Origin of the sequence: Campylobacter concisus, from assembly GCF_002913545.1 — a bacterium.
In the GTDB taxonomy this organism is placed as follows: Bacteria; Campylobacterota; Campylobacteria; order Campylobacterales; family Campylobacteraceae; genus Campylobacter_A; species Campylobacter_A concisus_AV.
The window spans coordinates 1-48327 of the sequence record NZ_PPBR01000104.1 but is presented as its reverse complement, the minus strand read 5'-3'; the positions used below and the strand labels follow the sequence as shown (position 1 = coordinate 48327).

General features: G+C 40.3%; 47 protein-coding genes. 27 read left to right on the top strand and 20 right to left on the bottom strand.

The features are described 5' to 3' along the window. A partial coding sequence (locus tag CYP05_RS06980; RefSeq protein ID WP_181001189.1) for an SU10 major capsid protein occupies positions 1-437 on the top strand: 437 nt, incomplete at its 5' end. Positions 438-531: 94 nt separating this feature from the next. Here the strand turns inward: CYP05_RS06980 and CYP05_RS06975 are convergent. Continuing rightward, positions 532-1074, bottom strand: coding sequence for a YcxB family protein (locus CYP05_RS06975; RefSeq protein ID WP_181001188.1), 543 nt, complete (start codon positions 1072-1074; stop codon positions 532-534). A gap of 20 nt (positions 1075-1094) precedes the next feature. Continuing rightward, a complete protein-coding gene (locus CYP05_RS06970; protein WP_103642426.1) occupies positions 1095-1937 on the bottom strand; it encodes a DUF3737 family protein in 843 nt (280 codons plus the stop codon). Positions 1938-2060: 123 nt separating this feature from the next. On the opposite strand from CYP05_RS06970, the gene dcd reads away from it, so the two are divergent. The 8 genes from dcd to CYP05_RS06930 all read left to right on the top strand — a co-directional run bounded on the left by dcd (position 2061) and on the right by CYP05_RS06930 (position 10036). Next, positions 2061-2621 (top strand): dCTP deaminase, encoded by a 561-nt coding sequence (gene dcd, locus CYP05_RS06965; protein WP_002939953.1) that lies wholly within the window; start codon positions 2061-2063, stop codon positions 2619-2621. A 215-nt stretch (positions 2622-2836) separates the two neighbouring features. Beyond that, complete coding sequence (gene pseB / locus CYP05_RS06960) at positions 2837-3832, top strand: UDP-N-acetylglucosamine 4,6-dehydratase (inverting) (protein WP_103642425.1); 996 nt, start codon at positions 2837-2839, stop codon at positions 3830-3832. Continuing rightward, a complete protein-coding gene (gene pseC / locus CYP05_RS06955; RefSeq protein ID WP_103642424.1) occupies positions 3829-4941 on the top strand; it encodes a UDP-4-amino-4,6-dideoxy-N-acetyl-beta-L-altrosamine transaminase in 1113 nt (370 codons plus the stop codon). Before pseB ends, pseC begins: the two co-directional genes overlap by 4 nt. A 3-nt stretch (positions 4942-4944) precedes the next feature. After that, entirely contained in the window at positions 4945-5622 is a 678-nt protein-coding gene (gene pseF, locus CYP05_RS06950; RefSeq protein ID WP_103642423.1) for a pseudaminic acid cytidylyltransferase, read from the top strand. After that, on the top strand, positions 5623-6495 hold the full coding sequence (gene pseG, locus CYP05_RS06945) for a UDP-2,4-diacetamido-2,4,6-trideoxy-beta-L-altropyranose hydrolase (protein ID WP_103642422.1): 873 nt from the start codon (positions 5623-5625) through the stop codon (positions 6493-6495). Further along, the gene (gene pseH, locus CYP05_RS06940) at positions 6480-6938 is read left to right on the top strand and encodes a UDP-4-amino-4,6-dideoxy-N-acetyl-beta-L-altrosamine N-acetyltransferase (RefSeq protein WP_103642421.1); all 459 of its coding nucleotides are present in this window, start codon (positions 6480-6482) and stop codon (positions 6936-6938) included. The genes pseG and pseH overlap by 16 nt, the downstream gene beginning before the upstream one ends. A gap of 3 nt (positions 6939-6941) precedes the next feature. Next, entirely contained in the window at positions 6942-7973 is a 1032-nt protein-coding gene (pseI, locus tag CYP05_RS06935) for a pseudaminic acid synthase (protein WP_103642420.1), read from the top strand. After that, positions 7970-10036: a motility associated factor glycosyltransferase family protein gene (locus CYP05_RS06930; RefSeq protein ID WP_103642419.1), complete on the top strand. Its 2067-nt coding sequence runs from the start codon at positions 7970-7972 to the stop codon at positions 10034-10036. The genes pseI and CYP05_RS06930 overlap by 4 nt, the downstream gene beginning before the upstream one ends. A gap of 281 nt (positions 10037-10317) precedes the next feature. Here the strand turns inward: CYP05_RS06930 and CYP05_RS06925 are convergent, their stop codons facing one another. The 5 genes from CYP05_RS06925 to mobA all read right to left on the bottom strand — a co-directional run bounded on the left by CYP05_RS06925 (position 10318) and on the right by mobA (position 16228). After that, a complete protein-coding gene (locus tag CYP05_RS06925) occupies positions 10318-11817 on the bottom strand; it encodes a flagellin B (RefSeq protein WP_021084121.1) in 1500 nt (499 codons plus the stop codon). Positions 11818-12022: 205 nt separating this feature from the next. Beyond that, positions 12023-13153, bottom strand: a complete 1131-nt coding sequence (locus CYP05_RS06920) for a glycerate kinase family protein (RefSeq protein WP_103642418.1) — start codon at positions 13151-13153, stop codon at positions 12023-12025. Beyond that, the gene (locus tag CYP05_RS06915; protein ID WP_103642417.1) at positions 13150-14544 is read right to left on the bottom strand and encodes a GntP family permease; all 1395 of its coding nucleotides are present in this window, start codon (positions 14542-14544) and stop codon (positions 13150-13152) included. Before CYP05_RS06915 ends, CYP05_RS06920 begins: the two co-directional genes overlap by 4 nt. Before the next feature lie 165 nt (positions 14545-14709). Beyond that, entirely contained in the window at positions 14710-15672 is a 963-nt protein-coding gene (locus CYP05_RS06910) for a phospholipase A (protein ID WP_103642416.1), read from the bottom strand. Then, on the bottom strand, positions 15665-16228 hold the full coding sequence (mobA, locus tag CYP05_RS06905; RefSeq protein WP_103642415.1) for a molybdenum cofactor guanylyltransferase: 564 nt from the start codon (positions 16226-16228) through the stop codon (positions 15665-15667). The genes CYP05_RS06910 and mobA overlap by 8 nt, the downstream gene beginning before the upstream one ends. 199 nt (positions 16229-16427) lie before the next feature. On the opposite strand from mobA, the gene CYP05_RS06900 reads away from it, so the two are divergent. After that, a complete protein-coding gene (locus CYP05_RS06900) occupies positions 16428-16685 on the top strand; it encodes a SemiSWEET family transporter (RefSeq protein WP_103642414.1) in 258 nt (85 codons plus the stop codon). Between the two features lie 313 nt (positions 16686-16998). Here the strand turns inward: CYP05_RS06900 and leuC are convergent, their stop codons facing one another. From leuC to CYP05_RS06890, 3 genes are all read right to left on the bottom strand, one after another. Next, positions 16999-18264, bottom strand: a complete 1266-nt coding sequence (gene leuC / locus CYP05_RS06895) for a 3-isopropylmalate dehydratase large subunit (RefSeq protein WP_103642413.1) — start codon at positions 18262-18264, stop codon at positions 16999-17001. 83 nt (positions 18265-18347) lie between these two features. Then, a complete protein-coding gene (locus CYP05_RS10190) occupies positions 18348-18911 on the bottom strand; it encodes a TonB-dependent receptor domain-containing protein (RefSeq protein WP_258031537.1) in 564 nt (187 codons plus the stop codon). A 43-nt stretch (positions 18912-18954) separates the two neighbouring features. Further along, positions 18955-20481 (bottom strand): TonB-dependent siderophore receptor, encoded by a 1527-nt coding sequence (locus CYP05_RS06890; protein ID WP_258031536.1) that lies wholly within the window; start codon positions 20479-20481, stop codon positions 18955-18957. A gap of 198 nt (positions 20482-20679) precedes the next feature. Between CYP05_RS06890 and CYP05_RS06885 the strand changes: the two genes are divergently transcribed. Then, the gene (locus tag CYP05_RS06885; protein WP_103642412.1) at positions 20680-22002 is read left to right on the top strand and encodes an NFACT RNA binding domain-containing protein; all 1323 of its coding nucleotides are present in this window, start codon (positions 20680-20682) and stop codon (positions 22000-22002) included. Between the two features lie 2 nt (positions 22003-22004). Further along, the gene (locus CYP05_RS06880) at positions 22005-22346 is read left to right on the top strand and encodes a hypothetical protein (RefSeq protein WP_103642411.1); all 342 of its coding nucleotides are present in this window, start codon (positions 22005-22007) and stop codon (positions 22344-22346) included. Between the two features lie 430 nt (positions 22347-22776). Here CYP05_RS06880 and CYP05_RS10370 read toward each other — a convergent pair whose 3' ends face one another. Next, positions 22777-23202, bottom strand: coding sequence for a ComEA family DNA-binding protein (locus CYP05_RS10370; RefSeq protein WP_009295396.1), 426 nt, complete (start codon positions 23200-23202; stop codon positions 22777-22779). A gap of 276 nt (positions 23203-23478) precedes the next feature. On the opposite strand from CYP05_RS10370, the gene accB reads away from it, so the two are divergent. Continuing rightward, on the top strand, positions 23479-23931 hold the full coding sequence (gene accB, locus CYP05_RS06870; protein ID WP_002940019.1) for an acetyl-CoA carboxylase biotin carboxyl carrier protein: 453 nt from the start codon (positions 23479-23481) through the stop codon (positions 23929-23931). Further along, entirely contained in the window at positions 23931-25262 is a 1332-nt protein-coding gene (locus CYP05_RS06865) for an acetyl-CoA carboxylase biotin carboxylase subunit (protein ID WP_004317853.1), read from the top strand. The genes accB and CYP05_RS06865 overlap by 1 nt, the downstream gene beginning before the upstream one ends. Positions 25263-25423: 161 nt before the next feature. Here CYP05_RS06865 and CYP05_RS06860 read toward each other — a convergent pair whose 3' ends face one another. From CYP05_RS06860 to CYP05_RS06825, 8 genes are all read right to left on the bottom strand, one after another. Further along, complete coding sequence (locus CYP05_RS06860) at positions 25424-25975, bottom strand: DUF2393 family protein (RefSeq protein ID WP_103642410.1); 552 nt, start codon at positions 25973-25975, stop codon at positions 25424-25426. Further along, complete coding sequence (locus CYP05_RS06855) at positions 25975-26505, bottom strand: DUF2393 family protein (protein ID WP_009295394.1); 531 nt, start codon at positions 26503-26505, stop codon at positions 25975-25977. Before CYP05_RS06855 ends, CYP05_RS06860 begins: the two co-directional genes overlap by 1 nt. After that, positions 26495-27229, bottom strand: coding sequence for a bifunctional phosphoribosyl-AMP cyclohydrolase/phosphoribosyl-ATP diphosphatase HisIE (gene hisIE / locus CYP05_RS06850; RefSeq protein WP_103581105.1), 735 nt, complete (start codon positions 27227-27229; stop codon positions 26495-26497). Before hisIE ends, CYP05_RS06855 begins: the two co-directional genes overlap by 11 nt. Positions 27230-27231: 2 nt before the next feature. Next, positions 27232-28344 (bottom strand): prohibitin family protein, encoded by a 1113-nt coding sequence (locus tag CYP05_RS06845; protein WP_103642409.1) that lies wholly within the window; start codon positions 28342-28344, stop codon positions 27232-27234. Between the two features lie 16 nt (positions 28345-28360). After that, the gene (locus CYP05_RS06840; RefSeq protein WP_103642408.1) at positions 28361-29275 is read right to left on the bottom strand and encodes a branched-chain amino acid transaminase; all 915 of its coding nucleotides are present in this window, start codon (positions 29273-29275) and stop codon (positions 28361-28363) included. A 105-nt stretch (positions 29276-29380) separates the two neighbouring features. Beyond that, on the bottom strand, positions 29381-30022 hold the full coding sequence (locus CYP05_RS06835) for a thiol:disulfide interchange protein DsbA/DsbL (RefSeq protein ID WP_103642407.1): 642 nt from the start codon (positions 30020-30022) through the stop codon (positions 29381-29383). 9 nt (positions 30023-30031) lie between these two features. Next, entirely contained in the window at positions 30032-30529 is a 498-nt protein-coding gene (bcp, locus tag CYP05_RS06830) for a thioredoxin-dependent thiol peroxidase (protein ID WP_103642406.1), read from the bottom strand. After that, the gene (locus tag CYP05_RS06825) at positions 30526-30729 is read right to left on the bottom strand and encodes a tautomerase family protein (RefSeq protein ID WP_009295389.1); all 204 of its coding nucleotides are present in this window, start codon (positions 30727-30729) and stop codon (positions 30526-30528) included. Before CYP05_RS06825 ends, bcp begins: the two co-directional genes overlap by 4 nt. Positions 30730-30842: 113 nt before the next feature. Here CYP05_RS06825 and CYP05_RS06820 point away from each other — a divergent pair, with 113 nt between their 5' ends. After that, positions 30843-31247 (top strand): hypothetical protein, encoded by a 405-nt coding sequence (locus tag CYP05_RS06820; RefSeq protein WP_103642405.1) that lies wholly within the window; start codon positions 30843-30845, stop codon positions 31245-31247. Here the strand turns inward: CYP05_RS06820 and CYP05_RS06815 are convergent. Further along, on the bottom strand, positions 31244-34564 hold the full coding sequence (locus CYP05_RS06815; RefSeq protein ID WP_103642427.1) for a DUF748 domain-containing protein: 3321 nt from the start codon (positions 34562-34564) through the stop codon (positions 31244-31246). The genes CYP05_RS06820 and CYP05_RS06815 overlap by 4 nt on opposite strands. Positions 34565-34739: 175 nt before the next feature. On the opposite strand from CYP05_RS06815, the gene CYP05_RS06810 reads away from it, so the two are divergent. The 12 genes from CYP05_RS06810 to carB all read left to right on the top strand — a co-directional run bounded on the left by CYP05_RS06810 (position 34740) and on the right by carB (position 48200). Beyond that, positions 34740-36272 carry an ABC transporter substrate-binding protein gene (locus CYP05_RS06810; RefSeq protein WP_103642404.1) on the top strand — a complete coding sequence of 511 codons (1533 nt, stop codon included), beginning with the start codon at positions 34740-34742 and terminating at the stop codon, positions 36270-36272. 12 nt (positions 36273-36284) lie between these two features. Next, a complete protein-coding gene (locus CYP05_RS06805) occupies positions 36285-37223 on the top strand; it encodes an ABC transporter permease (protein ID WP_103642403.1) in 939 nt (312 codons plus the stop codon). Beyond that, a complete protein-coding gene (locus CYP05_RS06800) occupies positions 37220-38020 on the top strand; it encodes an ABC transporter permease (RefSeq protein ID WP_103642402.1) in 801 nt (266 codons plus the stop codon). The genes CYP05_RS06805 and CYP05_RS06800 overlap by 4 nt, the downstream gene beginning before the upstream one ends. Beyond that, positions 38017-38697: an ATP-binding cassette domain-containing protein gene (locus tag CYP05_RS06795; RefSeq protein WP_103642401.1), complete on the top strand. Its 681-nt coding sequence runs from the start codon at positions 38017-38019 to the stop codon at positions 38695-38697. The genes CYP05_RS06800 and CYP05_RS06795 overlap by 4 nt, the downstream gene beginning before the upstream one ends. Then, on the top strand, positions 38694-39443 hold the full coding sequence (locus CYP05_RS06790) for an ATP-binding cassette domain-containing protein (RefSeq protein WP_103642400.1): 750 nt from the start codon (positions 38694-38696) through the stop codon (positions 39441-39443). The genes CYP05_RS06795 and CYP05_RS06790 overlap by 4 nt, the downstream gene beginning before the upstream one ends. Positions 39444-39469: 26 nt before the next feature. Continuing rightward, positions 39470-40546 carry an epoxyqueuosine reductase QueH gene (locus tag CYP05_RS06785; RefSeq protein WP_103642399.1) on the top strand — a complete coding sequence of 359 codons (1077 nt, stop codon included), beginning with the start codon at positions 39470-39472 and terminating at the stop codon, positions 40544-40546. 110 nt (positions 40547-40656) lie between these two features. Next, a complete protein-coding gene (fabZ, locus tag CYP05_RS06780; protein WP_004317884.1) occupies positions 40657-41103 on the top strand; it encodes a 3-hydroxyacyl-ACP dehydratase FabZ in 447 nt (148 codons plus the stop codon). 24 nt (positions 41104-41127) lie between these two features. Further along, a complete protein-coding gene (lpxA, locus tag CYP05_RS06775) occupies positions 41128-41916 on the top strand; it encodes an acyl-ACP--UDP-N-acetylglucosamine O-acyltransferase (RefSeq protein ID WP_009295380.1) in 789 nt (262 codons plus the stop codon). Then, positions 41916-43148 carry an ATP-dependent Clp protease ATP-binding subunit ClpX gene (gene clpX, locus CYP05_RS06770; RefSeq protein WP_103642398.1) on the top strand — a complete coding sequence of 411 codons (1233 nt, stop codon included), beginning with the start codon at positions 41916-41918 and terminating at the stop codon, positions 43146-43148. Before lpxA ends, clpX begins: the two co-directional genes overlap by 1 nt. 9 nt (positions 43149-43157) lie before the next feature. Then, on the top strand, positions 43158-44195 hold the full coding sequence (locus CYP05_RS06765) for a rod shape-determining protein (protein ID WP_002939972.1): 1038 nt from the start codon (positions 43158-43160) through the stop codon (positions 44193-44195). Next, positions 44185-44940, top strand: coding sequence for a rod shape-determining protein MreC (mreC, locus tag CYP05_RS06760; protein ID WP_004317872.1), 756 nt, complete (start codon positions 44185-44187; stop codon positions 44938-44940). Before CYP05_RS06765 ends, mreC begins: the two co-directional genes overlap by 11 nt. Next, positions 44940-48200, top strand: coding sequence for a carbamoyl-phosphate synthase large subunit (carB, locus tag CYP05_RS06755; protein WP_103642397.1), 3261 nt, complete (start codon positions 44940-44942; stop codon positions 48198-48200). Before mreC ends, carB begins: the two co-directional genes overlap by 1 nt. Positions 48201-48327 lie beyond the last annotated feature (127 nt).

Sequence of the window (48327 nt, the reverse complement as noted above, 5' to 3'; positions counted from 1 at the left end):
TGGAGTATGCTATTTTTGGTCTTGGACGTGATGCTGACGTTAAAAAGAGTGTGTTTAAAGCACCGAGCGTTAGAACTGACGCAGCAGCTGGCGAAATGGCAGGGCTATTTTATTTATTGGCTAAAGGCTCAGCAGCATTTGCAGGTGGCAAGCGTGGTAACGTTGTAGCATTTGATAGCTCAGGCGATTGGAAAGGTACTCTAGCAGCACTAACTGAAACTATCTTGTCTCAACTACTTCAAAATATTTGGGATGCAGGCACAACTCCAAAAGATGTATTCATCGGTGCGGAGTTAAAACCAGCCATTAATAAAATAGTGCTTAGATATCATTCTCGACGTCAAATAATTATTTTGATATTAAAATTTATCGCTGAAAGATTGATATTTGGTATCACTAAAGCAATAATATCTATTCTTTTAGAGAATTTGGTCTGAATACAGCCAACAAATTTGCTGGCATGGCAAATTTGTATGGTTTTTAATTCAAAACATCCAAAAATATTTCACTAAATTCAGCCTATCTTTTCTTCTAGAAATTCCAAATTTCTTGCGCTTTTTCATTTAGTGGCTCTTTTGGTATCTGCAAGAAGGTGCCTTCTTTTAAGATCAAAGCTATAAAATCATCAGTTTCGCAAGTGCTAAAAAACGCACCATATGAAAAATGAACCGTGCTTGTTGCTGTGACAAACAAGATCTCATCATCATATATAACGATCTCTTGTTTGCGCTCAACATCGATGTTTGAGTAAATGGCTCTAGTGAATAAAATCGGTTTAATTATAGCCGCATAAATATAGAGCAAGACTATGCCGACACAAAGAACGATGGCTAAATTTCTTGCCAAAGTAGAGACATCGTCCATATCAGAATATACTATTAACTCGTGCCCAGTAACGTCAAAAAGCGCGACCATAGCTACTCCGCATAGCACAGCAAATGGCAGCTCGATCACTCTCATTAAAAACACAAGTTTATTCTTTTTATAGACGACGCTCGAGACCTTGCGTAGTAGCTTTTTAAATTTAGCATCGTTTTTTATACTAAATTTCGCTCTAAATCTTTCATTTTGCATGTTATTTCTTTAAATTTTGCCTAAATTTCATCCGTGACTATCTCTATTTTGCTTGCATCAACCAAGCTGCCGTCTATGATGATCTCATCTATCTTGCCAGCTCTTATGACGCCACTTTTTGGATTTTTCACGCTTTTTATGCTGCTTTTTGTGCTCACATCGACGCTTGAATACTCAAAAGCAAGGCTTGTATCCATAAAAATGCAATCTTTCACGACCAAATTTTCCACATAGCAAAGCGCTTGCAAGCTCTTTATCGTGCAGTTTATGAGTGTCACATTTTTAGCGTTCCATGCTAGGTACTCGCCTGAGATTAGGCAGTTTTGCGCGACCACGTTTTCGCAGTTCCAAAAGGCGTCTTTTGAGATAAGTTTTGAGTTTGTGATGCGAAGATTTTTGCAGCTATCAAAGCAGTAGTTGCCGTCCAAGCTTAGCCCATCAACTTCTAAATTTTCGCTATTTGCCCCAAAGTAGTCCCCTTTTGCAAAGACGTTTTTTATCTTCACGTCTGCGCACCCCCAAAGTGTCTCGGCAGCGTCTGAGAAATTTACATTTTCAAGTGAAATTTGCGAGCTTTTTCTAAAGCTTTTTGGCGCATTTATGGCCACGTCTTTAAAGCTTAAATTTGTGCTGTACCACATGCCAGCCCTTGCTAGAGGCTCCAAGTATCCGCCATTTAGCGTGATGTCGCTTGCGTACCAAAGTGGATATTTGTAGGCAAAAACGCACTCATTTAGCTTTAAATTTGAGCTGTGTTTTAGCGGCGACTCGCCATCTTCAAAGATGCAGTTAGTAAAATTTAGCCCCTTTGCCCCAAACATCGCGCGTTCTCCTGTGAAAGTTTCGGCCTTTCTCTCTTGCATTTTTGTCCTTTATTAAATTTTTCTCTCAAAATTATACTGATTTTCTCAAAATTTATTGCAAAATGCCATTAAATTTACTTTAAAGACGCAAAGCGTTATAATCGCCCCAAAAAAGGAGCAAAAATGGGTTTAAAATCAGACTCTTGGATAAGGAAAATGTCGGTTGAAAAGAAGATGATCGTGCCATTTGCCGAGGAGCAAGTGGGTCGCGGCGTCGTTAGCTACGGCGTTTCTAGCTATGGCTACGATATCCGCGTGGGCGATGAGTTTAAAATTTTCACAAACATCGGCGGAACCGTCGTTGATCCAAAGAATTTTGATGAGAAAAATGTGGTCGATTTTAAAGGCGATGTCTGCATAGTGCCGCCAAATTCTTTTGCTTTAGCACGTACGATCGAGTACTTTAACATGCCCGATAACGTGCTAGCGATCTGCCTTGGCAAGAGCACATACGCAAGGTGCGGCATCATCGTAAATGTAACGCCTTTTGAGCCAGGATTTAAGGGGCATATCACGATAGAGATCTCAAACACGACGCCACTTCCTGCGAAGATCTACGCAAATGAGGGCATCGCGCAGGTGCTATTTATCGAGGGTGATGAGCCTTGCGAAGTGACATATGCTGATAAAAATGGCAAATACCAAGCCCAAGAAGGCATCACACTACCTAGAATTTTAAAGTAATTTTCATGCCTTTGCGACTTTGCAAAGGCTAAATTTATCGCCCACTTTTTATAAAAACCCTAAACAATAACGAAATTTTGACGAAATAGAAGCTAGAAAAAGCAGAGCTTTGATAAACAAATTTTAAATTTGGCACAGCTTTTGCTTAAAAATTTATAAAAAATAATCCAAATTAGCCATTTATAAATCAAAAATGACTAGCAAAAAGGCGCAAAATGTTTAACAACAAATCGATATTGATCACCGGCGGAACAGGAAGTTTTGGTAAAAAGTACACCGAAATTTTGTTAAAAAAATATAAGCCAAAAAGGCTAGTTATCTACTCGCGCGACGAGTTAAAACAATACGAAATGGCTCAAGTTTTTAAAGACAAGGCTATGCGTTTTTTCATCGGCGACGTGAGGGACTATAAGCGCTTAAGAACTGCTATGAACGGCATAGACTATGTCATCCACGCAGCTGCGATGAAACACGTGCCAATCGCAGAATACAACCCAATGGAGTGCATCAAAACAAACATAGATGGCGCTCAAAACGTCATCGACGCCTCTTTGGAGTGTGGCGTTAGCAAGGTGATCGCACTCTCAACTGACAAAGCGTGCAACCCTGTAAATTTATATGGAGCTACGAAGTTAGCCAGCGATAAGCTATTTGTCGCTGCAAACAATATCGTCGGCGAGAAAAAGACGAGATTTAGCGTCGTAAGATATGGAAACGTCGTTGGTTCACGTGGCTCAGTCGTGCCGCTCTTTAAAAAGCTGATCGCACAAGGAGAAAAAGAGCTTCCTATCACGCATGAGAAGATGACTAGGTTTTGGATCACGCTTGAACAAGGCGTAAATTTTGTCCTTAAAAACTTTGAGAGGATGAAAGGCGGCGAAATTTTCATACCAAAGATCCCGTCAATGACGATGGTCGATCTCGCAAAAGCCCTTGCACCAGATCTTGGCGTCAAGATCATAGGCATTCGCCCAGGCGAAAAGATGCATGAGATGATGATATCAAGAGATGACGCGCATCTTACATACGAATTTGATGATTACTACGTTATTAGTCCGTCTATCCAGTTTTTAACAGCGCAAGACTTCTCGACAAATGCTCTTCATCAAAAGGGCAAACCAGTTAGTGAGGACTTTGAATATAGCTCAAATACAAATAAAATTTGGCTCGATAGAGCAGGCCTTCTTGAGATGATAGGAGATGCTAAATGATCCCTTACAGTCGTCAGCAGATCACAGAAGAAGATATCAAGGTAGTAGCAGATGCGCTAAGAGACGACATCTTAACAGGTGGCCAAAAGGTCAGTAAATTTGAAGAGGAGCTGGCAAAGTATGTTGGCGTAAAGCACGTGATCGCTATGAACTCAGCCACTTCGGCCCTTCACGTAGCCTATCTTAGCCTTGGCGTAAAGGCTGGCGATGAAGTGATCACGACGCCTATCACCTTTGTAGCCACTGCAAATGCGGCTTTGATGGCAGGAGCGCAGGTCAAATTTTGCGACGTAAAAGCAAATGGCAACATCGATGAAGAGAAAATTCCAGCTCTTATCACACCAAAAACGAAGGTGATAACTGCGGTTGATTACGGTGGCAATCCAGTGGAGCTAGATAAGATCATAAATTTAGCCAAAAAGCACGGCATAAAAGTGATAGATGACGCCTCTCACGCCCTTGGTAGCGTGCAAAACGGCGTAAAAGTGGGCGTTAAGGCTGATATTAGCATATTTAGCTTTCACCCAGTAAAGCCTATCACCACGCTTGAAGGCGGCGCGCTTGCTACAAACGACGATGAGCTAGCAAGGCTAGCAAGGCTATATAGAAGCCACGGCATCGCTAAAACAAAGCTTTGGGATAGCGACATTAGCCTGCTTGGATACAACTACAGGATCACAGACGTAGCCTGCGCTTTGGGGCTTAGCCAGCTAAAAAGGCTGGACGGCTTTATCGCCAAAAGAAATGAGATAGCTAAATTTTATGATGAGAAATTTAGCGGGTGTGAATATTTTAAAACCATAAAAATCCCAGCAAATACAACTAGCTCAAGGCACCTATATCCAGTGCTTTTGGATGAGAAATTTTGGGATAAAAAAGAGCAAATTTTTGAAGCACTCTTGCAAAAGGGCGTTGGCGTGCAGGTGCACTACAAGCCAACATATAAATTTAGCTTTTATAAAGCACTACTTGGTGAAATTTCACTGCCAAATGCGGAGAAATTTTATAGCGCCGAGCTTAGCATCCCATGCCATCACGGCATGAGCGTGGATGATGCTAAATTTGTAGCTAGCACGCTATTTGATGTGCTAAAAAGCTTTAGCGAGTAAAAAATGATCTGCATCATCCCAGCAAGAGGCGGCAGCAAGAGGATACCTGGCAAAAACATCAAAGACTTTTTAGGCAAGCCTTTAATCGCATATAGCATCGAGGCTGCGTTAAATTCTAAAGTTTTTAGCGAAGTGATCGTAAGCACCGATGATGAAATGATTGCAAATGTGGCTAGAGAATTTGGAGCTAGTGTGCCATTTTTTAGAGATGCGAGCCTAAGCGATGACTACGCGACAAGCACTGACGTGATAAAAGACGCGATAAGACGCGTAAATTCTGACTTTGACGTCTGCTGCCTATATGCCACAGCACCACTCATAACGGCTGAAATTTTAAAAGATGCCGCAGGAGAGTTTAAAAAGCAGGAGTGTAAATTTTTATTTTCAGCGACTGCGTTTGATTTCCCTATACAAAGGGCGATAAAACTTGATGAAAACGCTAGAGTTAGCATGTTTTATCCGCAGTTTGAAAAGACACGCTCGCAAGATCTTGAGCCTGCATTTCATGATGCTGGGGCATTTTATTTTGGGAAAAAAGAGGCTTGGCTGGAGTGCAGTGCTATCTTTGCGCCACACTCAAAGGCGTATTTGCTGCCAAGAAATTTAGTCTGCGACATCGACACGCTAGAGGATTTTGAGTTTGCTAAGAAGCTTTATTTGATAAATAATGGAAAGATTTGATTGAAAGAATTTAAAGGACTCCCCCTGCTAAAAACGCTCGTGCGCGCTGATAGTAGCAGCAAGATAGGGCATGGGCACATCAGGCGAGACCTTTTGCTTGCTAAAAAATTTAACGACATCTCATTTGCCTCGTTAAGGCTTGAAGGTGACATTTTTGATGAGATAAACTACTCTAAATTTAGCCTAAGAAGTGGCGAGATAGATGAGCTTTGCGAACTTATAAAAGATAATAAATTTGAGCTTCTTATCATCGACCACTACGGCTTTAGCTTTGAAGACGAAAGAGCTATAAAAGAAAAAACTGGCATTAAAATTTTATCATTTGACGACACTTACGAAAAACATTTTGCAGACTATATTTTAAATGTAAATTTATATGCACAAAAGGCAAGATACGAGAGGCTTGTAGAAAAAAGCTGTGAGGTGTTTTGTGGAAGCGAGTTTTTGCTAGTTAGAGATGAGTTTTATGAAGAAGCGCAGGTAAAAAGGGAGAAAATTTACGACTACGCTATCATTCTTGGAGGCACTGATATCTCAGGGCTAAGCGCTAAAATTTCAGAAAAACTGCTTCTTAAAAACCAAAAAACAGCCGTCATCACAACTAGCGGAAATAAAAACTTAAGCGCACTAAAAGAGTTATCAAGTAAAAACGAAAATTTTAGCCTTTTTGTAGATAGCAAAAACGTAGCAAGGCTGATGAACGAAGCCAAAATGCTCATCATAACAGCAAGCTCGCTTGTAAATGAGGCCTACGTTTTGGGAGCTAAATTTAAAGCCATTTGCGTAGCGGATAATCAAAAAGAGATATTTGCTTGGCTCAAAGAAAATGGATATGAAGCTTACTGGGGAGATGAGATTTGCTTGAGCTTATAAATTTTATCTCGCTTAGTGGCGAGCAAAAACTGATGGTCTTAAAGTGGCGAAATGACGAGCGTATAGCCAAATTTATGAAAAACAAAAGCGTTGGCAAAGAGGAGCATTTTGCTTTTTTAGAGAGATTAAAGAGCATTCAAGATAAGATCTACTTTTTAGTAAAAGATGAGGGTGAATTTATCGGAGTGGTGAGCTTCGTTGATATAACGAAAGAAAGTTGCGAATTTGGCGTTTATAAAAACCCAGAGCTAAAAGGAGTGGGTAAAAAGCTGCTTGATCTCATAAAAGACTACGCTTTTTTTACATTAAAGGTTGGCTCGCTAAAGGCAAAAGCTTATAATAGTAACGAAAAAGCGCTCGCGCTTTATAAAAATTTTGGCTTTAAGATCTATGCAAAAGATGGTGAGTTTAGCTATCTTGAGCTTAAAAATAAAACGGACTAACGGATGAAAATAGGAAATTTTGATACAGACAAAAAGGTCTTTATAATAGCAGAGCTCTCCGCTAATCACAGCGGCAGCCTAAAAACGGCGGTAGATACGATAAAGGCAGCCAAGCGCGCTGGAGCTGACGCGATAAAGCTTCAGACATATACACCTGATAGTTTGACTCTAAATTCACACCTGGACGACTTTGTCATTAAGGGCGGACTTTGGGATGGGAGAAATTTATACGAGCTTTATCAAGAGGCGCTAACGCCAAAAGAGTGGCACGCTGAGCTTTTTAAAGTGGCAAAAGAGGAGGGGCTTGTTTGTTTTTCAAGTCCATTTTGTAAGGACGATGCCAACTTTTTAGAGCAGTTTAACCCACCAGCTTATAAGATCGCAAGCTTTGAAGTGACGGACTATGATTTTGTAGAGTTTGTAGCCAAAAAGGGTAGGCCCATCATCATCTCAACTGGCATAGCCTACGAAGAAGAAATAAGAGAGGTAGTGCAAATTTGCAAAAATGCAGGCAATAGCGACATCGCCCTTTTAAAATGCACTTCAAGCTACCCAGCACCGCTAAATGGTATGAATTTACAAACGATAGCTGATATGAGAGAGAAATTTGGCGTTGAGATTGGCTTTTCAGATCACACTTTAGGCGTGACAGCCCCAATTGTTGCGGTTAGTTTGGGCGCCAGGATAGTTGAAAAACATTTTATACTTGATAAAAGCGTAAAAAGCGTTGATAGCGCATTTAGCCTTGATGAGAGCGAATTTGCTCTTATGACAAAGTGTGTTAGAGAGGCTGAAGAGCTTTTGGGCGTGGTAAACTACGAGCTAGATGAAAAAGCGGTTTTAAACAGGAGATTTTCACGCTCGCTTTATGCAAGCGCAGATATAAAAAAAGGTGAAATTTTTAGCGAGCAAAATATAAGGAGCGTGCGTCCAGGGTACGGCCTGCACCCTAAATTTTTAAAAGAGCTGATCGGCAAAAAAGCAAAAAGAGATATAAAATTTAGCGAGAGGATAACAAAGGAGGATCTAATATGAGTGATGAAAACAAAGTTTATAAACTAGATGATCTCGAGGTGCATAAAAACAAAAAACGTAAAAAGATAGATGAGGCGAAGCAAAAAGTACTTGAAAGTAAGATGACAAATATACAAAATCCTATCTTTCAAAAAAACCTCCAAGCGCTCTTTCAACAAGATGAAATTTTAGCTGCTAAGCTTTGGGGTATGGAGACAGCAAAGGACTTTGATATCTTTGTTGGTAAAGATCCGATAGATATAAATTTGATAAATAATAAAACCTTAAAATATGTCTATGAAAGCCCAGTAAATGACACGCTTGTCTCTCTTGAAAATTTAGAAAAAGAGTATAAAAGATATCCGATGATGTTTTTTTATGGTCTTGGAAATGGCATCTTATATAAAGCCCTTTTAAAAAATGAAACTCACAAAAAGATAGTAGTTATCGAGCCAGAGATAGATATCATCTATGCCACTCTTAACGTTGTCGATCTAAGCAGTGAGCTACTTAGCCATAGGCTTGTCTTATTTTATTCAGAATTTGCAAGCTATACGCAGTTTTATTTTTTAATAACCGTTCCAGAATTTACATCTTACGCAAAGACTTACGATCTTCACATCCACTCACCATTTTACGAAAGTTATAGTGAAGATATCTTAAGGATAAACTCAGACTTTGCAAAGGCTATCTCTCAAATGGTAGTGGCTCATGGCAATAGTATCGATGATATGCTTATAGGCATCAAACATCACATACAAAATATTCCGATCATGCTTGAAAACTATTGCTATACGCAACTTGTTTTAAAGCGTTATGAACTAAATAAAACAGCTATCATCGTAGCAACTGGGCCAAGCTTAGATAAGCAGCTTGATATACTTAAAAAATTTGTGCCTTATGCTACTATCATAAGCCTTGATGCTTCGTATCCTATACTAAAAAAACACGGCATCGTGCCTGATTATGTGACATCTATCGAAAGAGTTGAGGCTACATCAACATTCTTTAGTACTCGTGATAAAGAATTTGACAAAGATATCTACTTTGTCGTAGCCTCTTTAACGCATCCTCAAACTATAAAAAATATCTTGCCAAGGCGTCTTGTTCTTACTATGAGACCGCAGCAAAGCGAAATCGCTTTTAATATGAAAAAATATGGCTACTTAGGGATCGGTCACTCAACAGCCAATCAAGCATTTCAGCTAGCTTATGCATTAGGTCATAAAAATATAGTTCTGATCGGACAAGACTTAGCCTTTGCACCAGATGGTAAGAGTCATGCCACAGGACATGCCTTTGCTCAGGCTGATGAGTACTTATATGTAAAGGCTTACGGAGGAGAGGGCGAAGTTAGGACTACTTATATCTGGGATAAATTTAAAAACCAGTATGAAAAAGATATAGAACAGTCTTCTAAAGAGGGATATGTCACATATAACTGCACTGAGGGTGGAGCTAGGATAGAAGGGAGTATCGAAAAACCATTTTTAGAGACTATGAATGAGCTTTGTAAGGATAAAATACCTAAAAAAGAGCCAAATATCTCTAAAATTTCAGAAAAGCAAAGAAGCAAGGATTTGTTAAAAGCATATACCTATATAGCCAAAAAAGTTAAAACGCAAAAAGAGGCTAAGAAAAAGATAGAAGAGGTATTTTTAGAGCTAGTGCCGAAGATAGATGAGCTAATAGCAAAAAAAGAGGCAGGTGAAGTTAGCGAAAAGATGTTTTCTAAACTTGTTAAAATAACTTCTAAACTAGATAAGCTAAAAACATATATGAGTTATAAAAAACATAAATTATTTTTAGATAACATTCTTCAAATTTCTATATATTTTCAAGAGCTTGAGCTTGCTAAAATTTCAGTAGCTCCTAGCGATACTAAGATTCAAAAAGTAAATAAACTACTTGAATGGGTTGAGATGCATAAATACTGGATGTTCTCTGCAGCAGGTGGACTAAATGCTGATATAGAAGTAACGAAAAAAGCTTCAAAGCCACTTGTTGCAGAGCTTAAAAAAAGAAAGTTAATAACTAAAAACGACATAGGAAGCGTAAAAGAGAATTTTACGCTAAGTATATAAACTAGTTTGCAAGTAAAATTTCTTTTACTTGCAAATTTATTTATCTAATGTACTAGCTTTTAAATTTCACAATATCTAAATTTAAAAATGTAAACTCTTTAACCATACTAGCTAAAAAGGTTCATCTTATGTATTAATTATTATTATTATTTTATTTGTAGTAGATATAAAACCCCAAAGACTAGCTTTGGGGCTGGGGGTTTGCGTATTGTAAAAGCATTAACACGTTTAAGGCTTTGCTACTGCTACAAAGCCTTATTTAAAACTTCACTCAGCTCCTACTATTGTAGTAGCTTCATTACGTTTTGTTGAACGCTGTTTGCTTGACTCATAGCATAAGCACCTGATTGAGCTAGGATGTTATGTTTTGAGAAGTTAGCAGACTCGCTAGCAAAATCTACGTCCCTGATTTGTGATTCTGCTGATTTTACGTTAACTTGAGTTACGGTTATGTTATTAACTGTAGCTTGAAGTTGGTTTTGAACTGAACCAAGGTCTGAACGAACTTGATCAAGTGTTTTTTGAGCTGACTCAGCGATACTCATAACAGCCATCGCACCGCGAAGTGTCATAACACCTGCAGATTGATTTGATGTCATAGCAGCTTTGCTCATTCTTTGGAAGCCCATAGCAGCAGCTACAGTCTTATCTATTTGACCTCTAACATCTCTTAGAGAAACAGATACTTGAGCGCCACCGTTGCCGTTACCATCAGCACTAAATGCTTTAGAGAAGCCGTTTGCTGCAGCACCGCCTTGGACCTTGATGTCACGACCATCAAGACGAACTAGGTTTATTCTGCCTATAAAGCCTGATTTATCTTTAGCGCCGATAACTTTATCTATGTCAGCACCTTGGAAACTCATCGCACGTCCATCACGGCTTGTTAGAACCATCCTACCTTCAGTATTTACTGAAGCCTCAACACCAGTTTGATCTTTAACAGCATTGATAGCGTTTACTAGTGCGCCGTTGCTATCGTTTTCTTTTACTTCAAGGTCGCCGATTTTAACGCCATTGATAATAAAACTTTTAATAGATGCTGCAGCTATTGCTTTTGACATAACTCTTGTTACGTCAAATGTAGCTCTAACGCCAGTTTTATCTGCAACTTTGTTGATATTCTCAGCTATAGCGCCGACACCTTTGCCAAGGCCAGTTGAGATAGTAGCAGCTGCGATCTTAACATCGTTTACACCATCGACGTTTTTAAATGTCAATGTGACTTTTTCCATCTTATCTAGAAGTTTTGAACTCTCAAAACGTGTAAGACCGATCTTGTCAGATGTAGTCGCACCAATACTTGCTTTAACAGTTTGGTTTGAATAAGCACCTATTTGGAACTCTTTATTAGAGAATGTTCCGTTTAGTAGTTGCTGACCGTTAAATGAAGTAGTGTTACCGATATTGTCAAGCTCCTCCATTAGACGAACGATATCAGCTTGCAATGCTTGGCGTGATTGAGTTGTTTGGCCGTCTTGAGCTGACTGAGTAGCTTTAGTCTTGATAGTATCAAGAATTTTTAGCTGCTCGTCCATAGCTTTGTCGGCAACTTGAATGATACCAATAGCATCATTACCATTTGCAATAGCTTGACCTAGAGCTGAAGCTTGGCTTCTTAAGCTATCTGCGATAGATAGACCTGAAGCGTCATCTGCAGCTGTTTGAATTCTAAGACCAGAACTAAGTTTGTTAAGTGACTTAGATAGGTCAACGTTGTTGCTAACTGCGTTAGCGTGTGTGTTAAGTGCGTTTACGTTTGTGTTAATACGAAAACTCATTGTAAATCCTTTTAATTTTTTTAGTTACGACTTCGTGCCGCATGAAAACTATATCGTGTAATTTTTGAAAAAGTTTATAGGTTTAAATAAAAATATTTGGCTTAGTAATTTTTAGCCTTTGTATAAGACAAATGTCTTTGTAAAAAGATTATAAATTGTTAATTTGTAAAAAAGATAGAAATTTAGCTTCTATCTTTTTTTAAATTTATGCTTTATGGTTTAGCATATAAAGGCGAATGACTTGTTCGGCAGTCATCTTTAAATTTCTAATGGCATTATCTTTTCGCATAGCTTCTTCAAGGCTCATTGGCTCATTTAGTATGCAAAAATAGGCATCAATGCCGTGTTTGTGACAGTCTTTGGCGCACCTTTGCACGCTTCCAGCAAGCGCGATGACTGGCTTATGATGCCTCTTAGCTAGCTTTGCCACGCCTGTTGGGGTCTTGCCCATGGTGCTTTGAAAGTCCATGCGGCCCTCGCCAGTGATGACAAGATCAGCCTTTTTGATCTCATCTTCAAGTGCGATGGTCTGCGTGATGATCTCGATGCCAGGCTTGAGCTTTGCGCCCAAAAATGCCACAAAAGCAAAGCCGAGTCCGCCAGCTGCTCCAGCGCCCTTTTGCGTGTGAAATTTAGTGCCATTTTTCTCTTTTACAAGGCCCGCAAAGTGCTTTAGCCCATCATCAAGCTGCTTTACCATGCGTCCATTTGCACCTTTTTGTGGAGCATAGACGTAGGCTGCCCCCTTTTGTCCGTAAAGTGGATTATCCACGTCACAGGCGATTAAAAATTCGCACTCTTTTAGCTCTTTTAGCGCCTCTTCATCTGAAAACTCGCAAATTTGAGCTAGATCCTCGCCTTTGCCCTCAAGCAAAGCGCCATCTTTATCATAAAATTTAAACCCTAAAGCGCTTAGCATGCCTGTACCAGCGTCATTTGTCGCACTTCCACCGATGCCTACGATAAATTTCCTAGCGCCCTTGCTAATGGCATCTTTTATCATCTGACCAAAGCCAAAGGTGCTAGTTTTCATAGGATTTCTCTCATCAGGATTTATGAGAGTAAGTCCTGAAGCGCTTGACATCTCAAGTATGGCAAGGTCGTCTTTTAGGGCATATCTAGCTAAAATTTCAGTGCCAAGAGGGTTTTTAACAATGGTATCTATAAATTTAGCATCAAGCGCGTCAGCCATAGCCTCCACGCTGCCCTCGCCGCCGTCAGCCACTGGCTTTACGACGACGTCGCAAAAATCTTCAAGCGCTTCTTTTATAGCAAGGCCCGCCTCAAGTGAGCTTAGCGAGCCTTTTAATGAATCAATCGCAACCAAAATTCTCATAAAAGCACCAAAGATAGAATATAAACGCTGATCATACCAACAATGCCCATGATAAATGTCATCGCTGTTTGTGTGCGGTAACCTTGATCTGCGCTCATCTTACTAAAGTTTGTCACGACCCAGAAGTAGCTATCGTTTGCGTGAGATACGCACATAGCACCTGATGCTATCGCCATGACACAAAGTGCGGCTGAAATTTCACTCGTAAAGCCAAGTGTTTGCATGAGAGAGTTGTCAGCGCTAAATGCACCCATGATAGAGGCTGTCGTGATGATAGCCACGGTTGAGCTTCCTTGAGCGGTTTTTAGCACGGCTGAGATGATGAATGGGAAGAAAATTCCTATCGCTTTTATAGTTGAGGCATTTTCTTTTATGAAATTTACAAAGCCAGCCTCAGTGATGACGTTACCCAAGACGCCGCCAGCTGCGGTGATAAAAAGTATAGGGCCAGCGATCTTTAATGATTCGTTTGTTATATGGTCAAATTCTCTCATCTTTTTAGTTTCAGCTAGTAAAAATACGCAAAAGATCACGCCGATCGCAAGGGCGATGATAGGGTTACCTAAAAATAAAAATATCTTTGGCAAGAGCGCAGCTTTATCAAGCATGCCTTGTTTTGCTAAAACGTCGATCACAGAGCCAACCGCCATGAAGATGATAGGCATGATGATAGGAGCAAGGCTCAAAAATCCGCTAGGTAATGTGCCAAATTTCTTTAAAAGCTCCTCGTAGCTAGCTGTTATCGTAGCATCAGCCTCTTTGTCACTGATAGTTACGCTTTTAGCGATACTTTTTGAAAAGAAATAAACAGCTACCAAAACAGGCACTGAAACTACTGTACCCATGATGATGACAAGAAGTAAATTTCCTCCAAGGCCAAGTGTGCCAGCAGCAGCTATCGGGCCAGGAGTTGGTGGGATGAAGACGTGAGAAGCGTATAGACCGCCGCTAAGTGCTACTGACATAGCAACTGGGCTTGCTGAAATTTTCTTATAAAGCGCCTCGCGGATAGAGTTTAAGACGACAAAACCGCTATCGCAAAACACCGGTATGCCAACAACCCAGCCCATTATAAGCATGGCAAGCTCAGGGCGTCTTTGTCCGACTAGCTTTACGACCATGTCTGCTAGCTTTAGTGCAGCTCCCGTTTTTTCAAGTACTGTGCCGATGATCGTTCCAAAGATGATGACGATGCCGATGCTCTTAAATGTGCCACTAAAACCAACGCCTATCATCGCTGGGATCTTGGATAGATCGATACCTGCGACTACTGCTAGCACCAAAGATATACTCATAAGTGCCAAAAATGGATGCACCTTGAACTTTGAGATCATAACGATCATAAGGATGATTGCTATAACAAAACAAACAATCAAAGCTATACCGCTCATGAAAACTCCTTTATTGTGAGATTTTGCTAGTGATTTTAGCAAAATTTGCTTATATTTTTTCTAATATTTTTAAGTTTTTCTATTAGTTAAATTTTTTTCATTATTTATGTAAATTTTACTTCATCTGCCCAAATTTAGCCACTTTATAAGATTAAATTTTTAAGGCTATTTTAAAATAACAAAGCCAAGACCAACCTTGTCAGTGTGCCTATCATAGTCAATCAAACTCTCGCCATATCCTGTAAAATACTGCAAATAGCCATAAACGCCGCTTGAAAATATCGGAAACATATATGAAAGCTCGGCCGCACCTTTATTTGTTTTATCAAAATGTAAGTTATTTCTTAGCATTAGGCTAAAAATTTGGTCATTTAGCTTATAACTAAGCCTTAGATCTCCATGTCCGATGTAGTTTAAAATTTCTTTATTGTCGTTCTTTTCGCCGATCACGCTCCAAACTCTTGGCGAGATGGTTAAATTTCCATAGGCAAAGTCACTTTGCACATAGGCTCTATTCCAGCTTCTTGAGTTGGTGCCATCTCGTCCGTTTGACTCATGCAAAAGTCCAAATTTTAGGTTTTTCACGCCTATTTGCTCAAGGTATTTTGGAGAGGCGAAATTTAAGAAAATTTCTGGCTGATAGTTTGTCTCGCGAAATGGCGATGACTTTTTAGTGATCTGCCACCACGAAGTCTGCGTATATGCCGCTACAAGGCTCTCTCTAAGGCCAAAAACGTCGTAAAATAGCGGCTTTGCAAGGCTTATTTGAAATTTAGTCTCAACGCTCTTTCTGCTGTCGTTTGGTATATTTTTCGCATAAGTTATTGGCAAAAGGTAGTTAAATTTATAAAGCTCGATGCCAAGTGCGTTTTGTAAATTTTTATCGTTTTTATCCCTTAAAAGATCAGTCTGCTTTAGCTTCGCATCACTTGGTGCTGGCTCGCTTGCCTGCGCATTTTGCACCGCTTCTTGCTCGCCTAAAGAGCTTTTGGCTAGCTCTTTATAAATTTGCATCGCACCCTTTATATCGCCACTTTGCTCAAGCTCTTGCGCCCTTTTAAAGTCATCCGTCCTGCCTGCCATCAAAAATGTAAGGCTAAGGCTTAAAAGCAATGTAAATTTACTCATTTTTCATCTTTTCGTTTGCCATTTTGTACTCTTCTGGGAAATTTACGTTAAAAAACTGCTCTTTATCCTCAAAATTTACTATCTTGCACTTGCAGTTTTTTCGCAAAAGTCCGATTTTGTGCTCATTTTTTTTGTAAAGCTCGCGTGCAAGCGGGGCTAAGCTTGGGCTAAAAAAGCCACAAAGCGAGTGGATATGCTCATCGTCACCTGCCACGACCATCTCAAATTCATCTTTAAATTTAGCCAGCTCGCCAAGGCTTACAAGATCAAAAAATGGCATATCAGCTGGGATGATAAAGACGCTGTGATCAAAGCTTTTTAGCACGCAGTAGAGCGCTAACATCGGCGAATAATCATCACTGCTCTCATCTTTTATGAGCTTTAGTGGTGGGTTAAATTTCTCAAATTTAGAGCTTACAAAAACCTCATCAAAGACTTTGCTAAATTTAGCGACCTGATAGTGTGCGAGTGTTTCAAATCCCCCAAACGGCAGCAAGGTCTTATCCTGACCCATGCGCGAGCTCTTGCCGCCTGCTAAAATGACGCAAGTTTGCATCTTTTATCCTTTTAAATTTTAAAAATTACAAAAGTATAACCAAAATTTCTAACTCATCTTGTTTTAAATTTGTTATCACTTGACAAAGCATTGCCCTTAAATTTGCGAAAAAAGAGCATTTTGCTGCAGATAAAATTAATTTTTTTACCACGCTAATCATAAAGCTAGAAAATAACGGCTTACTTTTAAAGGAGATCACATGAGTGAAAGAAATTTACAAATTTTAGGTTGGATAGGCACGTGCTTATCGGTTGTTATGTATTTTTCATACATCCCACAAATAATGGGCAACCTTGATGGCAATAAAACGCCTTTAGTGCATCCACTAGCGGCTGCGCTAAACTGCACGATCTGGACAAGTTACGGCCTACTAAAAGCTAAAAAAGACTATCCACTTTCTGCCGCAAACTTCCCAGGCATAATCTTTGGACTTTTGGCAACTATAACAGCATTTTAATGCGCTAAAAAAGCCGGTAAATTTGCAAAAATAGCTGGATTTGCCGGTTAAATTTATTTTATACAAACTCTTCAAATTTCTGTGATATTTCAAAAAGTATTAAAAATTTAAATCAATTTTACTTGTAAAAAGAATAAAGCATCTTTTAGAAGAAACGCTTTTAAACTTTATTTGATTATATAAACAATCCTAGAGCGGCAAGATTTTAAGATAGATTTGGATGTTGTGACGAAATTTTCACACAAGATAAAACATCTAGCTTATCGAAGTGTGAAAATTTCTAACTCATTCAAAGATACTTAAAAGCTAACGCCTATAAGTCCCTTGGATCGGCAATTTTACCTGCTATCGCTGAAGCCGCCACAACAGCCGAATTAGCTAGATAAATTTCACTAGTTCTATCGCCCATACGGCCGACGAAATTTCTATTTGTAGTCGAGATGCAGCGCTCATTTGCACCTAAAATGCCCATATATCCGCCAAGACAAGCACCACAAGTTGGGTTGCTCACAACTGCGCCAGCTTCTATGAAAATGTCGATTAGCCCCTCTTTTTCAGCAGCTCTTGCGATCTTTTGCGTCGCTGGAGTGATGATGAGCCTTGTTTTGCGGGCTACTTTTTTACCTTTTAGGATTTGTGCTGCGATACGAAGGTCGCTTAGACGGCCATTTGTGCATGAGCCGATAAATGCCTGATCGATAGCTAGATCGTCGCGAACCGCCTGTCTTACGCTCTTGCCGTTGCTTGGCAAAAATGGATATGCGATGACTGGATCAAGGTTTGTGACATCTATCTCTAAAATTTTGTCGTATTTTGCGCCCTCGTCTGAGTAGAAAAATTTTGGTTTATCGCGCAAATTTTTATCTTTTAAAAACTCTTTTGTGATCTCATCAACCGCAATGATACCGCTCTTTGCGCCAGCTTCGATCGCCATGTTACACATTGAAAACCTATCATCCATCCTAAGAGTATCTATCACCTCGCCGCTAAACTCAAGCGCCTTGTAAAGTGCGCCGTCAACGCCTATTTGGCGGATGATCTCAAGGATGAGATCCTTGCCATAGACGTGCTTATCAAGCTTGCCTTTAAAGACGACTTTGATGCTCTCAGGCACTTTAAACCAGTTTTTGCCAGTGATCATCGCATAAGCTAGGTCGGTGCTGCCCATGCCGGTGCTAAATGCCCCAAGAGCGCCGTGCGTACAGGTGTGGCTATCTGCGCCGATGATGACGTCGCCTGGGATTACTAGCCCTTTTTCAGGCAAAATCGCGTGCTCGATACCCATATCTTTTTCGTCAAAATAGTTTTTAAGGTCGTGTTTATAGGCAAATTCGCGTGAAATTTTGGCTTGATTTGCGCTTAGGATGTCCTTTGTTGGGATGTAGTGGTCCATCACGATGGCAAAGCCATCTGGGTTGGCTAGCTTTTTAGCGCCACTTCGCTCAAACTGCTTGATCGAGATAGGCGTCGTGATGTCGTTGCCTATGATCATATCGATCTTGCTCTCGATGATCTCTCCTGCGCTTACCTCTTTGCCAACGTGATCTGAAAATATCTTTTCTGTGATAGTTTGTTTCATAAATTTCCTTTAAATTTTGAGGCGATTTTAACAAAAATAGCTAAATTTAAAGAAAATTCACTGAGCCAAAAGGCCCAGCAAATTTAAAATTTAACCGATGCAGTGAGCATAAACTGACGAGCATAGCCTGGCTGTATCGGTATGATATTTGCCTGCGTGCCAGTCGATGAAGATGTGTAGTAGAGCTTATCGGTTAGGTTTTTGACATTAAATGAGAAATTTGTCTCATAGCCTGCGATCTTTGTATCATAGCTGATAAAAGCGTCATAAACAACCGCGCTATTTATCTTAAATGCCGTTCCTGCTGGCACTGCAGATAAATTTGTCCTCATATAGTATGTATACCACGAGCCAAAATACCTAGCTCCACCGCCGATCCTTAGCCCTTTTGCGCCAAGATGGCTAAAGTCATAGTTAGCAAAGAGGCTTGCTTGATGCTTTGGCGTGGCTTCAAGCGGTTTGCCAACGAGTACCGCATAGGCACCACTATCTTTTCGCACATCAGTTTTAGTGTATGCATAGCTAGCGCCAAGACTTAGCCATTGCGTTACACGACCATTAAAATCAAACTCAAATCCTCTAGAGCGCGCCTCGCCAACCGGCGTACTCACGCCATCTACGGTGCGCATGATGTTTTTCTTGTTGATGTTAAAAACCGCTGCACTTGCTGTTATGCTATCGTTTTGAAATTTAGATCCAAACTTCTATACTCTTGCCCTCTTCTGGCTTTATATCACCTATGTCAGCGCCGCTGATCGCCATTTGTGGGTTGAAGCTTTGCGCGTAGTTGGTATAGCCAGACCACTCAGGCGTTAGCAGATATAAAAGCCCAGTTTGCCATGTAAATTTGCCATCTTGCTGATCTGTGCTGTTTGGTCCGCTAGTCGTGCCGCGAGCTACTTGGTCGTAGTATTCGTATCTAGCTCCTAAAGAGTAGATCAAATTTTGGGTCAAATTTATGCTATCTTGCGCGTAAAATCCGATCGTTTTTAGCTTTTGATACTGGATACTTGAGGCTCTATCAGTCGGATAGGCGACCGTGCCATAGACTGGGTTATAGATATTTATAGGGAAATTTCTTGGAGTCGTGCCAGAGCTATAGCTATTTAGCGCACCGGGTCTATAGCGGTAGTACTCCTTTGCATCGATGCCAAAGAGCAAGTTGTGCTCCAGCTCGCCTGTTTTAACATAGCCATTTAAATTTAGTGATCCTGCGTGCGTGCGGTGGATAAAGCCATCATACGCCTCGTTTCGCCTAGATGCAACGCCAGTGTTTAAATTTACATTCATTAGCCTGATGTGACCGTACTCATGACGAGACCTAGAAAAGGCATAAGCGCCCTTTAGCATCCAGTTTTCGCCGAGATTTTTCTCAAAATTTATATCAGCAGTATCAAGCTTTGTTTTAAGCTTATTAAATGGCTCGTCAAGTCGTCTTTTCTTATCTATAGGCAGTAGCTTTCCAGTGTTTGGGACGAGATACATGCCGCGGTCGATCGGATCGGTTGAGCGAGTGTGAGTGTAGGCGAAATTTATGCGGTAGTCATCGCCTTTATATGATAGCGATGGCGCAAAAAGGACGTTTTTATATTCGCCAAACTCTCTCCAATAGTCCTTTTTCATCGTATCAAATATAAATCTATACGCAAAGCCGCTCTCTGCGATCGGTCCTGTGGTGTCAAAGCCCGTGTTCCAGTAGTTGCGGTTGCCAAAACCAGCCCAAATTTCATTTGCAAAGTCATATTTTGGCTTTTTGGTTACCATGTTTATTATGCCACCTGGCTCTTGCGCACCATAAAGCAAGCTAGCTGGTCCTTTTAGCACCTCGACGCTTTCTACGGTTTTGTTAAAGCTATGCATGACGCTAGCTGGCACGCCATTTCGCATTATAGAGCCATCACGCCCACCACCAAAACCTCGCTTGATGATCGAGTCAAAAATGCCGCCTGTTGTGTTGCCATAGCTTATGCCACTCACGTTTTGAAGGCTCTCTGCTAGCGTCTCTGGCTTTTTGTCTTTTAGCTGCTGAGCCGTCACGACATTTACAGTTTGTGGTATCTCAAGGATAGGCGTGTTTGTCTTGCCAACTTCGCTAGTTGTCGCCCTATAACCATCATCAGCGCTATCTTCTACGCTAACTCCTTCTAAATTTACATCAGCGCCATTTAAGGCTGAAATCGCAAAACAAAGTGCGATACTAATGCAAAATTTACTCAAGTGATCTCCCTTAAAATTAATTATTTTAAAAATCGTTATCATTATATAAAATTGAAATTTAATTTTTTATGAATTAATTTATATTGTGTTTATAATAAGAAATGGACTTTATAAAAATTGATTTAGCTGCTTAAATAAAATGCAAAACATAAATTCTTTGTTAAAACATTTTTGCAACATTTCTGATATAATCCACGCATGAAGTACGCACATTTAGTTCAAATAGCAAGTTATCTATCGAAATTTAAAAAGATAAGCCAGGCAAAGCGCGTAAGCGACATGGCTATACTTATCGAATTTAGCGGCGAAAAGATCATCTTTGATCTAAATAAGTCAAACTCAGCGATCTACAAAGATGATGAGCTAAAAGAGGCAAAAATTTATCAAGCGCCCTTTGATAACGTCCTAAAAAAGCGCTTTAACGCCTCGCATATAAAAAGCGTCGAGTGCCTAAAAAACAATAGAATTTTAAAATTTACCTGCACGCAAAGTGGCTCATATAAAAGCGAAAATTTCATCCTTTATCTTGAATTTACAGGCCGCTTTACAAACGCCGTGATAACTGATGAAAATAACGTTATCATCGAGGCACTAAGACATATCGACAATAGCTACCGCAAGATAGAAACTGGCGAGGTTTTAAAAGAGCTGCCAGCCATCGCTATAAAAGAAAAGCCGTGCGAGCCTATAACGGACTTTGAGGCCTTTTTTAGAAGCGAAGCAGCTAGGATAAACGAGTCTAGGATAGCTGGGCTAAAAGAGGCAAAGCTTGCTAGCGTGCAAAAAAAAATAGATAGTATGAGTGAAATTTTAAACTCGCTTGAAGATAAAGATGAACTTATGAAAAAGAGTGAGGAGTTTGCAAGCTACGGCACGCTATTGCTTGCAAATTTGGCAAATTTTAAGGGCTATGAGAGAGAAATTTGCCTAAAGGATTTTGACGACAACGAGATAAAACTAACTCTTAGCGACACGCCAAAAAATAGCGCAAATGAATTTTACTCAAGATCAAAAAAGCTTCGCGCAAAAGCCCTTGGTGTGGAGATAGAAAAGAGAAATTTAAGTGAAAAGATCGAGTTTTTAGAAGGGCTAAAGTCACTTTTAAAAGAGGCAAATAGCGCTTACGAGCTTGAAATTTTAAGCCCAAAAAATAAGGCAAAACAAAGAGAGAGACACATAAAAGATGTAAGCGAAAATGCTGAAATTTTCTACGTTAGAGAGTTTAAAATTTTAGTTGGTAGAAATGAAAAAGGCAATATAAATTTACTTGATCTTGCCAAAAAAGACGACATCTGGCTTCATCTAAAAGACGCCCCAAGCGCTCACGTCATCATAAAAACGAACAAGAGCAAAGTGCCAGAAGACGTGCTAGAAATGGCTGCCAAATTTTGCGTGGAATTTAGCGTAAAAGGGGCTGGCAGATACGAGGTGGATTACACTAAACGCGAAAATTTAAGGCGCGAAAATGGCGCAAATGTCACTTACACAAACTACAAAACGATCATCATAAATAAAGGCTAAAAATGGCGGTAACACCTTTAGGAAACAGCAACTTCATCAACCAAAACGCCCCAGTCGTCTCGCAGGTGCATGCAAACCAGCAAGCACGCTTTGACATGCAAGCACTAATGGCATCTGAGCTAGCCACCCAGCAAAACGAGGAGATCAAAGAGGTGCGTCCGATGGAGGAGTCATATAAAATAGACCCTGAAAAAGAGCACGAGCGTCAAAAGAGCGAAGAAGAGTCGAGCGAGTTTGAGAATGAAGAGCAAAACGCAAAAGCCAAAGATGAAGAGAATTTGGAAGATGAAAAAGATGATGAAAGTAACATAGAAGAACATCATATGCTTGATATATCAATATAGTTAATTTAGTAGGCAAACTCTCTCTAAACTCTGCGCCTTTAACCAAATCTTATATAAATTTTTATCTATTTCTTACTAAGTGTCCAGCATGCAACTAGCTTGGCTCCATGCTTTGTTTCGTTGTAATACATACCAAATCTTTAGTTCACACAAAGCCAGTTTTATCCACAACGGTTTCCGCATTAAGAGCCTGACTTAGTGTCATCTATGGTAAATACTGCACCCTTGCCAGCATTAAATTTGGATCATCTTCTAATGTTATAATGAACTATCAACTGCATTAAATACAGCTTGATTTGCATAAGAATAAATTAGAATTTATTAGCTAAAACTAAATAAGACATAAAATACAAAAAAGTAATAATAAAAAAGATAAATATAAGAAGAATTAGGAACGCTTAGCGTTCCTTTTTAAGAGTAATTTTGTATTTTACTTTTCTATCTTCTCTTTGGCTTTACTTTTAGCCTCTTTTTTTACTTTTTCCTTCTTCTCTTTTACTTTATCTTCAGCATTGTCTTTTTTTTCTTTTACTTCGCTGCTCTTTTTACTTACTTTTTCTTTTAGCTCATCTTTTTTAGATTTTGCTTTAGCTTTTGTTTCGTCTATTTTTGTCTCGCCAGATGTTGAAATTTCTGATTTTAAATTTTCAAATGTCTTATCACCTATGCCATTTACATTTTTGAGATCTTCTATTGAGTTAAATTTATTTGCCTTTCTATACTCAATAATAGCATCTGCTTTTGAAGCACCTATACCATCTAGGCTCATTAACTCTTCTTTTGAAGCAGTATTTAAATTTACAGCTGCAAACATTGTAGAAGCTGCTACTAATAACGATAACATAACCTTTTTCATTTTTGTCCTTTTTAAGTTAGATTGGGTGCCGAGTTTAACATATTTAACATGCTAAGTCAATTTAAAATAAAAATTAATAACCTGTGCTGATTGTAAAATTATCTTTATAAATTTTATAGGTAATTAAAAAATTTAAACATGAGAAAGCAGACAAAAGTAAAAGTTTTAGATAGCTGTAATTATGTTTAGAAAGATAAATTTTTATGTCATAAAAAAAATTTTTATCTATTTTTCGCTACAATTAGACGCTTATATAAAAATTTAGGAGAATTTTCTATGAAAAAAGAAGATATAAAAGAGCTTATCGAATTTTTTAATGGTATGGAGATGAATCATATCAAGATAAAAAGTGGTGATTTTGAGGTCGAGGTAGAGAAATTTGCTGATTATTGCGCGCCTGCGAAGCCAGCGGCACAAGCAGCAGCTCCAGCGCCAACACCTGTAAATGTTGTCGTTAGCTCAGAGGTAAAACCAGCTGCAAATTCGCCAAAAGATAGCATAAAATCTCCTATGGTAGGTACTTTCTACGCTGCTCCAAGCCCAGGTGCTGCACCATTTGTAAAAGTAGGTCAAAGAGTGAGAAAAGGCGATGTAGTGGGCATCATCGAAGCTATGAAGATCATGAACGAGATCGAGGCTGAGTTTGACTGCCAGATCACTGAGATGCTAGTCTCTGACGGACAGCCAGTTGAGTTTGGATTGCCGTTATTTGGCGTGGAGAAAAATTAATGGAATTAAAAAGAATTTTAATCGCAAACCGCGGTGAGATCGCTCTTCGTGCTTTGCGAACGATAAAGGAGATGGGTAAAGAAGCCGTTGTAGTTTATTCAACCGCTGACAAAGACGCACTTTACGTAAAATACGCCGACGTGGCCATCTGCATCGGTAAAGAGCGCTCAAGCGATAGCTACCTAAATATCCCAGCTATCATAAGCGCAGCTGAGATCAGCGAAGCAGACGCTATCTTCCCAGGTTATGGCTTTTTAAGTGAAAATCAAAATTTTGTTGAAATTTGCTCACACCACAAGATCAAATTCATTGGACCAAGCGTTGCTGCGATGGCTTTGATGAGCGATAAGAGCAAGGCAAAACAGGTCATGCAAAGAGCTGGCGTGCCAGTCATCCCTGGCTCAGACGGCGCTGTGGCTGATACAAAAGCTGCAAAAGAGCTAGCTAAAAAGATCGGCTATCCTGTCATTTTAAAAGCTGCGGCAGGCGGCGGCGGACGCGGTATGCGCGTGGTTGAAAAAGAGGCTGATTTAGAAAAAGCGTTTTGGTCGGCTGAGAGTGAGGCGATGAGTGCATTTGGCGATGGCACGATGTATATGGAAAAATATATCTTAAACCCACGACATATCGAGGTTCAAATCATCGGCGATAGCCACGGCAACGTGCTTCACATAGGTGAGCGCGACTGCTCTATGCAGCGCCGTCACCAAAAGCTGATCGAAGAGAGCCCAGCTATCTTGCTTGATGAAAAAACAAGAGAGAGGCTACATGAAACTGCCATAAAAGCTGCAAAAGCGATCGGCTACGAGGGAGCAGGTACGTTTGAGTTTTTGGTTGATAAAAATTTAGACTTTTACTTCATCGAGATGAACACAAGGCTCCAAGTCGAGCATACTGTAAGCGAAATGGTAAGTGGGCTTGATATCATCGAGCTTATGATAAAAGTGGCTGAGGGTGAAAAGCTACCGTCACAAAAGAGCATCGAGCTAAAAGGCCATGCGATCGAGTGCAGGATCACAGCCGAGGATCCAAACACCTTCACTCCGTGTCCTGGCAAGATCACAAAATATGTCTGCCCAGGTGGCCGCAACGTGAGAATGGATAGCCACATCTACCAAGACTACTCTATACCGCCGTATTACGACAGTATGATCGGCAAGCTCGTTGTTTGGGACACTGATAGAAACAGAGCCATCCACAAGATGAAAGTAGCTCTTGATCAGCTCATAATAAGCGGCATCAAAACAACAAAAGACTTTCACATCGCCATGATGGAAAACAAAGACTTTTTAAGCAACAACTACGATACAAACTATCTTTCAAGACATTAAAACTAAATTTTAAACCATTGCCTTTTGGCTTTGGTTTAAAATTTCATATTCAAATTTATCTTATAGATAAGCCAAATTTTAGGGATTGAACTATTTTAAGAGAAATTTAGCCAGATTGTAACTACAAAATGCAATAAAGACTAAAAATTTATCTAAATTTATTAGTAGCAACTAAGTTTTGTGATATTCATACCATTTTTAAAATATGGCGGATAGGGCATAGTCACGGTAAATGGCACTGCTTTTTGCTTTGGTAAATTTTGAGCTACGTCAAATTTATATGCAACAGTATTTGGCTTCTCGTCCTCATCGCCTCCAATAAACCATGAGAAAAATGAGAGTCCACTTGGTTTAAAAAATGCCTCGCCACCAAGATCGTTTTTATTTAGCGGTTGATTAATAAGCTTAATTGTAAGGGTGCATTTGCTAATGGTAAATTTGCCGACATTTCTTACTTGACCTCTAAAGACGATGCTTTCATTTCTTAATACTCGCTCGCTTTTTACGCCTTCGACTATGCCTTTTTTGGTGTATTTATCAAGAACTAGCATCAAAAAAATGGCAAGCGTGGTTGAGACCAAAATGTTTGTAAAAAGTAGTGATAAAAATAGCTTTCGCTCAGCTCTAAGTGAGAGCACAAGAAATAAAATAGAAAGTAGTGCGATCACGAAAAGCACAATGATATGAACGATGGTAAAGTAGGCTGAACTCATCAAAAACACTCCGCTTTTTTGGTGATATTGTAGTCAATGAAGGCAAAGTCATTGACAAATTCTCTTATCTGCTTGCTCTGCTTTGGCAAAAGCGCTTCATTTAAAATGATACGTTTTTTAGCAAAAGGGTTTAGTGAATTTAGAAAATTTCTCGTGCTTTGCTTTGAACCAAGATAGAAGCCAAGCTCGATTTTGCAAACGTTTAATGTGTAGTTTGAGTTATTTGTGATGTTAAAATCAACCATCAACGCATCGACATATTGAAGCTGTTTTGTGTTTATTTTGCTTATGCTAACTGGTCTTAGATTTTCATTTATATATTTGTTTGCGTAGTAGTTACCTGCGAAAAGTCCCAAAAAACCAGCTAGGATAAATAAAAATCCTATCTGCCACCATGATTTTATCGCGACGAAAATTCCTAAAAGCACGATAAATATAAAGGCTAAAAACACCCAACCATAGGCTAGAAAGTCGATAAGTTTGGCGTTTTGAAGTATGAAAAGTATGTTATGCTTGATGCTATTTAACATCTCGCGATCTTTTTTCTTCGATGCCACTCATGCCAAAACGCCTTGCAAGCTCGTTTTTGACGGCATCTGGATGTATGTTGTGGGCTGAAAGTGCCACAAGTGCGTGAAAGCAAAGATCGGCTGCTTCATAGATGAGGTCATTTTTTGCTTTTTGCTCATCTTGTTTTATCTGCTTGGCAAAACTAAGCTCTTTTGCCGCCATGACAAGCTCTGTAGCCTCTTCGCCAACTTTTTTTAGAATTTGATTTTCACCCTTTTTAAAAAGACTTGCCACGTATGAAGTTTGCGGATCTGCATTTAGTTTTCTATCTTCTATAACGTGATAAAGCTCGTCAATGACGCCGTAACTTGGCTTTTTAACCTCGCTTTTTTCATCTGAAATTTCTAAATTTTCTAAATTTATCTCGTTAAAAAAGCAAGACCTTGCCCCAGTGTGACAAGCAGCGCCTCCATTTTGAACGACTTTTAAAAGCAAAGTGTCGTTGTCGCAGTCTAAAAACGCAGCCTTGATCTCTTGCGTGTTGCCACTCTCTTCGCCTTTTTTCCAAATTCTATTTTTAGTGCGTGAAAAGTAGTGAGCGTAGCGGCTAGATAGACTTAAATTTAGTGCTTCTTCGTTCATATAAGCAAGCATCAAAACCTCGTTTGTAGCGTGATCGCAAACCACCACCGGGAGCAATCCACCAACCTTTTGCCAGTCTATACTTTTTGCTACGCTATTCATTTTTACCTTTCACTAACCGAGCTAGCTTTTGCCCTATCTTTTGCATCTAGCCAGATATTTGGCACAGCTCCGCCAGGTGTTAAGAAAATTTTGGCATCTTTGTTCTCTTTAAGAGCGTCGTTAAATCTATTTTGCGTCTCGATCTGTTTTAAATTTAATAAATTTTGATCGACACTTTTTGCGATCTCTTTGTTTGCATACGCAGTCGCATCAGCCTCGATCTTGATAGCATCAGCCTTACCTTTTGCTTCAATGATCGCAGCTTTAGCGGTACCTTCTGCAAGTGCAGCTTGTTTTAAGGCTTCTTGATTTGCTCTTTCTACTTCGTATTTTGTTCTCTCGGCCTCTTGTTTTGCGATTTGGACGCGCTCGATCTGCTCTTTTACCTTTGAAGGCAAGATGATCTCACGAAGCTGCACGGTTAGGAGCTCGACTGGCTTGTTTGGCTGAGAGTCGATGTCTTTTCTTATGCCCTCATCTATCTGCCTTGCTAGGTCGTTTCTCTTAGTTGGTAGCTCTTCGGCTGTGTATTTACCAGCGATGCTACGAACCACGTCGCGCACGACAGGATCAACTATCTTGCTCTCCCAGCTAAGACCCCAAGAGGCGATAGTTTGTGGTGCATTTTCTGGATTTAGACGGTATTGCACGGTGATATCGATGCTAACTGGTAAATTTCTAGCATCCAAAACTGAGATAGAGTTTTTGCGTAAAATTCCAGCTCCTTGATAAGACTTTTGCAAGCTCTCGCCCATATCTTCGCCTGAAGTGTAGTTGATGATCCTAACTCTAGTATCAACTACGATGATGTTTTGGATAAATGGTAAAAAGAAGTGAAATCCTGGTTGCAAAGGATTTGGCTCGTATTTACCCGCTGTGGCTTTGATGCCGACCTCGCCTGAGTGTATCACTTTAAATGGCTGAGTGATAGCAAGGATCGCGATAATGGCGATTATGATGTAGGCTAGCGCACCAAATTTACCAAAGCCGCTTGGTATATTTGGCATTTTAAAATCCTTTTTAAAAGGTGACTCTTTGTCGTTATTTTGACCTGAGCCCCTGTTGTCATTACCTGGCTTTTTTTTGTTGAAATAATCATTTAAATCAGCGGGCATTTCGTTCCTTTAAATCTTAAATATATGTTAAAAATGATTCGTATTTTTTGTTTAGACCATAAACTACGTCAAAGTAAGCTTTTTGTAGTCTCTTTGTCACTTCGCCTCTAGCACCGTTGCCGATGATGCGGTTATCTATGCTGTTTATCGGAGTTACTTCAGCTGCAGTGCCAGTGAAAAATGCCTCGTCAGCTGTGTATGCTTGATCCCTTGTGATGCGCTCTCTTCTTACTTCGATGTCAAGATCTTGAGCTAGTCTTATCACCGTATCTTGAGTGATGCTAAGTAGGCTGTTGTCGTTTGGTGGAGTGATCAATGCACCATTTTCAACGATAAAAAAGCACTCGCCTGGACCTTCAGCCACAAAGCCCTCGCTGTCAAGAAGCAGCGCCTCGTCGTATCCAGCCTCTTTTGCTTCGTAGTTTGCCATTTGTGAGCTTAGGTAGTTTGAGCTAGCCTTTGCTCTGTTCATTTGAGCAGCAGGAGCAAGTTTAGCAAAGCTTGAAATTTTAACTCTGATGCCTTTTTCTAAGCCTTCATCGCCAAGATATGCACCCCACTCCCATGAAGCGATGGCAGTTTGAACCGGTGCTTTTGTGTGCGCTACGCCCATCACGCCGTATCCTAAAAAGATAAGTGGGCGGATATATACGTTGCTGTTATATTTATTTGCGCGAAGTAGCTCGATCTGTGCTTTTTCAAGCTCTTCTTCAGTGTAAGGCACGTTTAAAACGGTCATTTTTGCTGATCTTAAAAGTCTTTTTGTATGATCTTGAAGTCTAAAAATAGCTAGACCTTTTTTTGTTTTATAAGCTCTTGTGCCCTCAAATACGGCGTTAGCATAGTGCAAAGAGTGAGTTAGAACGTGTACTTTTGCATCGTCCCATTTAACTAATTTTCCATCCATCCAGATAAATTCTGAAGCATTCATTGTTAAACCTTTCTTTTTTCTTAGAAATTTTGGTCTGAGTTTATCTAAAATTGCTTTAAATTTATATTTCTAAGACCAAAATTTGCAGATATTACCTGCTAAAAACTACTTATCTAAAAGCTCTTGTATGATCTTTGCCATCTCATCGATTGATGAAGCTGCGTTTAAATTTATTAAGTATTTGCCACTTACTACAAAAGCTGGCACACCGCTGATACTTGCCACATCATAAGAGGCAAACCACGCATCTAAAAGCTCTTTTGCTCGGTCGCTATTTAGTGCTTTTTCGTAGTCGTCTTTGCTCACGTGAGCTGCTTTAAGGGCTAAATTTATAAATTTCTCTTTGTCTTTGCCATCACTAAAATCATCTTTTTCATCATGTCTTGCTTTATAGATCGCAAATTTTGCTTGCTTAAATTTTGACTCATCGCTTAGTAGATCAGTGCCATTTGCCTCATCTATCGATATAAGAGCGGCAAAAATTTTACTCGCGGTCTCGCCAAGCTTGCCTTTTGTGCTTAGGTGATATGGGATAAATTTCACATCTTCAAGCTTTGACATCAGCTTTTTTGTAATCGTTCGGTCAAATTTATAGCAGTGTGGGCAGTCGTAGCTAAAGACCTTAACGACCGAGTTTTTAGGCACATTAAGCGGTTTTACTAGAGTTTGATACTCCACACCTTCAGTTAGTGCTGATAAATTTAGCGCAAAAAACGCACTTAAAATTAGCATTTTTATAAGCTTCATCTTTGCTCCTTATTTTGCTAGATCAGCTAGCACTTTTGCGGCGTGGTCTTTGGCTTTTACGCTTTTATAAATTTTAACTATCTTGCCGTCTTTGCCGATCACAAAGGTGCTTCTGGTGATGCCAAGATACTCTTTGCCGTAGTTTTTCTTGACCTGCCAAACGCCATAAAGCTTTGAAATTTCTTTATCCTCATCGCTTAAGAGGATGTGCTTTAAATTTTGCTTTGCGATAAAGCCCGCATGCGACTTCACGCTATCTGGGCTAACGCCGATGATGACAGTATCATTTTTGATGAACTGATCGTAGTTTGCGCTAAATTCGCAAGCTTCAGTCGTGCAGCCTGGAGTGTTGTCCTTTGGGTAGAAGTAAAGCACCACGTTTTTGCCTATAAAGTCCTTTAGCGCGACCTTTACGCCGTCTTGATTTAGCGCTTCAAACTCTGGCGCCTTGTCGCCAACCTCAAGCGTTATCTTTCTCTCAATGTCTGCTTTGCTAAATTCGCTCATTTCATCCCCTTTCTTTTGTCCTCTACGCTCTCGCCGCCTACGCCGATATTGCCAGCGTCGTGAGTTTCGATAAAGATCATAACCGCCTCTTTTTTCTTGCCAAGCACTCTTACAAGCGTCTCGGTTACTTCTTTAAAAACTTGATCTTTTTGCTCTTTTGTAGGCTCTGGGCCCGCTATTTTTATATTAACATAAGGCATTTTTGCTCCTTTTTTAAGATGCAAAATATTAGCCAAAATGAGTGAAATTTCAGATTAAAGCCGTTATTTAAGAATTTGGCATTAAAATAAGCAAACTTCCAAAAGGAGCGAAAATGGACTATAACAGGCAGAATAAGGGCTTTGTTTGCTTTATGTATGGCTTTGGACGAAGCAGGGCGGTTTATGCGGTTTTGATGATACTAATGGCGCTTTTAGCTGGCTTTTTAACACTTAGCTCAAGCACTCAAGCTGACGTTTCAAATTTACAAATAGCCCTTGGCATCATACTTTGTGGCCTTTTGCTGATCCTTATAAATCCTAAAATTTTCATCATCAAACTAATTGGCTACTTAATCGCCTTAGCTGGCGTTATGATCGCTCTTCACAATGCAAATTTGCTAGGAGCTGATTTTAATTTATATTTTTATGCAAGCCTTATTTTTGGGGCATTTATGATGCTTATGCTTCTTAGCTGGTTTGTCTATAACGCAAGAAGCAGCGAAATAAATGAAATTTAGTTCGCCACTCCCATTAGCACGCTTGTGTAGGTGTTTTGCTTAGGCTCTGAGCTTGTTGCATCGTTTATATTTATGCGGCCAGCCTCAAGCCCAGCTTTTATAAGCGCCTCTTTTACCGCATTTACACGCTCATTTGCAAGCTCTACTAGCTTTGCTTTATCGACCTCGATGCCCTTTAGCGCCTCTTCTCTTAGGGCTTTTTCGCTTCTATCTTTTAAATTTGGCACAAGCTCATTTAAAACCGCGATGTAGTCTTTGCCGCTTGAAGCGATGATTTGATTGATCTTTTGATCTAGTTTTTTGTTTTTATAAAAGCTCTCATCGAGTTTTGAGTATGTTGGAGTTATGCTAAGCTTCATCTTAGGTTTTGAGCCAGTTAGCTTTATGAAATCAGCTATCTTAGGGGCTTCTGAGCTTATAAGCTCGCTACTTCCAGCAAGAAAATCAATAGAGCTAAGATCTTTGCTGCCAAGTCCTAGGGCGTTGCCTAAAAATCTAAACGGAGCTAGTGTGATGTCAGCAAAGAGCTTTTTTACTGCAGCCCAGATGACGCCGCCATATTTAAAGTCAGGATCGTCTAAATTTCCCTCAACTGGCAGGTCGATGTTTATTTGATTATTTTGATCGCTAAGTATCGAGATAGCAAGCGAAAGTGGTAAATTTACAGCGTCTTTTGAATCAACCTTCTCTCCAAGTGTAAGTGAGTCAAAATTTATGAAATTTGAGCCATTTAGTTTTGAGTCGACGACGCTATAGTTTAGGTTTAAATTTAGCTTGCCTTTTTTGATCTTATAGCCCACAAACTGCCCACTATATGGCGTTATATCAGTTAGATCGATATCTTTAAAGTCAAGCTTTATGTCGGTATTTTGCTTTAACTCAAATGGAAAGAGTTTCGCAGTGATCTGCGCAAAGCCATTTTTACCAACCACACCTTGAAACTCGCCTGAGCTTGGGCGCTTTTTATCGATGTCAGTGAGCTTGCCATTTAGCTTTGAGATCGTTGTGGCAAATGGCATAAATAGCGATGCATCTGAGAAATCAACCTCGCCATTTTTTAAAGAGAAGTTTTTCACGCTAAATTTTAGCTCGTCATCTTTTTTGCTAGCCGCCTTTTTGCTCTCAGGTTTTGCCTCGGTTTTAGCCTTATTTTTATCCTCTTTTACGATCTGAGATAGGTTAAATTTACGCTCTTTGCTTAGATGAGCCTTGATAAATGGCGAATTTAAGCTCACTCCGCTTATGGCAAGGTCATTTTTGGCAAATAAAATTTTTTCAAGATCTAGGCTTTTAAAAGCGATTAGTTTTTCGGTTTTTTTGCCATTTAGCCTTATATCTTTGATGCTAACTTTTGCGTCTGCTTTGATATCTTTTGCGTAGTGAAGCTGCGCGTCCGCGCTCATCTGACCGCTAGCTAGAGATGCTTCTAAAAAGGGCTTTGCATAGGCAAAATACTTTGGCAAATTTGTATCATTTAGCTTGATTTTAACGCTTACATCAAGTGGCTCGATCTTTATCTTGGACTCAACATCCAAATTTAGCTTTTGCGAGCTTTTCATCGCCACTTTTGCGTCAAATGGCTTGCTAAAATCGCTACTTAAATTTGCTACTTTTACAAAAAGATTATCAAATTTATGAGCGATCTTTTCGCCCTCAAAAAGATGCGTCAAAGCGATATCTGCGTTATTTACGCTTATATTTTTTATATCAAATTTAAACTCATTTTCTTTGCTTTTTGAAGTGCTTTTATTTTCAGCCTTTTTCTCTAATTTTTTAGTGTGTTTTGCCGCCTTTGTAGCTTTTGTGCTCTGCTCGCCAAATCCTAGTTCATTTACAGCGCTTAGCCCATTCTCACTTAGCTCTGAGCTAAATTTCGCTCTATTTATGCTTACATTTTCAACCCCAAGAGCCATTTTTAAAAGATCAAAGCTTATGCTCTTTATCGCCACATCAGCGACGCTTGCTATATCTTTATTTTTTGCTTTAAGCCCTATGTTTTTTACATTTAGCTCATCAAGGCTCGCAAGGCTCTTGTTGCCATCCATTGTGAAGCTTGTATTTGTCACGCCAGCACTTGCTACGTTTGCATTTGCGCTTTTGCTAAGTGGCGCGTTGATGCCATTAAGTGCTATTTTTTCAAGCGTTAGAGCGGTTTTGTTATTTGCTAAATTTATATTTAAATTTGAAGCATTTATATCTTTTAAATTTGCTAAATTTCTATCCGCTTCATCTATTTTAAGAGCGTTTGCACCTACGCTTTTTAGCTTGGCTGTGGCGTTTAGCTCGCTCTTTTCATTTAAATTTGCAAGAAGCGAGATATCACTTAAATTTAGTGATTTTACGCTCGCGGCGATATTATTTTTAAAAGAGATATCATTTAAATTTATAGCGCTTAAAATTAGAGCAGCCTCTGTTTTGTCAGCTACCTTGCTAACAAGATCAAATTTTGGAAGTTCTAGCTCGCCAAGACTAAGCTCATTTGCACCTTCATCAAGGCTTAGTTCTTTTACATTTAAAAAGCCATCTTTTAAATTTATCCTAGTTGCGTTCTCATCGGCTTTTAAAGCGTAGTTTATCTTTAAATTTATAATGGCATTTTTTAGATTTAACGTGTCATTATCGATAAAACTTATCGCAACTGGCTTTATGCTAAAGTCTTTTACGCTGACGTTGCCCTCTATTTTTAGTGGATTTAGCTTGATGTCTCCATTTAGATCGATCTTGTGCGCTAGGCTTGAGTTTGAGTCAAAGATGTGACTACCTGCGCTGTTTTTCTTCGTATTTAGCGAGCTTAGCTCGTAGTTTATATCATCAAAGCTTACATTAAATGGCTTTGTTAAATTTTGATCGCTATATGAAAATGAACCTTTGATGATTTTTGCGTTATTTAGCGCGAAATTTATCGAGCTGGTGCTGTTATCTTCGCTAGTTGTGTTATCATCGCTTATAAAATTGCTAAAGTTAAAATTTGCCTTTTTATCTCTTGCGATCTTTACTTTTGGCTCATCTAGCCTAAAAATGTCTACCTCAACTAGCTTTTTAAAGATAGAAAATGGCTTTAGCTTAAGGTCGATCTGCTTCGTGCTAAAAAGCGGCGAAGTGGTGTTTAGCTCGGCATTTGTAGCGTTTAGCTCGAAGGTAAAGGGATTAAATTTAGCATCACTTACAAAAAGCGTTGCGTTGTAGTCTTTTAGGTATTTTGGCGCGATATTTTTGATAGCATAAGGCAGACCAAAAAAGCCAAGAAGCGTGTAGATAAGCAAAAGTGAGACTACGCAGATGCCGGTGATTAGGGCTATTTTTTTCTTTTTATCCATTGTGAAATTTACCTTTTTGTTAGCTAAAATGAGCCTTGATTTTACTTTAAAAAAGGTTAAAAGATAGTTAGAAATTTCAAATTTTCTATACATTGAATTTACATTTATCTTAATAATACTTTTATGCATTTCGTATTACTATTCGTCAAATATTTTTTAAACAAAGGAGCGAGTGATGAAGAGATTTTTGGCTTTATTGTTTTTGTTGTTTTCTGCCTTTGCTTATGCAAATGAAAATGCCGTTGTGGTCGCTATCGAGGAGCAAACACCTCGTATAAATCCACTCTACGACGAGGATCACGATCCTACGCTTTCGCTGGTTTTTTCTGGACTTACTAGCCACGATGAAAATAGCCATGTCGTGCCTGAGCTTGCCAAGTCTTGGCAGGTGAGCGATGACGGGCTGGAGTATGTTTTTGAGCTAAGAGATGATGCTTTTTGGCATGACGGGGTGAAATTTAGCGCAAAGGATGTTAAATTTACCATCGAAGCGGCTCAAGATAAGAAGCTAAACGCACCTGCTATCTCAAACTATGAAGTCGTAAAAAGCGTTGAAATTTTAGGCGATTATAAAGTAAAGATCGCGCTAAAAGAGCCTTTTCCGCCATTTCTTGACGCACTTAGCTTTGGCGTTTTGCCTGAGCACATTTTAAAGGGCAAAGATATCGCAACTGATAAATTTAATGACGCACCTATCGGCACTGGCGCATACAAGCTTGTAAAATGGAAAAAAGATGAGAGTTTGGAGTTTGTGGCAAATGATAAATTCTATAAAGGCGAGCCAAAGATAAAAAGGCTATTTTTAAAGATAGTCGGTGATGAAAATTTAAGACTAGTAGGGCTAAAAAGCGGTGAGATCGACGTCGCGCTCATCTCTCCAACTGGTGTAAATTTCATAAAAGATGATAAAAAATTAAGCTTGCTTAAATTTAAAAGTGCGGATTACAGAGCTTTGATGTTTAACTTTAATGATCCTATCTTTCAAGATAAAAATGTAAGGATAGCCCTAAACTACGCGGTCAATAAAGATGAGATCGTTAAAAATTTATTTCATGGATATGCAAGCGTAGCGAACAACCCGATAGAAAAAAGCTTTGCAAACGACAGCGAGTTTAAATTTAGCTACGATCCGCAAAAGGCTAGAGAGCTGCTTGAAAAGAGTGGCTTTAAGAAAAACAAGGCTGGTTTTTTTGAAAAGGACGGCAAAGAGCTTGGCTTTGACATATACGCCTTTAATAACGACATCTTAAGGGTCAATCTAGCTAAAATTTTAAGCAGCGAGTTTGAGAAATTTGGCGTAAGAGCCAAAGCCTATGCAAAGCCAAAAACAGCTTTTAGCATAAGCAAGGTTGATAGCTTTGTAATCGGCTGGGGAAGCCCATTTGATCCAGACTTTCACACATATAGAATTTTTGGCGGATTTGCCGACATCGATGTCAATGAAAATGGCTGGAACTTTAGCCGCTACAAGGACGCAAACGTCGATCTTGCCCTAAAAAACGCGAGATATACAAAGGACGTGGAGCTTAGAAAAAAATACTACAAAGAATTTCTAAAAGCACTTTTTGAAAATCCACCTTACATTTTTATAGCCTATCTTGACTATCCGCTCGTTTTTAACAACAAAATTTCAGGCATAAAGACGCAAATTTTGGGCCACCATGGGGCTGGATTTTTATGGAACATAAGAGAGTGGCAAGTAAAATAGTGGATAAAAACTTTGTTTAGAGCCATTTTAAAAACAGCGATCTCAAGCCTTGGGTTGCTGTTTTTTATCTCATTTTTTCTATTTTTGCTCATATACTTTTTGCCAGGAAACGTCACTGATGCGATGTTTTTGCGAAGTCAGGCGGTGAGCGTGGCTATAAAAGAGCAAATTTTAGAAAATTTGGGGCTAAAAGATGGCTTTTTTGTGCAGTATTTTAGATGGCTGGCTCACTTTGTCACGGGGGATTTTGGCACTAGTTTTGTAAGTGGGGCAAGCGTTTTTTTACTCATTAAAGAGAGACTTTTAAACTCTCTTATCTTGTTTTTTGCTTCGTTTTTTCTGATAGTTTTTTTATCATTTTTTTTAGGGTTTTTAAGTGCCATTTATAAAAATAAATTTGCCGATATCTTTATAAATTTTAGCTCGTTTTTGCTAGCTTCCTTGCCACATTTTTACGTAGCACTCGTGCTAATAGCGATCTTTAGCGTCTATCTAAATTTGTTGCCAAGCTCTGGGGCAAACGAGCTAGGATCTAGCGGCGTTGGGGTGAAATTTATCATCTTACCAACGCTTGCCATCATCTTGCCACACCTTGGCGCAAACGTGAAATTTGTAAGAGACAGGCTAAATCAAAGCCTAAACGCCGACTTTATCCAGACAGCTCACGCTAGAGGCTTGGGGCGGGGTAAAATTTATCTCTTTGCCATAAAGCATGCAAGCACCGATATAGTCTATTATTTCGCCACACTTGTAGCTGGCGTTTTTGCTGGCTCATACGTCATTGAGAGCATTTTTTCTTTTCCAGGCATAGGCAAGCTTAGCCTTGATGCAGTCATCGCCAAAGACTATCCAGTCGCACTTGCGACCATTTTGCTAACGGCTGTTTTTGTCGTTTTTGCAAATTTACTGGCTAAAATTTTTGCCATATTAGCAGATAAGAGAAATTTATGAGAAAAGTCATATTTTTCCTAGCCTGTTTTGTCTTTTTGGCACTTGTCACATTTGCCTTTGTGACGCCGTTTTTCTCTAAATTTGAGCCAAATTTCACTGATTTTATGGCGGTAAATTTAGCCCCAAGTAGCGAGCATATCTTTGGCACGGACATCCTTGGTAGAGACAATCTCATAAGAGTGGCCTACGCGCTTAAAAACTCGCTTCTTATCTTGCTTTTAGCTGGCTTTTTAACGACGCTTTTCTCGCTCATCTACGCATACTTTGGCACAAGCAAGAGCAGGATTTGCGAGAGCCTTTTTGACAAGGGGCTTGATGCTTTTTTAAGCATACCAAACATCGTTTTTATCATGCTTTTTAGCTCATTTAGTAGCGGAGATCTGCTTATAACATCTTTTATCATCGCTATTTGCTCGTTTATGCAGGGCGCAAAAGTCTTTATGCAAAATTTAAGACTTAGTAAAAAGTGCGACTACGCCGAGCAAGCTGTGATAAATGGGGCTAGCAAATTTAGCCTTGTCTGCTTTGAAATTTTGCCAAATTTAAAGCATCTAATAGTTAGCATCTTTGGCATAAACGCGATAAACGCGGTCGTCATGGAGGCTACGCTTGGCTTTTTTGGCGTGGGTAGCGACGCAAATAAAATAAGCCTTGGCATCATGCTAAATGAGAGCAAAGAGGCACTTTTTCTTGGCTCTTGGTGGATGGTGCTTTTCCCTGGCGTGACGCTCTTTTTACTCATCCTCGCAACCTCGATCATCACGTCAAATTCAAAAAATGGCAATATAAAAATATGATAGAGATTAAAAATTTAAACGTTTTTTATAAGGATAAGAAGCTTTTGCGTGAGCTTGATTTTGCCATGAGCGAGGGCAAATTTATAGGTATCACGGGTGCAAGTGGCAGTGGCAAATCGCTCTTTGCAAAGAGCTTAATAAGGCTTTTTGATGATGATTTTAGAGTGAGAGCGGATAAATTTAGCATTTATAAAAAAGATATCTTAAAACTTAGTCAAAATGAGCTAAAAGAGCACCGAAAAAAGGTCGCTGCGCTTGTTTTTCAAAACTCAGTTGCAAGCCTTCATCCGCTCTTAAACGTGGGCGATCATTTTAACGCCTATCTTGGCGGCGATAATAAATCAAATAAAGAGCTTGCATTTGCTTATTTTATGGAGTTTGGGCTGGGTAATGCAAATCTCATCTGGCACAAATTCTCATACGAGCTAAGTGGCGGTGAGGCGAGCCGTGTGCAGATCGCTCTTGCGCTTTGTTTGAAGCCAAAAATTTTAATCTGCGACGAGATAACAAGCGGGCTTGATAGCATTAGCGCTAGCCATGTGGCGGGCATCTTAGAGAGCCTAAAAGGCAAGATGAGCGTCATTTTTATCTCGCACGATGAGGTGCTGACAAAATATCTTAGTGATGAAATTTGGCAGATGAGAGATGGGCGGCTAAATTTAAAGGAAAATGCGTGAAAATCAGGCTTGAAAACGTATCAAAAAGTTTAAGCTTTAAGGAGCATTTTAACGCTAGAGCTGAAGTGCTGCACCTTTTAGAGGGGATAAATTACGAGCTTGATGATGGCGAAAATTTAGCCATTTTGGGGCAAAGTGGCAGTGGTAAAAGCACGCTTGCAAAGCTCATATCATTTAGCGAGCCAAAAAGTGGGGGCAAAATTTATATAAACAGTGAAGAAATCACGGACAAAAATGAGCTCAAAAAAGATATCAGATATATCTTGCAAAACCAAAAACAAGCCCTAAATCCAGCGCTAAAAGTAAAAACCGCCATCGCTCATGTGAGGTCGTATCTTAAGCTTAATTTTAGCGAAAATGAGCTTAAAGAGCTTCTCTCTAATTTAAATTTAAAAGATGAAATTTTAGGCAAATATCCATCACAGCTAAGTGGCGGCGAGGCGACAAGGGTTGGGATACTGCTAGCGCTTCTTTCAAAGCCAAAAGTCTTAATCTGCGACGAGATAACAAGCGGACTTGACAACGAGACGAAGCAAAAGATCATAAATTTGCTTTTAAGCTTAGATGAAAAGATCAGCATTATCTTTATCACGCACGATATTTTAAGTGCGATGAAGATAGCGCAAAAGGTGCTAATCATCGAATCTGGCAAGCAAGTGGCGTGGGGTAAATTTGAAGATCTTACAAGCCAAAATGTCCTTAAAAAATACCTTGATGCAGCTAAATTTTATGACGCCAAACTTTGATATAATGCAAGCAAAAAAGGTCAAATTTGCTAGTTCATATCTGCTGCTCGGTCGATAGCCACTACTTTTTACAGCGCCTACGAAAAGATCATCCAAATGAGCGAATAGTAGGCTATTTTTACGATCCAAACATACATCCATATAGCGAATTTTTACTGCGTTTTGAGGACGTGAAGCGAAGCTGCGAGAAGCTAGGTATCGAGCTAATATGCGGCGAATACGACTACGAAGTGTGGCTTGGCGGTACAAAGGGGCTTGAAGATGAGCCAGAAAAGGGCAAAAGGTGCGAATACTGCTTTGATTTTCGTATGAAAGACTCTGCTAAAAAGGCGATAGAGCTTGGTCTAAATAAGATCACGACGACACTTTTGATGAGCCCAAAAAAGGACTTTTCTCAGCTTAAAAAGGCGCTTGATGAGGCGGTGGCTGGCTCAAATTTAGAGGCGGTTGCGGTTGATTATAGAAAAAATGGTGGCACAAGCGAGCAGTTTATCTTAGCTAAAAAAGACAAGCTCTATCACCAAAACTACTGCGGCTGCGTCTTTGCGCTAAAAAAACAGCGCGACTCGCAAAATTTACCCCAAAGTGAGCTAATGAGCGAGCTACACGCAAGGGCGCTTTATGGCAGCATTGAGGCTAGACTTGAGCTTTACAAAAAGGTGCGCCTTTGCGAGGCGAGAGGGGAGAAATTTCACCTTTTTAGAAGGCGCTTTTTAAACTACAGGCTTTTGCGCGCTAGTGTTAAATTTGATGGAGTTGTGGTGCCAAGCTACTTTGTGCTCTACTCTGGCTTTAAAAGAGAGAATTTAAAGCTTAATGTAGAGCGTGACTGCGAGATCGATGATGAGCTAAAAGAGGGCGCGATATTTATGAGCATAGGGCGCTTTAATAAATTTACAAATAGCAAATTTAAAAGCGTTGATGAGCTTTGTAAAAGGCCGCTTGAGCTTGGCGCTGAGATGAAATTTCGTAGGCAGATATGCGGGGAGTTTTCGCAAAATCCTATCATCGTCTTAGATGAGGTCAAAAAGGGCAGCTACGAAATTTACGCAAAGGCTGTTTTTTACAACGATAGCGAAGAAATTTTGGTTTTAGAGGACTAAATTTAGACCTACTAAGGCTAAATTTCAGATATTTTAAAAGAGACTAATAATTTTTTTCTTAGTATAAATTTGTTACAATCTGCCAAAATTTACATTACTAAGGCTAAAACGTGATAGACGTCGTAGAAATTCAAAAAATTCTCCCACATAGATTTCCTTTTTTGCTTATCGATAGAGTTGTCGAGCTAGAGCCTGCAAAAAACATCGTCGCTTATAAAAATGTAACCATTGGCGAGCCGATATTTCAGGGGCACTTCCCAGGCCACCCGATCTATCCTGGCGTGATGATCATTGAGGGCATGGCGCAAGCTGGCGGCGTGCTAGCGTTTAAGAGCATGAGCGACGAGCATCAAGCTGGCATCGAGAACAAAGTAGTCTATTTTATGAGCATAGACGGAGCGAAATTTCGCCATCCAGTCCGCCCTGGAGATAGGCTAGAGTATAGATTAAATGTATTAAAACATAAAGGCAATATCTGGGTGCTTGAGGGCAAAGCATACGTTGATGATGTGCTATGCGCCGAGGCTGAACTAAAAGCGATGATAGTCGATAAATAGGCTTTTGCTTAAAAAAGAGAGACAATGAAAAATATCCACCAAACAGCAGTTATAGAAGATGGAGCGATCATTGGAGATGACGCAAATATCGAGGCTTACGCATTTGTAAGCAAAGATGCGGTCCTTGGCAACAACGTCACGATAAAACAAGGCGCAAGGGTGCTTGGCAAGACGAGGATCGGCGATAACTCTCGTGTATTTAGCTACGCGATCGTAGGCGACATCCCGCAAGATATCAGTTATAAAGATGAGGTCGATACTGGCGTCATCATCGGCGAGCATGCAACTATACGTGAGTTTTGCACGATAAACTCAGGCACGCACAAGGGCGATGGTATAACAAGGATCGGCGATAACGCCTTTATCATGGCATATTCTCACATCGCACACGACTGCATAATAGGCAGCAACGTCATTTTGGCAAATAACGCAACTCTAGCAGGCCACGTCGAGCTTGGCGACTACGCTGTTGTGGGCGGTCTTACGCCTATTCATCAGTTTGTTAGAGTGGGTGAGAGCTGCATGGTCGCAGGAGCAAGCGCTCTTAGCCAAGATGTAGTGCCATTTTGCCTAGCTGAGGGCAACAGAGCCTATATAAGAAGCTTAAATTTAGTTGGCATTAGGCGTAGATTTGACAAAGAGCAGGTTGAAGAGCTTGTTCGCGCTTATAAATTTTTGTTTAATCAAGGCATCAGCCTAAAAGATCAAGCAAATGAGCTGATCGCAAAAACCAGCGACGAAAACGTTAAAAAAATGTGTAAATTTATATTAGAAACGACAAGAGGAATTCCGCTTGCAAAAGGAAGAGATTAATGGCTAGAAAGTGTAATTTTTGTGGCGAGGCTGAGTCTGCTGAGAGAAGGTTATTAGCAGATATCGAAGGAAACGCCTATATATGCGAGTATTGCATCAGTGCCGCATACGATATGATACATGGTGATACGAGTGTAGAAGAGAGTAAAAACGATGAGGCGATAGAGTATCAAAAGCTCACACCAAAGGAGCTAAAAGCGGTACTTGATAACTACGTGATCGGTCAAGATAGGGCTAAAAAGGTCTTTAGCGTCGGCGTATATAACCACTATAAGAGAATTTTTAAACAAAGCGACATCAAAGACGACACAGAAATTTCAAAGTCAAACATCTTGCTTGTTGGTCCAACTGGAAGTGGCAAGACGTTGATGGCTCAGACTTTGGCGAGATTTCTTGACGTGCCTATCGCGATTTGCGATGCGACAAGCTTAACTGAGGCTGGATATGTCGGCGAGGACGTTGAAAACATCCTCACAAGGCTCTTACAAGCTGCAAATGGCGACGTGAAAAAGGCGGAGCAGGGCATTGTATTTGTCGATGAGATCGATAAGATCGCTAGAATGAGCGAAAATAGAAGCATCACAAGAGACGTTTCAGGCGAGGGCGTGCAGCAAGCGCTTTTAAAGATCATCGAAGGAAGTGTCGTAAATATCCCACCAAAAGGCGGCAGAAAGCATCCAAACCAAGACTTCATCCAGATAGATACGACAAATATCTTATTTGTTTGTGGCGGTGCATTTGACGGACTTCTTGACATCATCGAGCGCAGAGTCGGTAAAAACGTACTTGGCTTTAACCAAGAAAAACGTGGCAAAAACGAAAAAGAGAATTTACTAAGCCTGCTTGAGCCAGACGATCTTGTAAAATATGGCCTCATCCCAGAGCTCATCGGCAGACTTCACGTGGTGGCTACATTAAATGAGATAACAAAAGAGGATATGGTTAAAATTTTGACCGAGCCAAAAAATGCGATATTAAAACAATATCAAAAGCTCTGTGCGATCGACGGCGCTACGCTTAAATTTGATGATGAGGCGCTTGAAGAGATAGCGAGCCTTGCGATCGAGCGAAAGACTGGAGCAAGAGGGCTTAGAAGCATAATGGAAGAGCTCATGACAGATATAATGTATGATCTACCAGAGCTAAAAGACTACGATATCGTGATCTCAAAAGAGACGGTAAAAGATAAGGCAAAGCCGATTTTGGTAAAGCACAATAAATTAACAGCGTAAAGGAAATAGATGTTTTTAGATCAGGTTATAGGTTTTTTCTCAAGTGATATGGGTATAGATTTAGGTACGGCAAACACTTTGGTTTTGGTAAAAGATAAGGGAATAATCATAAATGAACCATCAGTTGTTGCGGTAAGACGTGAAAAATATGGAAAACAAAAAATTCTAGCAGTCGGCCACGCTGCAAAAGAGATGGTGGGAAAAACTCCTGGCGACATCGAGGCGATAAGACCGATGAGAGATGGCGTTATCGCGGACTTTGACATGACAGAGAGAATGATACGCTACTTTATAGAAAAGACCCATAGAAGGAAAAATTTCTTACGCCCAAGGATCATCATCTCAGTTCCTTACGGACTTACTCAGGTTGAAAGAAAGGCTGTTAGAGAGAGTGCGCTAAGTGCTGGTGCAAGAGAGGTATTTTTGATAGAAGAGCCTATGGCAGCGGCTATCGGAGCAAATTTACCAGTTCGTGAGCCACAAGGCAACCTTGTAGTTGATATCGGCGGTGGTACGACTGAGATCGGTGTCGTCTCACTTGGCGGTCTGGTAATATCAAAATCTATCCGCACAGCTGGCGACAAGATAGATAGCAGCATAGTTAATTACATAAAAGAAAAATACAACTTACTAATAGGCGAGAGAACAGGCGAGGAGATAAAGATCGCTGTGGGCTCTGCTGTTCAGCTTGAAAAAGAGCTAAGCGTAGTGGTAAAAGGACGCGACCAAGTGAGCGGTCTTTTAAGTAGGGTTGAGCTAACAAGCGAGGATGTGAGAGAGGCGATGAGAGAACCGCTAAAAGAGATCGCAGATGCGCTAAAAACCGTGCTTGAGATGATGCCGCCTGATCTTGCTGGCGATATCGTCGAGACTGGTATCGTACTAACTGGCGGTGGAGCGCTTATTAGAGGGCTTGACAAGTTCTTGTCTGATATCGTTAAGCTTCCAGTATTTGTAGCTGATGAGCCGCTTCTTGCCGTTGCTAGAGGCACAGGCAAGGCACTTCAAGAGATCGGACTTTTACAACAGCTAACAAATGAAGAGTAAGATTGTTCTTTTTGTTTTTATAGCGTTGCTTGCTGGCGCCTCGATGTTTAAGGGCGAAATTTTAAGCAATATATCTATCAAATTTAGCAACTACGCTATAAATTCATACGACAATTTTGCTAAAAGCGTGAAAGATTATATAAATGAATATTTTAGGCAGGCTAGCGAGATAGAAAAACTAAGAGCGCAAAACAAAGAGCTAGAGCGCTCAGCCACGCTTCTATCTACTTTTGCAAACGAGCTAAATCAAATTTTAAAAGATAAAAACTCAACTGCCTACGCCCCAGCTGTAAAGCTAGTAAAAGGGCTTAGCTACGTGCATATCGGGGATTATAATAAAATTTGGATAAGCGAGTTTGAAGGATACGACCCAAATAAAATTTATGGGCTCATCTATCAAGGAAGCAGCGCTGGCATCGTCATCGCAAAAGATGGCAAGCCACTAGCATACTTGCAAAATGACCCAAAAAGTATATTTGCAGTCTATATAGGAAATGACAAAATTCCAGGCGTCGCGCATGGAAATCAAGGTCAAATAATGGTGAAATTTATCCCACAATGGCTCAGCCCAAAAGAGGGCGACGAGGTCTTTACGAGCGGGCTTGACGGGATATTTTTTAGTGGGGTGCCAGTAGGGCGCGTGAGTAAAATTTTAAAAGAGAGCTCCTATCAAAGCGTGATAGTTGAGCCTTATGCGAAGCTAAACATACCAAACTACCTATACGTTGTAACAAAGGAAAAATGATGCCAAAAAGAACAGATATAAATACCATTTTGCTAATCGGCTCAGGCCCTATCGTCATCGGTCAAGCCTGCGAATTTGACTACTCAGGCACGCAAGCGGCCAAGACACTAAAAGAGCTTGGATACCGCGTAGTGCTTATCAACTCAAACCCAGCCACCATCATGACTGACCCAAATTTCGCCGACGCAACGTATATAGAGCCGATCACAAAAGATAGCATTTTAAGGATCATTGAAAAAGAAAATATTGACGCCATCTTGCCAACGATGGGCGGTCAAGTGGCGCTAAATGCCGCTATGGAAGTCTTTGAGAGCGGACTTTTAAAGGATGTCAAATTTCTTGGTGCAAACCCAGAAGCGATAAAAAAAGGCGAAGATAGACAAATTTTTAAAGCGACTATGCAAAAGATCGGCATGGACCTGCCTGAGAGTAGATATGCTTATAACATGGACGACGCGCTAAATGCGGCAAACGAGATAGGCTTCCCACTCATCATAAGAGCTAGTTACACGCTTGGTGGCGCAGGAAGTGGCGTGGCTTATAATATGGACGAGTTTAAAGAGCTAGCCAACACCGGTCTTGACGCAAGCCCAATACATGAAATTTTGATAGAAGAGAGCTTGCTTGGCTGGAAAGAGTATGAGATGGAGGTCATTAGAGATAGAAATGACAACTGCATCATCGTCTGCTCGATCGAGAATTTCGACCCAATGGGCGTGCATACAGGCGACTCTATCACGGTCGCACCAGCTTTAACGCTCACAGATAAAGAGTATCAGGCGATGCGTGACGCTAGTTTTGCTATACTTCGCGAGATCGGCGTTGATACTGGCGGCAGCAACGTGCAGTTTGCCATAGACCCAAAAACTGGCCGCATGATCGTTATCGAGATGAACCCACGCGTTAGCCGAAGCTCGGCGCTTGCCAGTAAAGCTACTGGCTACCCTATCGCAAAGGTCGCGACACTTCTTGCAGTTGGTTTTAGCTTAGATGAGATCAAAAACGACATAACTGGCACGCCTGCTAGCTTTGAGCCGGTGATCGACTACATCGTGACAAAGATCCCACGCTTTACATTTGAGAAATTCCCAGGATCAAACCCATATCTAGGCACTGCGATGAAGTCAGTCGGCGAGGTTATGGCGATAGGTAGGACATTTAAAGAGAGCATCCAAAAGGCGCTTTGTAGTCTAGAGCGCGACCTTTGCGGATTTAACAGCCTTAGCCTAGAGAAAAACGCTTTGATTTATGGCATCAGAAATGCAAATGAGAGGAGAATTTTATATCTAGCGCAAGCCTTTAGAGATGGCTTTAGTGTGGCTGAGGTGCATGAGTTTAGCAAGATCGATCCTTGGTTTTTGGAGCAAATTTATGAGATAGTTAAATTTGAAGATAAGATCGACATGGATATCTTAAACAATGAAGAGCTACTGCGAGAGGCCAAAAGTATGGGCTTTTCAGACAAGATGATAGCTGTGCTTATAAATGAAAAAGACGATCTTGAGCTTAGCCAAAATGATATCTATTTTGCTAGGCAAAAACTTGGCATCGAGCTTGAATACAACGAGGTCGATACTTGCGCGGGCGAGTTTAAGGCACTAACGCCATATCTTTACTCAACCACAAATATCACTAAATTTCCTAAAAAAGAGCCTGTGAAAGACGCTAAAAAGGTGATGATAATAGGCGGCGGTCCAAACAGGATCGGCCAGGGCATAGAGTTTGACTACTGCTGCGTGCATGCAAGCTATGCCTTAAGAGACCTTGGCATAAAAACGATAATGTATAACTGCAACCCAGAAACCGTCTCAACCGACTACGACACGAGCGATATTTTGTATTTTGAGCCGATCGATTTTGAGCACGTTAGATCAGTCATCGAGCGCGAAAAGCCAGACGGCGTGATCGTGCATTTTGGCGGCCAAACTCCGCTTAAATTTGCAAAACGCCTAAGCGTTATCGGCGCTAAGATCATCGGCACAACTGCAAGAGTGATCGACGTGGCCGAGGATAGAAAGAAATTTAGCGAATTTATAAATAAAATAGGCGTCCTTCAGCCTAAAAACGACACCGCTACTAGCTTAGAAGAAGCCTTGCAGAAGGCTGCAACTATCGGCTACCCAGTGCTTGTTCGCCCAAGCTACGTTCTAGGCGGCAGGGCGATGAGAAGAGTGCATAACGAGAGTGAGCTAAAAGAGTATATGAGCGAGGCGGTAAAGGTTAGCAACCACTCGCCAGTACTACTTGATAAATTTTTACAAGATGCAAAAGAGCTCGACGTAGACGCGATATGTGATGGCAAAGAGGTCTATATCGGCGCTATAATGGAGCACATCGAGGAGGCTGGAATTCACTCTGGAGACTCAGCTTGCATATTGCCACCGATGAGTTTAAGCGATGAGATGATAAAAAAAGTGGAGAAGCAAACTAGAGATATCGCGCTAAATTTAGGCGTTGTTGGCCTTATGAATATCCAGTTTGCTATCTATGAAAATGAGCTTTATATGATCGAGGTAAATCCTCGTGCGAGCAGGACCGTGCCGTTTGTGAGCAAGGCCACTGGCGTGCCTATGGCAAAGGTAGCTACAAGAGTTATGTGGCAGGGAAATTTACGTGAGGCGCTTAAATTTTATGATGATTACAGAGTTGTTTATGAAGATGGCGACATCTTAAAACCTCGCGTAAGTTCGCATGTTTGCGTAAAAGAGTGCGTGCTGCCGTTTAACAAGCTAAGTGGCGCTGATCTTATCCTTGGCCCTGAGATGAAGAGCACGGGCGAGGTCATGGGCATAAGCCACGACTTTGCAAGCTCATTTGCAAAGAGCCAGATCGCTGCTAGCAACACTTTGCCAAGCAAGGGCAGGGTATTTTTAACGCTAGCTGACGCTGATAAATCTTACGCGCCTGATCTTGCAAAAGAGCTAATAGCGCTTGGTTTTAGCATCGTCGCAACTGGCGGTACGCATAAAATTTTAAGCGAAGCTGGCGTGGAGGCTGAGTTTGTCTATAAGATAAGCGAGGGCAGACCAAACGTCGAAGATAGACTAAAAAATGGCGATATAGCACTTGTTATAAACACAAGCGATACAAAATCAAGCGTAGATGATGGCAAAAAGATCCGCCAAAATATACTTAGATTTAAGATCCCATACTTCACAACTATCCGTGCAGCACTTGCGGCCGCTAAGTCGCTAAGCACAGTTCAAACTGGCAAAGCACTTGAAGTAAAAAGCTTGCAAGAGTATCTAAGCCAGAGATAGTAAATTTAGTGGCAGTTTTATCTGCCACTAGCTAAATTTCACTTCTATTTAATTAGCTATTTTTTAAAGCACTAGCTACCTTTAGAGCGCTTGCAAATGCAAAATGCAAGTTATATCCGCCAAGCAT

Bases quoted from the DNA above. Each gene is read 5' to 3' on its own strand.
- CYP05_RS06975 (WP_181001188.1), bottom strand. From the start codon at position 1,074: ATGCAAAATGAAAGATTTAGAGCGAAATTTAGTATAAAAAACGATGCT.
- CYP05_RS06970 (WP_103642426.1), bottom strand. From the start codon at position 1,937: ATGCAAGAGAGAAAGGCCGAAACTTTCACAGGAGAACGCGCGATGTTT.
- dcd (WP_002939953.1), top strand. From the start codon at position 2,061: ATGGGTTTAAAATCAGACTCTTGGATAAGGAAAATGTCGGTTGAAAAG.
- pseB (WP_103642425.1), top strand. From the start codon at position 2,837: ATGTTTAACAACAAATCGATATTGATCACCGGCGGAACAGGAAGTTTT.
- pseC (WP_103642424.1), top strand. From the start codon at position 3,829: ATGATCCCTTACAGTCGTCAGCAGATCACAGAAGAAGATATCAAGGTA.
- pseF (WP_103642423.1), top strand. From the start codon at position 4,945: ATGATCTGCATCATCCCAGCAAGAGGCGGCAGCAAGAGGATACCTGGC.
- pseI (WP_103642420.1), top strand. From the start codon at position 6,942: ATGAAAATAGGAAATTTTGATACAGACAAAAAGGTCTTTATAATAGCA.
- CYP05_RS06930 (WP_103642419.1), top strand. From the start codon at position 7,970: ATGAGTGATGAAAACAAAGTTTATAAACTAGATGATCTCGAGGTGCAT.
- CYP05_RS06925 (WP_021084121.1), bottom strand. From the start codon at position 11,817: ATGAGTTTTCGTATTAACACAAACGTAAACGCACTTAACACACACGCT.
- CYP05_RS06920 (WP_103642418.1), bottom strand. From the start codon at position 13,153: ATGAGAATTTTGGTTGCGATTGATTCATTAAAAGGCTCGCTAAGCTCA.
- CYP05_RS06915 (WP_103642417.1), bottom strand. From the start codon at position 14,544: ATGAGCGGTATAGCTTTGATTGTTTGTTTTGTTATAGCAATCATCCTT.
- CYP05_RS06910 (WP_103642416.1), bottom strand. From the start codon at position 15,672: ATGAGTAAATTTACATTGCTTTTAAGCCTTAGCCTTACATTTTTGATG.
- mobA (WP_103642415.1), bottom strand. From the start codon at position 16,228: ATGCAAACTTGCGTCATTTTAGCAGGCGGCAAGAGCTCGCGCATGGGT.
- CYP05_RS06900 (WP_103642414.1), top strand. From the start codon at position 16,428: ATGAGTGAAAGAAATTTACAAATTTTAGGTTGGATAGGCACGTGCTTA.
- leuC (WP_103642413.1), bottom strand. From the start codon at position 18,264: ATGAAACAAACTATCACAGAAAAGATATTTTCAGATCACGTTGGCAAA.
- CYP05_RS06885 (WP_103642412.1), top strand. From the start codon at position 20,680: ATGAAGTACGCACATTTAGTTCAAATAGCAAGTTATCTATCGAAATTT.
- CYP05_RS06880 (WP_103642411.1), top strand. From the start codon at position 22,005: ATGGCGGTAACACCTTTAGGAAACAGCAACTTCATCAACCAAAACGCC.
- CYP05_RS10370 (WP_009295396.1), bottom strand. From the start codon at position 23,202: ATGAAAAAGGTTATGTTATCGTTATTAGTAGCAGCTTCTACAATGTTT.
- accB (WP_002940019.1), top strand. From the start codon at position 23,479: ATGAAAAAAGAAGATATAAAAGAGCTTATCGAATTTTTTAATGGTATG.
- CYP05_RS06865 (WP_004317853.1), top strand. From the start codon at position 23,931: ATGGAATTAAAAAGAATTTTAATCGCAAACCGCGGTGAGATCGCTCTT.
- CYP05_RS06860 (WP_103642410.1), bottom strand. From the start codon at position 25,975: ATGAGTTCAGCCTACTTTACCATCGTTCATATCATTGTGCTTTTCGTG.
- CYP05_RS06855 (WP_009295394.1), bottom strand. From the start codon at position 26,505: ATGTTAAATAGCATCAAGCATAACATACTTTTCATACTTCAAAACGCC.
- hisIE (WP_103581105.1), bottom strand. From the start codon at position 27,229: ATGAATAGCGTAGCAAAAAGTATAGACTGGCAAAAGGTTGGTGGATTG.
- CYP05_RS06845 (WP_103642409.1), bottom strand. From the start codon at position 28,344: ATGCCCGCTGATTTAAATGATTATTTCAACAAAAAAAAGCCAGGTAAT.
- CYP05_RS06840 (WP_103642408.1), bottom strand. From the start codon at position 29,275: ATGAATGCTTCAGAATTTATCTGGATGGATGGAAAATTAGTTAAATGG.
- CYP05_RS06835 (WP_103642407.1), bottom strand. From the start codon at position 30,022: ATGAAGCTTATAAAAATGCTAATTTTAAGTGCGTTTTTTGCGCTAAAT.
- bcp (WP_103642406.1), bottom strand. From the start codon at position 30,529: ATGAGCGAATTTAGCAAAGCAGACATTGAGAGAAAGATAACGCTTGAG.
- CYP05_RS06825 (WP_009295389.1), bottom strand. From the start codon at position 30,729: ATGCCTTATGTTAATATAAAAATAGCGGGCCCAGAGCCTACAAAAGAG.
- CYP05_RS06820 (WP_103642405.1), top strand. From the start codon at position 30,843: ATGGACTATAACAGGCAGAATAAGGGCTTTGTTTGCTTTATGTATGGC.
- CYP05_RS06815 (WP_103642427.1), bottom strand. From the start codon at position 34,564: ATGGATAAAAAGAAAAAAATAGCCCTAATCACCGGCATCTGCGTAGTC.
- CYP05_RS06810 (WP_103642404.1), top strand. From the start codon at position 34,740: ATGAAGAGATTTTTGGCTTTATTGTTTTTGTTGTTTTCTGCCTTTGCT.
- CYP05_RS06800 (WP_103642402.1), top strand. From the start codon at position 37,220: ATGAGAAAAGTCATATTTTTCCTAGCCTGTTTTGTCTTTTTGGCACTT.
- CYP05_RS06795 (WP_103642401.1), top strand. From the start codon at position 38,017: ATGATAGAGATTAAAAATTTAAACGTTTTTTATAAGGATAAGAAGCTT.
- lpxA (WP_009295380.1), top strand. From the start codon at position 41,128: ATGAAAAATATCCACCAAACAGCAGTTATAGAAGATGGAGCGATCATT.
- clpX (WP_103642398.1), top strand. From the start codon at position 41,916: ATGGCTAGAAAGTGTAATTTTTGTGGCGAGGCTGAGTCTGCTGAGAGA.
- CYP05_RS06765 (WP_002939972.1), top strand. From the start codon at position 43,158: ATGTTTTTAGATCAGGTTATAGGTTTTTTCTCAAGTGATATGGGTATA.
- mreC (WP_004317872.1), top strand. From the start codon at position 44,185: ATGAAGAGTAAGATTGTTCTTTTTGTTTTTATAGCGTTGCTTGCTGGC.
- carB (WP_103642397.1), top strand. From the start codon at position 44,940: ATGCCAAAAAGAACAGATATAAATACCATTTTGCTAATCGGCTCAGGC.